The sequence below is a fragment of the Amycolatopsis sp. cg9 genome (assembly GCF_041346945.1).
Taxonomy (GTDB): domain Bacteria; phylum Actinomycetota; class Actinomycetes; order Mycobacteriales; family Pseudonocardiaceae; genus Amycolatopsis.
Map to the genome: position 1 here is coordinate 6355599 of NZ_CP166850.1, position 57377 is coordinate 6412975.

The following is a 57377-nucleotide window of genomic DNA, read 5'->3' on the forward strand; positions in this document are numbered from 1 at the left end:
GCTGGGAGGGCGACCTCGTCATCGGGCCGCCACCGGAGCAGGTCTTCCACCTGACGGCCACCGAACGGCCGGGCCGGACGGGCGCGCTGGACGTCCGGCTGCCCGCCGGGCGCGACACCAGGCACGTCATCGAAATCGTCGAGCACCAGCGGTAGCAGAGAAGGAGCTGAACCATGCCCGAGTACCTGAGCCCCGGCGTCTACGTCGAGGAGGTCGACGCGGGGCCGCGGCCGATCGCGGGGGTGAGCACCAGCACGGCGGGCATGGTCGGGGTCACCCAGCGCGGCCCGACCGACGGGAAGCCCAAGCTGGTGACGAACTTCCTGGAGTTCCAGACGACGTTCGGCGGGTTCCTGCCCGAGCCGGACCCGGCGATCCGGGACGCTTGGGCCGAAAACCCGACCGAGGGCGGCCGCTGGTGGCTGTTCCCGCTGGCGGTCAAGGGGTTCTTCGACAACGGCGGCCAGCGCCTCTACGTCAAGCGGGTCGCCAGCACCACCGCGCAGGCCGCGTCCGGCGAGTTCGGCACCGGCCTGGTCAGCGCGATCACCCGGGACGCCGCGGCCGGGGCGAAGGTGCTGGAGCTGGCCCACCTGGTCGGGTTCACCGGTACCGACGAGGTCAAGGTCTTCCGCGGGAGCGACAACGTCGAGATCGGCACGGTGACGATCACCGCGTACGACGCCGGCAAGGGGCGGGTCACGCTCGGCACCGGGCTGGCCGCGGAGGTCAAGGCGGCCCGCGGCGACTACGTGCTGAAGGCCCCGCGGGTGGCCACGCCGAGCCTGCGGTTCTCCGCGTCGAGCCCCGGTTCCTGGGGCAAGGCGGTCCAGGTGCGGATCGCGCCGTCGGTGAGCGCGTCGCTGCCGGTGCTGCCCGAGCCGAACGAGGGCCCGCTGTTCATCACCGCGATCGCCGCCGACGCGGAGCGCGACGCCGGCGCGATCGAGGTGAACGCGGTGCCCGGGCTCGACCCCGACGACCTGCCCGGCGACGTCTGGATCCTGATCAACAACCGGCGCTTCCCGGTCACTGTGGCGCAGCCCGAATCGGGGAAGGTGACACTCACCTTCCCCGACGGCACCACGCACGCGCCGTGGAAGACCGGCCTCACCGTGCGCCGGGTGCGCCGGGCCAACGCCGGCGCCGGCCCGAAGCTGCGGGTCAGCGGCTCCAGCCGGCTGTACGAGGGCGCGGTCGCGCAGCTCGACACCGGGAACCAGCTGAGCACCCTGAACGTCTTGGCGATCGAGCCCGACGACGTCGTCACCTTCGACGCCGACACCCCCGCGGAGGTCTTCGAGACCGCGCGGCTCCTGCTGGTCGAGTCCACAGTGGACACGCGGTTCGCCGACCCCGGCGGCGGCTCGGTGACCGAAACCTTCCGCAACCTGCGCCTGACCGGCGACGGGCCCGGCACCGTGACGGGCACGCTGGCGAGCCAGTCGCGGCTGGTGCGGGCGACCGCGCTGGAGCTGAGCACCGATCCCACCGAATTCCCGACGCCCGCCACCGGTTCGTGGCTCAGCCTCGCCGACGACGGCGACGACGCCTTCGGGGGCCTCGACGTCGGGGACTTCGTCGGCACGGACGGCGGGAGCGGCAAGCGCACCGGCATCGTGGCGCTGGAGGACATCGACGAGATCGCGATCTGCGCGGTGCCCGGCGTGTGGGCGGGCACCGTCGAATCGGCGCTGGTGACCCACTGCGAACAGCTCAAGGACCGGTTCGCCGTCCTCGATCCGCGGGACGGCCTCGACCTCGAGGGCATCCAGGAGTTCCGGGAACCGTTCGACACCAAGTACGCCGCGCTGTACTACCCGTGGCTGGTCGTCAACGACCCCTCGACCAACCGGTTCGTCGAGGTGCCGCCCTCGGGCCACATCATCGGGATCTACGCCCGCACCGACGTCGAGCGGGGCGTGCACAAGGCGCCGGCCAACGCGGTCGTCCGCGGCATCCGGCTGACCGACGGCATCGCCCAGGACGTCACCAAGCGGCACCAGGACCTGCTGAACCCCCGGGGGATCAACGCGCTGCGGTTCTTCCCCGGCCTCGGCCAGCGGGTGTGGGGCGCGCGCACGCTGTCCTCGGACACCTCGTGGAAGTACGTCAACGTGCGGCGGCTCTTCCTGTTCCTCGAGGAGTCGATCGACGAGGGCACGCAGTGGGTCGTGTTCGAGCCGAACGACGAATCGCTGTGGGCGCTGGTGCGGCAGACGGTCGCGAACTTCCTCACCACCGTGTGGCGCAGCGGCGCGCTCGCCGGCACGACCGCGGACGAGGCGTTCTTCGTCCAGTGCGACCGCTCCACGATGACCGACGACGACATCGCGAACGGCAGGCTCATCTGCGTGATCGGGGTGGCGCCGGTGTTCCCGGCGGAGTTCGTGATCTTCCGGATCCAGCAGAAGACCCGCGAGCCCCAGCTCGTCTGACCACTGAAAGGCAAGAGAGATGCCACCTGTGACGCGGGACGACCCGTATGCCGCGTATAACTTCCTGGTCATCGTGACCAACGTCAGCGACGACGGCGTCGCGGTGAGCGGTTCGTTCACCGAAGCCAGCGGGCTGGACGTGGAACTGCCGGTGATCGAATACCGCACCGGCAGCGAGGACATCACGGTCCGCAAGCTCGTGGGCCTCAAGAAGTTCCCGAGCGCGCTGACGTTCAAGCGCGGGGTCACCGGCCACGTCGGGTTCTGGAACTGGGTGAAGGAGGCGCTCGACGGCCGGGTGCGGCGCACGTCCGGCTCGATCGTGATGCTCGACGAGAACCGCCAGGAGGTCATGCGCTGGAACTTCGACCGGGGCTGGCCGACGAAGTACACCGGACCGTCGTTCAACGCGACCAAGAACGAGATCGCCATGGAGACGCTCGTGCTGGCCGTCGAGAGCTTCGTGATCGACGCGTGAGCGGGCAGAGATGACCAGCGCGGCGCTTCCCGGCGTTTCCCTGACCTTCGAGCGAACGGCTTCCGGCGACGAGCCGCTGCGCACGGACGTGGCCGTGTTCCTCGGCCGCACCCGGCGCGGCCCGGTCGGCGTGCCCGTGCGCGTCGAGAGCTGGAACGACGTCGTGGGCGCGTTCGGCCCGCCCGACGGCACGTCGGCGACGCCGTACGCGCTGCGCGGGTTCTTCGAGAACCAGGGCCGGACGGCGTGGGTGCTTCGGGTGTCCGGGCCCGCCGCACCCGCCACGGCACCGTGGACCGGCGACTACCTCGTGGTGGCCGCGAGTCCCGGTGCGTGGGCGAACGGCGGCCGGGTCGCCGTGCGGTACCGGGCGAGCAGCGTCGCGGGGCCGCCGGCGGTGACCGTGCGCGTGCTCGTGCCCGGCGAGCCGCCGGAAACCTTCGCGGGCATGGCGCCCGGCGAGGTCGCCGACCGGCTCACCGGGTCCCGGCTGATCCGGCTGGTGCCGCTGGACCCGGACCGGCCGGGGAGCCCGATCCCCGCGGGCGCGCCGATCTCGCTGGCGTGGGACCTCACGCTCAGCGGCGGCACGGACAGCCCGCCGGGGCGCAACGAGTACGCCGACGCCGTGGTGACGCAGGCCGAGCTGCCGGAGCCGGCGCTGGTGGCCCTCCCGGACCTCGGCACCGACCTCACCGGCACCGACCACACGAACCTGGTGCTGGAGCTGCTCGGGGTCGTGGCGCCGCTGCTGGACCGGCTGGTGCTGCTGGACGTGCCGCCGGAGAAGTCCACAGTGGACGAAGTGGCCGGCTGGGCGGGCGAGCTGGCGGGCTTCGGCGACGAGGTGCTGCTCGCCGCGGCGGCGGTGTACCACCCGCCGCTGCGGGCGCCGTCGCTCGCGGGCACCGGGCTGCGGACCGTCCCGGCGTCCGGGCACGTCGCCGGGCTGGTCGCCCGGCTCGACGCCGAGCGGGGCGCCGCGCACACCCCCGCCAACGCGACGCTGCTGGACGCGGTCGACCTCGAGGTCGAGTACCCGGAGGCGCAGCAGGTCCGGTTGTTCGACGCGGGCGTCGACCTGGTGCGGTGCCTGCGGGGCCGCGGGCTCGTGGTGTGGGGCGGGCGGACGCTGTCCACCGACCCGCGCCGGGTGTACGTCGCCCACCGCCGGCTGCTGCACCTGCTGGTGCGGGCGATCCGGCGCGCCGCCGCGCCGCTGGTGTTCGAGGTCGACTCGGCGGAACTGCGGCTGTCGCTGGTCCGCGCGATCACGTCGGTGCTGCTGGAGGCGTTCCGCACCGGGGCGCTCGCCGGCACCCGGCCGGAGGACGCCTTCCGCGTGGTGTGCGACGAAACCAACAACCCGCCCGAGCAGGACCCCGGGCAGGTCGTGTGCGAGGTCGAAGTCGCGCCGGCCGTGCCGATGGAGTTCATCGCGCTGCGGCTCGTGCTCGGCCAGGACCGCGGCCTGGAGGTGATCGAGCAGTGACGACCCCGGTGGACCAGCTGCTCGCGCTCAACGAGCCGCTGCCCAAGTTCCGCTTCCTCGTGACGCTTTCCGCGGCCGACGTCTACCTGCCGCCGGCGCAGGCCCTGCTGCTGCAGGTGGTGGCGTCCGGGGCCTTCCAGGAGGTCACCGGGCTGGGCGCGCAGCTGGAGGTGGTCAGCTACCCCGAAGGCGGGCGCAACGACGCGGTGCACAAGCTGCCGCTGCGCCACTCGTGGAACCCGATCACCCTCAAGCGCGGCGTGGTCCGCGACCGCCTGCTGTGGTCCTGGTACGAAACCGGCCTGCACGACTCGCTGGGGGCGCGCCGCGACGGCGCCCTGATCATGCTCGACGAGGCGGGGCTGCCCGCCAAGTCGTGGCTCTTCCACGGCGGCCTGGCCGCCAAGTGGACCGGCCCCGACCTGCACGCCGAGCAGAACGCGGTCGCGATCGAGTCCTTGGAAATCGCCCACGAGGGCCTGACGGCCGTCCTCTAGGAGAAGAAACCGTGCCCAGGAACGTGACTTTCCACAACGTCGAGGTGCACTTCGCGGTGGACGGCGACGACGGCGCCGTGTTCACCCGCCTGTTCACCAAGCACATCCAGGCGTGGGCACGGCGCTACGAAGAAGAGTGCGCCCGGGCCGAGCGCAGCGGGAACGACCGCAGGATCGGGGATTCGGGGGGCCGCCGGTGATCACCACACCGTTCTCTTCGGTGAGCCAGGGCGCCGACGCGCACCTGGAGATCGAGCGGCCGCCGAACCGGACGCCGCAGGTGATCCCGCTGCGGTTCAACCCGACCGAGTACAAGCTGAGCAAGAGCAACACCTTCGCCGAGATCACCATCCCCGGGCTGGAGACACCGCCGATCCAGTTCATCCGCGGCGGCACCGAAACGCTGACGCTGCAGGCGCTGGTCGACACGTCGGACACGCTGAACGACGTCCGGACGTCCTATGTGGACGCCGTACGCGACCTGCTGCGGATCGATGGCACCGAGCACGCGCCACCGATCGTCCGGTTCCACTGGAACGGTCCGGTGTTCACCGGCGTGCTGGAGAAGCTGGACGTGAACTACGTGCTGTTCGCCAAGAACGGGGTCCCGCTGCGGGCCCAGCTGGACATCACGCTCAAGGAGTACCGCCTGGCGAAGGACCAGGCCGTGGACCCGCCGCGGTCCTCGCCGACGGTGGAGAAGAGCTACGTCGTGCGCCGCGGCGACACCTGGGACCGCATCTCCGCCGCGGTGTACCGGCGGCCGGACGCGTGGCGGGAACTGGCGCGCGCCAACGGCATCTCCGATCCACGCGACCTGCGGCCGGGGCTGGTGCTGACCGTGCCCCGGCTGCCGTGAAAGGGGGCCGCCGATGACCGCGCCCGCGGGCACCCAGCCCGAACTCGCCGACCCGGACGGCTACGCCCCGCAATTCGAAGTGGTCGTCGAGGGGCTGACGCTGGACCCGACGACGAAGAACGACATCCTCGACATCAAGGTGCACCGCGATCTCGACGAGATGTCGGGCTTCGACCTCGAGCTGAACAACTGGGACGACGTCGCGCTGAAGTTCAAGCACAGCGACTCGAAGGAGCTGCGGATCGGCGCGCACGTCTCGGTCCGGCTCGGCTACGCGGACCGGCTGCTGACCGTCGCGACCGGGAAGATCAGCACGCTCGCGCCCAAGTTCCCGGATTCCGCGTCGCCGACCGTCTCCATCACCTGCGTGGACGGGCTGCTCGACCTCAAGGACCGCAAGCCCACCAAGGAAGAGGACAAGAACTTCGTCAACAAGACCGACTGGGAGATCGCCGAGCAGATCGCGCGGCGCAACCACCTGGCGTTCGAGACGACCCACGAGGGCCCGCGGCACGACCTCGTGGTGCAGAAGAACCAGTCCGACGCGCAGTTCCTGATGGAGCGGGCGAAGCGGATCGACTTCGACTGCTACCTCCTGCCGGACCCGCGGACGGGCGTGCAGACGCTGTACTTCATCAAGCCCACCGACGGTCGCGACTCCCGGCCGATCCGGTTGTTCCGCCTGGCCTACGCGCCCGGGCTGGCCTCCGGGCCGAGCGGGCAGCCGCCCGGCCTGGTGCCCAACCTCATCGACTTCACCCCGACGATGACCCTGTCCGACCAGGTCAGCAAGCTCACCGTGCACGGCTGGGACCCGGTCAAGGCGGAGCCGATCGAGTACGTCGCGACCAAGGACGACCTGCCCGGCGGGCAGAACTCCGCCGACGGGCAGAGCGGGCCCGAGGCGGCGGCGACCGCGGCCGGCGACCGCCAGGAAGTGGTCGTCGACGCGCCGGTGCTGAGCCAGGAGGAAGCCAAGGAGCTGGCCATCTCGCTGCTGCGGGAGCGGGCGTACGAGTTCATCACCGCGACCGGCCGGGTGGCCGGGCTGCCGGAGCTGCGCCCGGGGGACAACCTGGAGATCTTCGGCCTCGGCCGCCGGTTCTCCGGCACCTACTTCGTCAAGCGCGTGGAGCACGCCCTCAACACGAGCGGCTTCTTCACGACCTTCACCGCCCGGCGGATCTTCCAGGGGGACAAGCAATGACCACACCACGGGCCATGGCGACCGACCAGCGCTTCTACGGCGTCGCGCCGGCGGAGGTCGTCCAGAACGACGGGGACGACGAAGGCCGCGTCCGGGTCAAGTACTACTGGCTGGACGGCGGCGCGTCGATCAGTCCCTGGATCCGCGTCAGCCAGCTGTACGCGGGCGCCGGCTACGGCTCGGTGTTCGTGCCCGAGGTCGGCGACGAGGTGCTGGTCGCGTTCTTCCAGGGCGACATGCGCCAGCCGTACGTGCTGGGCGGGCTCTACAACGGCAAGAAGAAGCCGCCGGTCGCGCACTCCGGCGGCACCGACCAGAAGATCATCCGGACCAAGGCCGGGCACCGGATCCTGTTCGACGACAAGGAAAAGGAGATCACGATCAGCACCGCGTCCGGGGCGAAGGTGGTGCTCAAGGACAGCGGCGAGATCACCCTCGAAGCCAAGACCGTGACGGTGAAGGCGTCGGACATCGACCTCGGCGGCGGTGCCACCGAGCCCGTCGTGCTCGGCAACGCGCTGATGCAGGCCTTCGTGCAGCACACCCACCCGGTGGCCGGCGCGGCCACCGGGCCCGCGACGCCGCTCCCGCCGACCGTGCTCGCGAAGAAGGTGAAGGCGACGTGACCGAACCCTTCCTCGGCGCCGGCTGGCGGTTCCCGATCCTGCCCGACGAGGCCGGCCGGCTGTCCTACGCCGTCGGCGAGACGAGCATCGAGCACTGCCTGCGCGCGCTGCTGCTCACCGCCACGGGCGAGCGCGTGATGCGGCCGGAACTCGGCACGACGGTGCCGGAATCGGTGTTCGCACCCGGCAGCGTGCAGAACCTGCGCAGCCTCGAGCGGTCGATCGCCGACGCCGTGAAGACCTTCGAGCCGCGGGTGGAGCTGGCGAGCGTGCTCGCCGAGGCCGACCCGGCCGACGAGTCCCGCGTGACGATCTCCGTCGAGTACCGGATCCGGCGCACCAACACCAAGGCCAACCTGGTGTTCCCGTTCTACCTCGGCCTGACGGGGACGACGCCATGACGCTGCCGGTGCCGAAGCTGGACGACCTCACCTGGGCCGACATGATGGCGGCCGTCACCCGCCGCATCCCGGCGGAGTCGGGCGGCACGTGGACGCTGCACGCGCCCGTCGACCCCGGCGTCACGCTGCTGGAACTGTTCGCCTACCTGCTGGAGCAGCGGCTCTACTGGCTGGACCAGGCGCCGGACGAACTCGTCGTCGCGATCCTGCGGCTGCTGGGGCTCGAGCCGCCTCGCCCGGCGCGGGCGGCGGCCACGGTCCTCGCGCTCACCACCGACGCGAAAACACCGGCGACGGTGCGCGCGGGCACCGTCCTGGCCCGTGACCCGGCCGCGGCCATCCGCTTCACCCTCGACGACGAGGTGACCGTCTTCCCGGTGGCGGGCGCGGCGACGGTGGTCACCGACCGCGACCGCACCGCCGATCTGCTGGCCGGGCGCGGGGTGCCGCTGCTGGCGAGCGACGGGTCCGCCGCCTCGGCCCGCTTCACCTTGCCGCTCACCGGGGCGCACTCCACGACCGGCTGGCTGTCGCTGCTGGTCGAGCTCGACTCGCCGCTGCCGCCGTCGTGGGCGCCGCCGCCGCTCCCGGTCGTCCGCCCGCCGGCCGAGCTGACGTGGTCGTGGTTCCGCCCCAGCGGCGATGCCTCCGGCGAGTTCGAGGCGGTCGAGGACGGCACCGGCGGGCTGCGGCGCTCCGGCGTGGTCCGGCTGCGGCCGCCGGCCGGGTGGTCCACAATGGACCGCGGGCTGGTGGTGGCCACCCCCGCCGCGACCTACTCGTCGCCGCCACGGCTGCGGCGGCTGGCGGTCAACGTCTCGGGCGCCCGGCACGCCGAGCACCGCACGGTGACCGGGCTCGAAGACCAGACCCGCAAGTGGCTGAAGCTGCCCGGCCAGCGGCTCGAGCTGCCGGACGCCGCCGGCCGGCTGCTCACCGCGGTCCTGCACCTGGCACGCGAGCAGTGGGACCCGGCGGCCGACTTCGCCTTCGGCTCCGGCCGGGACCGGATCTTCCTGCTCGACCGGCACGACGGCGCGCTGGTGTTCGGCGACGGCCTCACCGGGCGGATCCCGCGGCCCGGCGGAGCGGTCCGGGTCGACTACACGATCGGCGGCGGCCGCGACGGCAACGGCGGCCTGACGGACAACTGGCTGCCGGTCGACCTCGCGGTGCCGGTGCGGGCGGCGAACCCGGTCCAGGCCGCCGGCGGGGCGGACCCGGAGACGGTGGCCCAGGCCCGTGACCGCGCCGCGGGCGCGCTCGGCGAGGTGACCAGGGCGGTCACGGCGGCGGACTTCGTCACCCTGGCCACCACGACGCCGGGCGTCGAGGTCGGCCGCGCCCACGCCGCGGTCGGCGAGCACCCGGGGTTCCCGTGCGCGCGGGTCCCCGGCGCGGTGACCGTCCACATCGTCCCGGCGGTGCCCCGCGACGGCGACGACGTCGTGGCCGCCCCGGAACCGGACCCGGGCGCGCTGTGCGCGGTCGCGGACCGGCTCGCCCGAGCGCGGTTGCTCACGGCCGAGGTGTTCGTGCGGCCGCCGGCGTACCGGGACGTCCGGCTGCGGGTGGACCTGTCCGGCACCCCGGCCGACCGGGTCCGGGTGTCCACTGTGGCCGGTACCGCGCTGCGCCGGTTCCTCGACCCGTTGACCGGCGGGGACGACGAGACGGGCTGGCCGTTCGGCGAGCCCCTGCGGCCGTCGGCGCTGCTGCGGGCCGCGCAGCAGGCGCTCGGCGACCTGGCGGTGGTCACCGCCGTCGCGATCGGCATCGACGGGGCGGAGCCCGCGGAAACGTGCGGCGACGTACCACTGCGGCCCGCGGACCTGCCGGTCGTGCGGGAAGTCCGCACGCGGGTGGTGCCCGCGGCGGAACCGGGGGAGGGATTGCTGTGACGTTCCACGGATCGGGCCTGTCACATGCCCCCAATGTGGCGTTCGGTGCGTCAGACGCACCGAACGCCACATTGGGTGCGCTGGATGCACCCAACGCCACATTGGGGCGCTTGGAACCGGGCCACGACACTGCTGCGGCCGGGCGAACCGGAGGTGGCGAGTTGTGACCGACGTCTGGTGGGCGCGCGACTCGGCCGAAGAAGCGCGCATCGTCTCCGGCCCCGGGCCGTCCGGGGTGCAGCCGGAGCTCGTCGAGGCGACGCGGGAAGCGGTGCGGGCCGACGTGCGCGATCGGATCCCCGGCTACACCCCGGATTGGACCAGCTTCGACCGGCAGGACGCCGGTGTCGCGCTCGTGCGGCTCTTCGGCACCCAGGCCGAGCCCGTGCTCCTGCGGGTCAACCGGCTGCCGGAGAAGATCCTCGCCGAGCACCTGAACACCGCGGGTGTGCGCCGCCGTCCCGCGACGGCGGCGGCCGCGCTGCTCGAGTTCACCGTGACCCCGCCGGACGGCGCTTCGGTGCTCGTCCCGGCCGGGTTCCAGGCCGCGGCCACCGGCACCGGCGGCGACGTCGTCTACGAGACCGACCAGGACCTCTACGCCACCCCCGCCACCCTGAGCGTGCTCGCGGTGCAGCGGGGCGGGCCGCTCGAGCCGGTGCCCCTCGGCCCGAACGGGCCGGGCCGGCCGTTCGCGCCGTTCGGCACCGAGCCCCGGCCGGGCAACGCGTTGTGGCTCGGCCTCGATGGCACCGCGAGCCCGTTCCCGTCGCTGTCGCTGGGGTTCGTGATCGCGGCCGCGCCGCCGGTGCCCGCGGCCGCCGGCGGGCTCACCCCGCTCCCGCTGGCGCCCCAGCCGCTGCTGCGCTGGGACGTGCTGGACGGCGGCCGGTTCCGGCCCGCCGAGGTCGTCCGCGACGAGACCCAGGGGCTGCGCGCGAGCGGCACGGTGGAGCTGCGGCTGCCGCGCACCTGGGCGCCCGGGCACCCGCCGGCCGCGCGCCCCGGCCCGGCGCTGCGCTGGCTGCGGCTGCAGGTCGCGCAGGGCATGTTCACGGCCGCGCCGCCGCTCGTGTCCGGGTTGCGGCTGAACACCGTCGCCGCCACCGCCGCCCGCACGATCTTCGACGAGCCGCTGGAACCGATCCAGGACCCCGCGAACCCGTCCGAACGGCGGCAGCTGCGGCTGAGCCAGGTCCCGATCCTGGCCGGCACCGTGGTGATCGAGGTCGACGACGACCCGGGGATGGACCTGTTCGGGACCACCGAAGAGGGGGCGTCGCCGTGGCAGGAGGTGCCGAGCCTCGCCGCCTACGGCCCGGACGACCACGTGTTCGTCGTCGACTACGACACCGGCGTGGTCACCTTCGGCGACGGCGTGAACGGCGCGCCCGTGCCGCCGGGATTCCGCAACGTCCGCGCGGTGCGCTACCGCGTCGGCGGCGGCGCCGCGGGCGCGGTGCCGTCCGGCGCCGTCAACGGCGTCGTCACCGCGCGGCCGTTCGTGACCGGCGTGACCAATCCGTTCCCCGCCACCGGCGGCGCCGACGCCGAGCCCGACGCGGACGTCATGCGGCGCGGGGTGGGGGAGCTGCGGTCCCGCGGCCGGGCCGTCGCCCCCGCCGACTACGGCCTGCTGGCGCTGCGCGCGCCGGGCGCCTCGATCGCCCGCGCGAACGGGGTGCCGGGCCTGCACCCGGACTTCGCCGGCACGGCCATCCCCGGTGTCGTCGGTGTCCTCGTGGTGCCGCCGTTCGAGGCGGGGGGCACCGAGCCGCCGGTACCGACCGCCGAGACCCTGCGCGCGGTGGCCGGCTTCCTCTCCCGCGAGGTGGCGCCCGCCGGGGTCACGGTGGTCACCGGCCCGGTCGCGTACCGGCGGATCGGCGTCGAAGCCCGGGTGGTGCTCGACCCCGGCCAGGACCGGGCCGCGGTCCTCGCCCGCGCGGCGGACGCGGTGACCACCTACCTGGACCCGGTGCGGGGCGGGGAAACCGGCGGCGGCTGGCCGTTCGGCGGCGCGGTGCGGCACACCGCGCTCGTGCGCCGGCTCCTGGCGGTGGACGGCGTCCTCGCGGTGTCCGGGCTTTCGCTCACCGCCGACGGGCTGCGGCTGCCGCCGTGCGCCGACCACCCGATCCCGCCGGACGACCTGGTGTGGCCGGAGCGCCCGCTGCTGATCCCGGTGGAGGAGTCCGCATGACGTGCACACCCACGACCGTGACCTTCCGGCTGCTCGACGACGTCGTCGGGTGGGACCAGGACGTCGTGGCGAACCTCGTCGGGTTCGGGGACGAGGCCGGCGTCCGGCTCGCCCGCCCCGGCACGGCCCCGGACGGCCCGACGCGGACGCAGCTGCTGCCGTGGTTCCCCGATCCGCGGCTGGCGCCCGGGTGCGGGCCGTGCGGGTGGTACCTGGTCTCCGGCGAGCGGTTGCTGCGCCGGGACACCTGCACCGGCGGCTGGCTGCCCGCCTGGCCGCCCTCCTGCGACCCCCGGCTGCTGCGCGCGCCGGCGGCGGTGGCCGCGCGCGGGCACCGGATCGCCGTGGCCGACTCCGGCCGGGTCTTCGTGTGGCGCAACGAAGGCGACCACCTGAGCGCGGTGATCGGGCTGCGGCACGCCAAGGTCGTCGCGCTCGCGCCGGGCGAGCAGGTGCTCGTCGCCCGCGAGGGCCGCGACCGGCTGTGGCGCTACGGCGCCGACGGGCGGCTCTGCGAGGTCGTCCGCACGCACGTCCGGGGCGAGATCATCGGCATCCGCACCGGACCCGGCCGCACGATCTGGCTGCTCACCGAGGAAGCCGGCCGGTTCCGGATCTACCGCGACCACCGCGAGTCCACAATGGACGACCTGGCCGCCGCGCTGCCGCCCAGCAGCCTCGTCCGTGCCGACGAGGACGGCTTCTGCCTGCGCGAGCACGGCCCCGACGGCGAGGTGACCTCCTGCTACGACTGGGCCGGGCAGCCGCGGGCGGAACCGGCCCCCGAGGCCGGGCAGTTCGTCACCGAAGGCGAGTTCACCACCTTCCGGATCGACAGCGGGATCTCACGCTGCCGCTGGCACCGGGTCCGGGTGGACGCGGACGTCCCGGCGGGCACCGCGGTGGCGGTGTCGATCGTGGTGTCCGAGGACGGCGAGTTCGCCGAAAGCGACTGGCAGGCCGCGCCCGCGGGCGTCACCGACTTCCTCGTCGACCAGCCGCCCGGGCGCCACCTCACGGTCCGCGTGCGGCTGTCCGGCGACTCGTCGGCGACGCCGGTCCTGCACCGGATCCGGCTCGACTTCCCGCGGTCCACCAGCGCGGACCTGCTGCCCGCCGCGTTCCGGCAAGACCCCGCGGCCGACGACTTCACCGAGCGGTTCCTGTCCCTGTTCGACGCGACCACGGCCGAGCTCGACCGGGTCGTCGAGCGCTACCCGGCGCTGCTCGACCCGGCCGGCGTGCCGGACGGCGCGCTGCCGTGGCTGGCCGGCCTGCTCGGCCTGTCGTTCGAAGCCGGCTGGGACGCGGAAACGCGCCGGAAGCTGATCACCGCCGCACCCGGGCTGTACCGGCGGCGCGGGACGCCGGGTGCGCTGAAGGACGCGATCGAGATCATCTTCGCCGTCACCCCGGTCATCGACGAGCTGGCCGGCGACCGCCACTGGGCGCAGGTCCGCGCGACCGCCGCGCCGCCGTCCGCCCGCGGTCTCGGCTCGGTGCGGCTGTTCGGCCGCTCGTCGTCGCGGCTGCGGCTGGACACCTCGACGCTGGGCGCGACACCGCTGCGGGCGTTCGGCGACCCCGACACCGACCCCCTTACCGAGCACGCCCACCGGTTCCGGGTGCTGCTGCCCGCCGGCGCGGCCGACGAGGAGGCGGTGCGGCGCCTGGTGGCCCGGCAGGCGCCGGCGCACACGAAGGGGGCGGTGCGGGCCGGCGGGACGGGGTTCGTGGTCGGCACGCATTCGGCGGTCGGGGTCGACACCGCGTTCGTCCCGCTGCCGCCGCCGGTCGTGGGCGGCGTGCGCCTGAACCACGACGGAGTACTGAGACCCGGACCACGGGGCGCCCGCCACGGGGTGAGCGTCGGCGTGGTGTCCGCGGTCGGGGTCCACACGCGAGTGTCTTGAGAGGACAGGGAAGAGATGACCGAGGCAACGACAGAGGAACAGCCCTTCCGCCGGTTGCGGTACTTCCACGGCCAGCTGCTCACCGCGCGAGACTTCCAGCGGGAGCAGGAGTACTTCCGCGAGAAGCTGAAGCTGCGCATGCGCTGCCTGCTCGGCTACGGCGTGGTGTGCGGGCTGTTCGTGGAGCCCGCTCCGCCGTCGGACGACAAGGCGGCTTCCGGCGAAGAACGGCACGAGCACCAGGCGAAGGCGCACATCACCAGCGGGCTCGGCGTCGACTGCGACGGCAACGAGGTGCTCGTGCCCGGCAGCTGCGCGATCGACCTGTGGGACGCGCTGCCCGAGGACGAGCGCACCGGGACGACGGTGTGGGTCGGCGTCGAGTACACCGAACGCGCGGTCGAGCCGACCCGGACGGTGTTCAACTCCGCCTGCGCGGACACCTCGGACTGCGACTTCGGCTACACCGAGGAGAGCTACTGCGTCCGCGTCACCACCAAGACACCGCCCAAGGACGAGCGCTGCGAGACCTGCTGCACCCGGTGCGAGCACAAAGTCCTGTGGCTGGCCCGGATCGACGACGTCGACTTCGCGAAGCCGCTCCGCGAGGAGCAGATCCACCTCGACGTCCGCCGATTCTTCGGCCGCCGCGTGCCGACGGTGATCACCGGCGTCAACTGGAAGCACGGCCACACCTACACGGTGAACGAGGCCAAGGAACTGCTCGGCACCCAGAAGAACTCGGGCGGCCTGGTCGTCGAGTTCTCCGACGGCGTCCGCGTCGACAGCCTGCGCCGCGGCGTGGTGGAGATCCAGGTGATCGAAGGCGGCGCCGGCCGCAACGCCGACACCTGGTACATGGGCGGCACGTTCGAGGAACCCACCCCCAAGGACGGCGAGTTCACCGACCACTTCCGCTACCGGCAGACCACCCGCGAGACCCTGCAGGACGGCGACCGCGTGCTGATCACCGTCCGCGCCGCGTTCATCCTCGACCACTGCTGCCGTCCCGTCGACGGCACCAACGTCGGCGGCCGGGTCCCCTTCACCGGCCGGGCGAAGGCGGAAGCCGACGCCGAAACCGAGACCGATCACGGCCACGACCCCAAGCCCGAGCCGGACCCGACCGGCTGCCTCGTGCCGCCGACGGGCATCGGGCCGTGGACGTCCGGCACCGGCGCGGGCGGCGACGTCTTCGAGAGCTGGTTCTTCATCACCGAGGAGCGTTCATGAGCAAGACCGATTGCGGGTGCGGGTGCGGCGGGGCGCCGGCCTTCCCCGCCGCGTTCGTGCGGCCGCGGTTCTTCGCGGGTCAACTGCTCACCGAGGACGACCTCACGCTGCTGACCGACTACGTGGCCGGGAAGGACCGGCTGCACAACCGGATGCTGTCCGGCCCGGGCGTCGTGTGCGGGCTCGAGGTGTCCTGCGACTCGTGCGCGGGCGGGACGGTGCTCGTGCACCCCGGGCACGCCCTGGACTGCTGCGGCAACGACATCGTGCTGTCCTGCAAGGAGAAGGTCGACGTGCAGGCGCTCGTGCGCGAACTGCGGGTGTCCTCGCCGGGCGTCGAGTGCGGCGACCCGTGCGACGACGACCAGCGCCACTTCGGGCTCTTCGTGCGGTACGAGGAGAGCATGACGGGCCCGGTCGCGCCGTTCGCCACCGAGGAGCCGTGCCCGGCGCCGGGGTGCGTGCCCTCCCGCGTCGAGGAGGGCTTCCGGTTCGTCGTCAAGTGCGACCCGACCGACGACCACCGGTACAACCCCGCCACCAAGCTGCTGGCGCGGATCGGGGACAAGGACGCCTACGAGCACATCCGGCTGCTGAGCCGGCGGCTCGAGCACTACCTGGACCCGATGGCGGTCGCCGGCCGCTCGTCGACCCGGACGATCCGGTTCGAGGACGCCGACGCCGTCCGGTACCGGGACAGCCTCGGCCAGCTGAAGGCCGGCGCGGACGGCGACCCGCGGCCGCCCGAAGCCCGGCAGCAGACGGAGTACGTGCGGGCGCTGGCGAGCGCCATCGCCCGGTACGACACCTACGACGAGGCGGGGCAGCAGGAGCTGCGGGCGAAGTACGAAGACCTCGGGACGATCGACACCGCGCGGCAGGTGCTCGGCGCGGCCTGCGACCGGCTGGCCAAGACCGAGCCCGAAGAGGTCTGGCCGGAGGCCGTGCACCGGCAGATCGCGCTGGCCGTCGTGGCGGAGGCGAAGAACCGGGTGGCCAAGCGCGATCCCGACGCCCCCATCGAGCTCCGCCTGCTGGCGCAGGGCACGCCGCTGGACAACGTCCTGGAGGCCGGGTTCCGGGCCGATCTCGTGCGGATCCGGGAATGGCTGCTCGGCCGGCTGGACCGGGCGGCCGGCGTCGGGGACTGCAAGCTGCACGACGACGTCCGCGAGGTCGCCGTCCCGCAGCCGCTGCCGATCCCGGAGCCGGACCCCGCGCAGCGGCTGACCATCGCCGACCTGGGCCTGCTCACGGACGCGGCCGGGAAGCTGACGACGTACGTGCGCCGGTTCGTCACCGACGCGGCCTGCTCGACGCTGAACCCGCCGTGCACCGGCTGCGCGGACAACGACGTGCTGCTCGCGCACCTGGAGCTGGACGGCTGCGACGTCGTGCGCGTCTGCTCGGCGACCCGGGAGCAGGTGCTGCCGGGCGGCTCGGCCTACGGCGAGTGGCTGCCGAAGCTGTACCAGCTGCGCCACTTCGCCGAGCAGGTGTGCTGTCAGCCGGTTCCGGTGCACCGGCCGCCCGGCGTGCCGGAGACCGGGCCGATCCCGCGGCCGTACGTGCCGCGGCTGCTCGAACCGTGGCGGGCGCGGGGCCCGCTGGCGCGGATGTGGGAGCTCTTGGTGACCCCGGCGCCGGGGGAGACCGTGCCGAAACCCGTGCGCGAGCAGGTGTACACCGTGCCGGCCGAGGTGACCGACAGCCTGCAGGAGATGAACGCGCTGCGGGGGCAGGTCAGCGACCTGGTCTCGACGGTGGAGGCGTTGCGGGGGCAGCTGGACACCGCGCGGGAGCAGGTCTCGCAGGTGCGGGACGAACTGCCGGACCGGCTGTCCGACCGGCTCTCCGAGCTGGAGCGCGCCCCCGAAGCGGACGCGGAAGCCGCCCCGGAGCCCGAGGCGGGGGACGACGAGGAGCAGACCGTGAAGCCGAAGCAGCCACCGCGGCGGGGCCGGTCGTCGTCGGCCCGCAGCGGTGGTACCGCCCGCAAGCCGCGGTCGGGTGAGACGTCGTGACCGGTCCACTTCGCCCGGAGTTCCACGAGGGGCAGGTGCTCGCCGCCGCGGACCTCGCGGCGACCGTCGCCTACGCCCGCTCGGCGGCCGTCCGGCACGCGCGCCTTTCGCACGACTGGGGCATCGCCGACGGGCTCGGCATGACGACCGAGAACCGGACCGACCCGGTGTCGGGCGACCGGTTCGTCGAAGTGAGCGTGCAGGCCGGGCTCGCGGTCGACGGGACCGGCCGGGAGATCGTGGTGCCGGCCCCGGTCGTGCTGTCGGAGGCGGACTTCGAGGCGGTCAACGGCGCCGACGGGAAGACGACCGAGCCGTACCCGGTGTTCCTCACCGCCGCCGACCGGGCCCAGCCGTCGACCGGCCCGGCGTCCTGCGCGGGTGCCGGCGGGCCGACCCGGGTGGAGGAGTCCTACCAGATCCTCTTCCGGCGGCTCGGCGACGAGCGGCTGGTGGCCGACCAGCCGCCGCCCGCGGTGACCGCCGCCCCGGCCGCCCCGCCCGCGCAGTGGCTGGTGCTGCTGGGCTTCGTCCAGTGGACCGGCGGGCACTTCACGGCGGTGTTCCCGGCGGCGCGCGGGGTCGGGCCGCGGTACGTCGGGGTGCGCGCGGACACCGTGTCGGCCCGGTCGGGGTCGCTGGCACTGCGCACGCTGCCCGAGGCCCGGGAAGGCGAGCCGGCGCTGGTGCTGTCCGGTACGGCCGCGCCGACACTGGTTTACGGGCTGTACAAGGGAACCGGTGACGTCGACCCGCTGCTGACGGTGGAGTCCAACGGGAACTTGACCATCGCGGGGAGCTTCTCCGGCCAGATCTCGGCGGGCAGCGTGCTGGCGACGTCCGGCAGCGCGACCGACGGCACGGTGCTGCCGCTGCCGTCCGGGGTCACCCCGGCGGAGGTCGCCGACGGCCGCGTGTCGCTGCACGTCTACGTGACCCCGAAGCTCCCGCCGGCCCAGCCGGGGCTGACCGTCCCCGCCGAGGCCACTGTGGACGGTGACCGGCGGGTCCGGTGCCGGCTGCGGACCTACGACCCGGGCGTGGGGCCCGCGGTCACCGAGGCGTCGGGCTCGGTCGACTTCCTGGTCCTGGCAACGGTCGCGGCGTCGAACGGGGGTGGCTGAAGGTGAGCGTTTTCGCGGTGTACGAATCGAGCACCGGCAACGTGGTCGGCGCGGTGAAGGCGATCGGCACGCCGCTGCCGGCCGCGGCCGACGTGGTCGGTGCCGCGCTGCCGGTGCGGCTGTCGCTCGGGTCGGGCGAGGTGGTGACCCTTTCGCTGGCGGGCCGGGAACTCGCCGTGCACGAGGCCGACGACCAGCCGGCGGTGTTCGTCGAACCGCTGGCCTACGGCGTCAAGCGCGTGGCCGGGCAGCCGGCGAAGCCCGCGCTGGCGAAACTGGCCGAGCTGTCCGCCCCGGCGTTCGACCCGACCGGGCTGCTCGTCGAGCTGCCGGGCCCGGCAGCCGAGGACACGGCCGTGTTCGCGCTGGTCTCCGAGGGGCCGGACACGCTGCCGGTCACCGGGAAGGTCGAGAAGGACGCCGACCACGTGTCGCTGCCGGTGACGGTGAGCGCGGGCGCGCACGCCGTGCTCCTGCTGGTGGCGGGCTGGGCGGGCCGGCTGGAGGAGATCACCAAGTGAGCGCACCCCCGGGCGGCGAGATCACCGTGCACCGGTGCGTGGTGCGGGTGGTGCGGCGCGGCGGGTGGAGCTGGGGGCCCGACCCCCGCGCCCTCGTCCAGCGGGTCCTCGACGCGCTGCCGGAGCTGCTGGCCGCGCGGTTCGGCGACCTCCTCGACGGCGACGGCCCGGACCTGGAGATCACCGAGCCGGTGCGGCTGTCCGTCCGGCTTTCCGCGCCCGGGACGGGCGGAACCGGCCTGGCGGCGTCGAGTCTCGTCCTCGGACCCGCGACGCCCGCCGGCGGGACACCGTCGGAGCCGGTGTCGATCCCGTTGCCGGTGAAGACTTCCTCGCGGCCGGCGCCGGAGTCGTCCACTGTGGACGCACTCGGCGAGCTGCCCTCCTTCGCCCCGGTCGCGGCCGGACCGACGGTGGCCGCGTTGTTCCGGGAGCTCGCCGCGCGGGACGAACTGGCCGCGTTGCTCGCCCTGCTCCCGGGGGAAACCGTGCGGAAGTTCCTGGCGGCGCTGCTTTCCGAGTCCGCCGGCGAGCGCGCCGGTCCGTCCGCGGCCGAGCCCGGCTCGACCGCGGCAGCGGACCTCCCGGGACCGGCCGGCGAGCTCGCCGTGGAGCTGGCGGCGGAGCTGGCCCGGCGGCTGTCGCTGCCGCGGGCACCCGCGACCCGGGCGGAAATCGCCGGACTGGTGGGCGCGCCGGCGGCGGGGACCACGCCGGCCGGCGGGACCGCGCCCGGCGCGGCGAGCCCCACGCCGAGACCGGCGGGGGAGACGAGAGTCGGCTCGGTGCTCCCGTTCCTGCTGGCCGGTCCGCTGGCCAGAACCGGCTACCTGGACGCGATCGGCCCGGCGCTGGCCGACGGCGCCCCGCTGTTCGCCGCGGCCCTGGCGTACAAGGTGCTCGGCGCGCCGCAGCGGGGCTGGCGGCGGACGCCCGCGGACGACCTCGCGGCGGCGACGTTCGCCGGCCTGGAGACGGTGCCGGACCTGACCGCGTTCGCCAGGGAAGCCGGCCCCGCGCTGCCGGTGCTGGACGGCGTGCTGGCGCTTTCGCTGTGCCGCGGCCACGATCCCGCCGACCCGCTGCTGATCGCGGGCGTGGACGGCGGCCTGCTGCTGGTCGACGCGCAAGGCCTGTTCCCGGTCGCCTGGGCGGCCACCGCGGCCGGACTGGTCCCGCACTGGGTGACGTGCGGCCGGCCGCCGGTGCTGGTCCGCGACGGCGCCCTCCCGCCGTCGGGCCTGCGCGACCTGGCCGCGGCCGGCGTCCGGTTCCTCACCGACGCGCGCCCGCTGCGCGACGACCCGCTGACCCGCCTGCGCTGGCGCACTCCACTGTGGACGACCGGCGGCGTGGAACCCCGGCTGGCCGCCCGGTTCCCCGCCGAGCGCCTGGACGAGCTGGTCCGCGTCCTGTTCGTCGAGCACCGGGCCGTGCCGCCGGCCGGGGACCGCGCCCTGGAGCGCAGCGTCTCGCTGGCGGCGTCGCTGGCGCTGGGCATGATCGCCTGGCAGCTGTGGGAAGGGGAGTCCCCGGTGCGGGCCCTGACGACGTTCGCCGACCTGGAGGCCACGGTCCGGTTCACCCGGGACGCGGTGCGCGTGAAGATCCCCTTGGGGCGCCGCCACGCGGACCTGTGGCAGGGCGGCGCGCTCACCGACGTACCCGACGTGGTCTGGCTGGGCGGCCGGACCCTGACCTTCTCCGGTGGCTGAGGTGACCGGGCTCGCGGTCGAGCACCTCCGGGTGCGCCTGGCGGAACTGCACCAGGCGCTGCGCGGCGCCGTCGCCCGGCAGGCCGGGGCCGCGGCGGTGCTCACGCGCCCGGACCTGACGCCGTTCTGCGTGACCGACGAGCAGGTGGACGCGCTGCTCGACCGCGTGGACGCCTTCGCGGAGGGGATGACCGAGCCCCGGTCACCGGCCCGGCCCGCCCCGGAGTCCGAGCTGCACCTCCGGCGGCTGGCCGCGGCGCGCGGGGTGACCCTCCCGCTGGACACGCTCGCGACCCGCTACGGCCTGTCGCGGGACGAGCAGGACGCGCTGCTGCTGGTGGCCGCGCCGGAGCTGGACCCCGGCTACGAGCGCGTCTACGCCTACATCGTGGACAACCTCAACCGGCGGGCGCCGTGCGTGGAACTGCTGGTCACGGTGATCGCGGAGACCCCGGCGGATCGCCTGGCCCTGCGCCGCGCGCTGGGTTCCGCGGGCCGGCTGCGCCGCTACGACCTGGTGCGGGCCCACGGCGAGGCGCCGACCGAGCTCGGCCGCGAGCTGACCCTCGGGGGAGGGGTGTTCGAGTACCTGATGGGCTGGGGCGGCGACGTCGGGATCCTCGGCCACGACCCCGGCGAAGTCCCCCGGCCGGCGCGGCAGGTGGCGTCCCCGTACCTGGAGTCGGAGCGGCTCACCGCGCTCGGCCGCGCGCTGGCCGCCGGTGACGTCGACGTGGTCGGCCTGTGGGGCTGCTCCGCCGACAGCCAGCCCGACGTCGCCCGGGCACTGGCGGCCGCGGCCGGCCGTCCCCTGCGCCGGGTGACCGCGGACGTCGCGCACGACCTGCGGACCGCGGCCGCGCTGGACGCGATCCTGTGGCTCCCGACGGACGGCCGCGAGGCCCGCGACGACGAGCCGTGGGTGAGCTCGGGCGTGCCGCTGTGCCTGACCGGCGCGACCCCGTGGCGCCCGGCCGGGCTGCTGGCCGCCCGCACCTACGCGGAGCTGACGATCCCCGCCCCGGACTTCCCGGAGCGGCGCGCGATGTGGTCGTCGGCGTTCCCGGTGCTGGGCGAGGACGTCCTGGCCGACCTGGCGGCCCGCTACCGGATGAGCGGCGGCGAACTCCGCGCGGTCGCCGCGGTCGCCGACACCGGCGCGCGCCTGTCCGGCACCGGCCACCCGATCACCGACCACGTCGAACCCGCGATCGCCACGGTGACCCGGGGGCGCACCAGCGGCGCGGTGCAGTCGATCATCCCGCGCCGGGGGCCGGCGGACCTGGTCCTGCCGGCCGCGCAGATGGCCCAGATCACGGAGATCGCGTCGGCGTTCCGCGCCTGGCCGCGCATCGCGGAGTCCTGGGGCTTCGCCCGCAAGACGACGACCGGCGGCGTCAAGGCGATGTTCACCGGCGAACCGGGCACGGGCAAGACGATGTCGGCGGAGGTCGTCACCGGGATCCTGGGCCTGGAACTGCTGCGGGTGGACCTGGCGCAGGTGGTGTCGAAGTGGGTGGGGGAGACGGAAAAGAACATGGAGGCGGTGTTCCGCCAGGCCGAGGACAGCCACGCGGTCCTGCTGTTCGACGAGGCGGACGCCCTGTTCGGCAAGCGCGGCGAGGTCAAGCAGGGCACGGACCGGTATGCCAACCTGGAAGTCGGGTACCTGTTGCAGCGCCTGGAATCGAGCGACGGCCTGATCATCCTGACGAGCAACCTGAAGGAGAACATCGACCCGGCCTTCACCCGGCGGTTCCACTTCGTGGTCCACTTCCCCCGCCCGGGCGTGGCGGAGCGCCGCCGCCTGTGGCACCTGGCGTTCCCCCCGGAGGCCCCGCTGGCCCCGGACGTCGACGTGGACGCGTTGTGCCGCTTGGACATGACGGGCGCGGGCATCACGTCGGCGGCCCGCACGGCGGCGCTGGCGGCCGCCGACACGGGCAGCAGCGCCATCGCCATGCGCCACGTCGTCCGCGGCGTGTCCCGCCAGTTCCAGCGCGAGGCGCGGTTGTTCCGCCCGGCGGAGCTGGGCCGGTATGCTGACCTCTTGACGGACAACGGGAGTGCGCATGCCTGAGCTGATGCCCCCGCAGACGAAACCCGCCGTGCCGGTCACGGCCGAGGAACTCCGGATCGCCGCGGCTTCGGACCGGGGCAAGAAGAAACTGGTCCTGGTGCCGGCGGTGATCGGCAACGCCCAGGCCGCCAAGACGGCGATGGACGGGAGCTCGAAGACGGTGCCGTCCCACCTGGCGTCGACGCTGGCGGCGGGGCAGGACCAGGTGGGGAACGCGGCGGTGGCCGGTGCGGCGATGCGGGTGGTGCCGATGGCGGTGCCGAAGAAGGAAGCCTGCCCCGGCTGCTGAGCCGGGCCGTTCGCGGGACCGGCTACGTCCCGGCGTCGGTCTCCAGCGCGGCCGCGCGCAAGGCGGCGGCCACCCGCACGACGGGCTCCGGCAGCGCCCGCGGCAGGTGGGCGAGCAGCACGCGGCGCTGCTCCCCGGGCCCGCCGCGGACGGGGAGCACGCGAACCCCGGGCGGCGCCACGGTGCCGATCGCGCCCGGCACCGTCGTGATCCCGCAGCCGGCGGCCACCAGGTGCAGCTTGGCCAGCCAGTCGCGGGCGGTGTGCGCGATCTCGGGCCGCTCGTCCAGGCCCGGCCACACGCCCATCACCCGGTCGTCGCCCGAACCCGCGATCCAGCGGCGGCCGCGCAGGTCGGCCACGTCGAGGTAGTCGCGGCGGGCCAGCGGGTCGTCGGCGGGCACGGCGACGCGGAGGCTGCGTTCGGTCAGGGTGTGCACGGTCAGCGCCGGCGTTTCGGTGTCGGGCGGGCGGAACGGCGGCGCCGAAGCCAGCAGGGCGATGTCGAGGGTGCCGGCGCGCAGCGCGCGGACCAGCGCCGGAGTCCCGCCTTCGCGGCTGAGCACGGTGATCGCCGGGTCGGTGCGCCGCAGGGCCGCCAGCGCGCGGGGGAGCAGGTCGGCGCCGGCGGTCGGGAACCAGCCCAGCCGGACCGTGCCCCGTTCGGCGGGCAGCCCGGCGAGTTCGCGCGCGGTGGCGTCGAGCTGGTCGACGACGGCGGTGGCGCGGCGGAGCACGATCTGCCCGGCCGCGGTGAGCCGCACGCCGTCGTGGCGGCGGTCCAGCAACGGCGCTCCCGCCGCGCGTTCCAGCGACGCGATCTGCCGTGACACCGCGGACTGCGTGTAGCCGAGCGCGGTCGCCGCGGCCGTGAGCGTGCCCCGCTCGGCGACTTCGCGGAACACCCGCAGCGCGGTCAGGGACGCGTCGGTGAAGGCCATGACGTCTACGCATACCAGGTCTGCAAATCTTTCGCTTTTCGCATGGCTGTGGCGCTCCTAGCGTGAAGGCATGGACCTGATCGAAACCCCCTTCGGATTCGCCAGCACCGCGGCCGAGGTCGCCGCGGGGATCGACCTGACCGGCCGCCGGGCCGTGGTGACCGGCGCGTCCTCCGGCCTGGGCGTCGAGACCGCCCGCGCCCTCGTCCCGACCGGCGCCGAGGTCACCCTGGCCGTCCGCGACGCCGAGGCCGGCCGGCGTGCCGCCGAGGACATCGCCGCGACCACGGGCCGCCCCGCGCCGCACGTCGCACCCCTCGACCTGGCCGACCCGGCGTCGGTCGCCGCCTTCACCGCGGCCTGGACCGGCCCGCTGCACGTCCTCGTGGCCAACGCCGGCGTGATGGCCGCGCCCGAGCAGTACACGCCGCAGGGCCGGGAGCTGCAGTTCGCCACCAACCACCTCGGGCACTTCGCCCTCGCCACCGGCCTCCACCCGGCCCTCGCCGCCGACGGCGCCGCCCGGATCGTCGTGGTCAGCTCGTCCGGCCACCAGCTGTCCCCGGTGGTCTTCGACGACGTCGACTTCGCCTTCCGCCCCTACGACCCGTGGCAGGCGTACGGCCAGTCCAAGACCGCCAACGTGCTCTTCGCCGTCGAAGCGACCCGCCGCTGGGCTGGCGACGGCATCACGGCCAACGCGCTGATGCCGGGCGCGATCCACACGAACCTGCAGCGCCACACCGGCGGCCGCGGCAGCGGGCAGGTGCCGCCCGAGCTGATCAAGACGCCCCAGCAGGGCGCTGCGACGTCGGTCCTGCTCGCCACGTCACCGCTGCTCGACGGGATCGGCGGCCGCTACTTCGCCGACTGCGCCGAGACCCCGACCATCGACCGGCGCGGCCAGGCACCGCGCCTGCACGGCGTGGCCCGCTACGCCCTCGACCCCGAAGGCGCCGAGCGCCTCTGGACCCTCTCCGAAACCCTGCTCGAGAAGGAAACCGCATGACTCCCCAGATCGCCCTGGTCACCGGCGCCACCCAAGGCCTCGGCCTGGCCCTCGTCGAGGGGCTCGCCCAGCGGCTGTCCCCGGCCGACACCGTCTACCTCACCGGCCGCGACGCCGGGCGCGTCACGCAGGCCGTCGAGGCGATGCCCGCCGGGGGCGCCGAAATCCGCGGCGAGGTCCTCGACGTCGCCGACCCGCAGGCGTCCGCGCGGCTGGCGCGGCGGCTGCGGGAACGGCATGGCGGCATCGACTTCGTGATCGGCAACGCCGTCATGCGCGTCGGTCCCGACGACGACCCGCGCGAGATCGTCGGGGAATACGCCGAGGTCAACAACTTCGGCACCACCCGGCTGCTGCGGGCGTTCGCGCCCCTGCTCCGCGACGGCGGCCGGTTCCTCGTCGTGGCCAGCTCGTTCGGCACGCTGAACCACCTGGCACCCGCGCTGCACGGCCGGTTCACCGGACTGTCCTCTTTGGACGAGGTGGACGAGCAGGTCGCGGCCTGGCGCGACGCGGTCGCCGACGGCAGCGCCCGCGGCGGCGACTGGCCGGGCTTCGTCAACATCCCGTCGAAGATCGGCCAGGTCGCGGCCGTGCGCACCCTGGCCGCGGACCGGCGCGCGGACGACCTGGCGCGGGGGATCCTGCTCGCCGCCGTCTGCCCCGGGATGATGAACACCCCCACCTCCGCCCTGTGGTGGGACGTGCGGGACGCGCCCAGCCCCGCACAGGCCGCGGACGAGCTGCTGGACCTGGTGTTCCGGCCGGTCGACCCCGCCCACTACGGCGAGCTCGTCCGCCACGGCGAAGTCCTGCCGTGGTCCCCCGTCCCGGCGGGCTGACCGGGGCGGGACGCGGGACCGGTCAGAACCAGTGCAGGCAGTGCGGCGCGCGCTCACCCCGGAACAGGGCGTCCGCGACGGCGGCCGCCGCCGGGTGGTGGGCCTCGATGTGGCCGGCGCGCACCAGCGTGCTCGGGGTCGTGCCGCCGAGGTAGATCGAGCCCAGGTCGCTCACGTCCAGGGTCAGGTCGGGCTCGCGGTCCGTCCGCTCGCACTCGCCCTTGCCGTCGCGGACGGTCAGCAGGTAGCGGTCGTGCTCGGCGAGGAACGGGTCGGTGACGTCGAGAACCAGCTCGCCGTCGGCGGACCAGCCGCGGGCGGTCAGGGCGCGGGGTACGTCCAGCAGCCGGACCCACAGCCAGTCCGTGTCGTCGCCGACCTGGCCGGCGCGGAAGTCGCTGAGCTGCCAGCGCAGCGGGTGCCCGGGCGGGACGTGCCGGAACACGACGTCGGACACCAGGTCGTGCCCGAGCGCGAAGCGGGCGAGGGCGGTGAAGACGGCGTCGTCGGTGGTGATGGTTTCGTCGACGGTCATGGTGCGGGGGCCGCCGATCGAGTAGCTGGCGTAGCCGTCCGCGACCCCGTCGGCGTCGCGGTGGACGGCGATGTACCGCGGCGCCGGGGCGATCGGGGGCTTCCCCGCACCCGAGCTCCACCAGCGCGGCGGCCGCGACAGCGCACCGGGCTGGGTGCGGCGGTAGGCGTCGTAGACCTCTTCCATGGTCCCGACGCAGTCGGCGCGCGGCCGCACCTCGACCGAGCCGGGCGCCGCCGCGGCGGTGCGAGCCCGGGGGAGCGCCGGCTCGGCCTGGTGGCGTGGCACGGTGAGCTGCTGCGTGTAGGTCGCGGGCCCGTAGCCGAACCGGCGGTAGATCACGGCTTCGGAGGCCAGCAGGACGGCGAGGAACTCCCCGCGGGCGCGCAGGTCGGTGAGCTGGCGCCGCATCATCGCGCTGAGCACGCCCCGCCGCCGGTGCGAGGGCAGCACGCCGACGGCGGTCACCCCGGCGGCCGGGGCGAGGACTTCACCGGGCAGGGTGAGCTCGAAGGAGTACACGCCGGCGGTGCCGACGGGCTGCCCCGCCGGCGTGACGGCCAGCAGGTTCCGGTCCATTTCGAGCGCCGACCACCAGACGCCGCCGTGCTCGCCGGGCGTTTCCGGGAAGCGTCCCAGCGCGGTGTGGAACGTGGTGACGAACGCGTCGAGGTCCTGGTCGGTGGTCGGGCGGATCTCCATCGGGACAGTCCATCGGCGGGCCGGGGGCGGGGCAAGCGATTTACGGCTCGGCCTTCGCGCGCGTCCGCAGGAGGCTGGCCCCCACCGCCGTCGCGAGGATCACGGCCACGACGCCCAGCGACAGCGCGGTCGGGATCTTCCAGACCTCCAGCAGCAGCATCTTCACGCCCACCCAGACCAGCACCAGCGCCAGCCCGAGCTTGAGGTACACGAACCGGTGCATGACGTCGGCCAGCAGGAAGTACATCGCCCGCAGGCCGAGGACCGCGAAGGCGTTCGACGTGAACACGAGGAACGGCTCCTGCGTCACGGCGAAGATCGCCGGGATCGAGTCGACCGCGAAGACGACGTCGACGACCTCGATCAGCACCAGGACCGCGAGCAGCGGTGTCGCGACCCAGCGGCCGCCTTCGCGGACGAGGAACCGGGCGCCGTGGTGGCGATCGGTCGAGGGGACGACCCGGCGGAACGCGCGCAGCACGACGTTGCGCTCGTAGTCGACCTCCTGCTCGCGGTGCAGCGCCATCCGCACGCCGGTGACGACCAGGAAGGCCCCGAAGACGTACAGGATCCACGCGAAGGTCGCGATCAGCGCCGAGCCCGCCGCGATGAACACCGCGCGGAACACGAGGGCGCCGAGCACGCCGTAGAAGAGGACGCGGTGCTGGTGCTCGCGCGGGACGGCGAAGTACCCGAAGATGATCGCGAACACGAAGACGTTGTCGACCGCGAGCGACTTTTCGATGACGTAGCCGGCGAAGTACTGGCCCGCGAACTCCGCGCCCCAGACCCACCAGACGATGGCGCCGAAGGCCAGCCCCAGCGTCACCCACACACCGGACCAGGCGAGGGCTTCGCGGACGCCGACCACGTGCGCCTTGCGGTGGGCGGCCAGGTCGACGGCGAGCATCGCCAGGATGACGCCGAGCACGGCGAGCCAGGCCCAGAACGGAACGGTCATCACGCACTCCTCCGGTTCGGTGGCGAACCAGAGGTCTCCCCGGTCACACGCGGTGTGACGCCGGCACCGGACTGCGCTCGGGCAGCCGGATTGACGATGCCGGACCGGGCGGGTACTCCCCTCCGCTGCTTCCAGAATGACGAACTGCGCTTCGTCTGTCAACTTCGGACGGCTACTGTGGCCGGTATGGCTTCGTGGACGTTCCTGAGCAACCACGCGCACGTTTTGCTGTGCGTGGCCGCGGATCCCGACCGGACGCTGCACGACATCGCCGCCCGGGTGGGCCTCACGGAACGCGGGGTGCAGCTCATCCTCCGCGACCTGATCGAGGAGGGCTACCTCGAGCGCGAGCGGGTCGGCCGGCGCAACCACTACAAGATCCACCCGGAGGGCCGGCTGCGCCACCCGCTGGAGGCGCACCACCGGGTGGCCGACCTGGTCGCGGCGCTCGGCCTCGAGGAGCGAGCCACGCCGAGGGAGGGGTGACCCGCCGCCGGGACCGGTGGCACCCGGGGCGCCGGCTCAGCGGCCGGGTGGCCCGGTGGTCTCGCCGATGACGAGCGGGGGCGTCACCGGCTCCGGCTCGGCCGTGGGCACCCCGTCCAGCCGGAGCACCGCCAGCTCGACCGCCCGCACGCCCAGTTCGCGCGCCGGGACGACCACCGCCGTGGGGCGGATCCGCTGCCGGTCCGCCACGGTGGCCGAGCACACCGCCACGACGGACACGTCTTCCGGCACCCGCAGCCCGCGCCGTCCGAGCTCGGCCAGGACCGGTGGGAGCACGGCTTCGTCGTGGACGACCAGCGCGGTCGGCCCGCCGCGGGTGAGCAGCTCGGCCAGGCAGCGTGGGACGTCGTCGGGGGCGCACAGGCGGGAAAGCGCTTCCGCACGCCGGTGCGCCGCGGCTTCGCGGAAGCCCGCCAGGTAGCGGAGCCGGTCCGGGGCCGCCGGTGTCAGGTGGGCGATCGAGCGGTGGCCGAGGCCGGCCAGGTGGGCTGCGCAGGCTTGCCCCGCCGGTGCGAAGTCCAGGGGAAGGGCGGCCGGGCCGCGGTGCCTGCCGATCAGCACCGCCGGGCGCCCCGAGGCGAGCAGCACGGGCACGCGCGGGTCGTCGTCGCCGGCGTCCAGCACGAGCACCGCGTCGGCCAGCGCGGCCGACGTCACGCGGTGCAGGCCCGCCGGGCCCGGGTCGTCGGTGACCAGCAGCAGATCGAAGCCGAGTTCGCGGGCGGTGCCGGCGGCCGCGGCGAAGAACTCCATCGCCACGCCCAGGTGCCGGTCCAGCGGTGCCGCGACCGCGAGCACGCCGGCCCGCGCCGCGACCGGGGCGGCCGAGCCGCCGCGGCGGCGGTAGCCGAGGGTGCGGATGGTCTCCTCCACCCGCCGCCGCGTCGCCGCGGAGATCGTCCGCTTGCCGGTGATCACGTACGACACCGTGCTCGCCGAGACCCCGGCCGCGTTCGCCACGTCGGTGATCGTCACCGCGCCGCGGGGATTCGTCATGGTCGGTGGCCTTTTCGCGTTAGCGCTAACATCCAGCGGGGAGGCTGACCATAATCGCGGGTGGAGCCGCAGGTCAAGCCACAGGTTCCCGGCCGCAGGCCGGGAACCTCGCCGCCGCGGGCGCGGGCGTCAGGGCCGCGGCTCGGCCGCCGCGGCGCGCCGGCGCTGGGGCACGACGACGTACTTCGGGTCCTTGGTGGACTCGACACCCGCCTCGAACACCCCGAACCGCTGCAGCGCGCTGCCCGCGAACAGCGCCGCGCCGGCGACCGCCGACACCGCGCGGCTGCGGTGCCCGGCCAGCGTGCCCAGCAGGCCCGCCGCGGTCAGCCGCTCGGACCACTTGCGCAGCCGGTGCGCCTTGCCCGTCGTGTACGCCTCTGCCGTCGCGCCGAGCTGTCGCTCCAGCACCTTCGACGCCACCAGCTCGGTCACCGCGCCCATCGCGGCCAGCGCGCGGGCCGGGCCCGCCTCCTCGACCGGGACCAGCACCATCGCGAAGCCGCCGGAACTCGCGGCGGCCGAGCCGGCGAAGACGAACGGCAGCTGCGGGTGGGCTTCGTGCCAGGCCGGGACCGCGGTCTGGGACAGCAGCACCGCCGTGTAGGACGCGACAGCCGGCGCGACGACGGCCGACGCGAGCCCGGCCGGGCGGGCCACCGCGCTCGCGAGCTTGCCCGGCCACCGCCCGGAAGGCAGCACCTCGGCGACCGCCGCGACCCCCACCCCGGGCCCGAACGCGCTGAGGATCCACGTGCCCACGCTCATCGGCGACGTCGGTTTCGCGACGCGCAGCATGTGGTGGAACCGCTCGGGCCGGCCGAGGTCGGCGACCAGCAGGTAGACGCTGGCCAGCAGTGCCGCCACCGACCCGGTGCGGCCCACCCGGCGCAGCCGCGGCCGCCCGGTCAGGTCGGCGCCGGCGGCCAGCAGCGAGGTGCCCGCGGCGAGCCCGCCGGTGAACAGGTACGCCGGCACCTTCCACTCCCACACCGGCGGCTTGAGCACCGGCCGCCCGTAGTAGGACCGGAACTCGGCGTCCGGCACCATCAGCTCTTCGCGGGAGCGGCGGGACTTGCGAGCGGTCATCGGCGGCGTCCTCCGAACGCGGCGACGGCGGCGGCGAGCAACGCCGACGCCGCCACCCCGGCGTACTTCCACATCGCGGGCAGTTCCCGGGTCGGCACCACCGGGTCCGGCGGCAGGCCGTAGACCTCGGGTTCGTCCAGCAGCAGGAAGAACGCGCCGGTGCCGCCGACCCCGTCGGCCGGGTCGTGCCCGTAGAGCCGGGCTTCGGTGACCCCGCGCTCGTGCAGCTGCTCGACGCGGTGGGCGGCCCGCTCGCGCAGCTCGTCGAGCTCGCCGAACTGGATGGAGTCGGTCGGGCACGCCTTGGCGCACGCCGGTTCGAGGCCGTCGTGCAGCCGGTCGTAGCAGAGCGTGCACTTCTGCGCGCGCCCGTCGTCCGGCCGCCGGTCGATGACGCCGTACGGGCAGCCGGAAACGCAGTAGCCGCAGCCGTTGCAGATGTCCTGCTGCACCACGACCGAGCCGAACTCGGTGCGGAACAGCGCCCCCGTCGGGCAGACGTCGAGGCAGCCGGCGTGGGTGCAGTGCTTGCACACGTCCGACGCCATCAGCCAGCGGAAGTCGGTCCGGCCGTCGGCGCCGGTCTTCGCGCCCGGCAGGTCGAACGACGGCATGCCGAGGTCCTCCGGAGCGCTCGGCGGGGGAGCGGTGCCCGGCCCGCCGGGCGGGCGCGGCTGCTCGACGAAAGCCACGTGCCGCCACGTGTTCGCGCCGAGCGCGCCGGTGTTGTCGAACGACATCCCGAGCAGGTCGAGCCCGTCTTCGGGGACGTCGTTCCACTCCTTGCAGGCGACTTCGCAGGCCTTGCAGCCGATGCACACCGACGTGTCGGTGAAGAACCCGACCCGCGGCGGGTGCCCGGTGTGCCCGGCCTCCCCGGCGACGTCCGGCAGCGGGCCGGACAGCCGGTCCTCGATGCTCATGTCCCGTCCTCCTCGTGGCCGGGTTCGACGTGCCGGGTTTCGTGCGCGGTCGACACCCGCGTACCCGTTTCCGGCGTGATGCCCGCGCGCTCCCGGTACTCGGCGAGGTACGCGGTGAGCGCGGCGCCGCGCGGCCGCTTGCCGGGCCGGACGTCGCAGGTGGCGACCTTGCTCTCCTGGATGAACACGTTCGGGTCCAGCACGACGCCGAACAGGTCGTTCACGACGTCGCCGGGCACCAGCCCGGAACCGCCCCAGTGGTAGGGCAGCCACACCTGGTGCACGACCCGGTCCTGCACCCGCAGCGGCCGCAGCCGGTCGGTCACGAAGACGCGTGCCTCGACGGCAGCCCGCGAGGTGACGACGTGCGCCCAGCCCAGGTGCGCCAGCCCGCGCAGCTGGGCGAGCTCGGGGGAGACCTCGACGAACAGGTCCGGCTGCAGCTCCGCCAGGTAGGGCAGGGTCCGGCTCATCCCGCCCGCGGTGTGGTGCTCGGTCAGCCGCGCGGCGGTGAAGACGAACGGGAACACCTCGCTGTGCGCTTCCGGCGGCGACGGGTTCGACGGGTTGTCCCGGCGGCCGTAGACCTTCCGCGCCGGGTTGGCCTGCTGGGCGTAGAAGGGGTTGCGGAACGGCGACTCGTGCGGTTCGTAGTGCGTCGGGAGCGGGCCGTCGGCCAGCCCGGACGGCGCGAACAGCCACGCCTTCCCGTCGGACTGCATGATGAACGGGTCGTCGCCGCGCAGCGCGGCCGGCCCGACCGCGCCTGCGGGCGGCACGTGGTCCGGCGGCTTGGTCTTCTCGAAGTCGGGCACGTCGTGGCCGGTCCACTCGCCGGCGTCGGCGTCCCACCACACCAGGGCCTTCCGCGCGCTCCACGGCTTCCCGGCCGGGTCGGCGGACGCGCGGTTGTACAGGACGCGCCGGTTGAGCGGCCAGACCCAGCCCCACTCGAGGGCCGTTTCGTCCTGTTCGAACCGGGACTTGCGGCGGGCGGCCTGGTTGACGCCGTCGGCGTAGACCCCGCAGTAGATCCAGCAGCCGCTCGAGGTGCTGCCGTCGGCCTTGAGCTCGAGGTAGCCGCCGAGTTCCTCGCCGGTGCGGAGGTCCTGGCCGTTGATCCGCCGCAGCACGTCTTCGGCCGACGGCTCGTCGCCGTGCACCGCGTAGTCCCAGGCGAGGTCGAGCACCGGCCGGTCGCGCTCGTCGGCGGACCCGGCGAGGCGCTCCCGCAGCTTGCGGCCCAGGTGGTAGAAGAACCACAGCTCCGAGCGCTGGTCCCCGGCCGGTTCGACGGCCTTTTCGCGCCACTGCAGCATGCGCTGGGTCTGGGTGAACGTCCCCTCCTTCTCGACGTGCGAGGCGGCGGGGAAGAAGAACACTTCGGTGCGGCACGTCGCCGGCGTGATCTCGCCGGTTTCGACCTCCGGCGCGTCCTTCCAGAAGGTGGCGCTCTCGATCATGGTCAGGTCGCGCACGACCAGCCAGTCGAGGTTGGCCATGCCGAGCCGCTGCAGCTTCCCGTGCGCCGAGCCGACGGCCGGGTTCTGCCCGAGCAGGAAGTAGCCGGACACCTTGCCGTCGACCATGTCCATCACGGTCCGGTAGGTGCCGTGGTCGCCGTTGATCCGCGGCAGGTAGCCGAAGCAGAAGTCGTTGTCCGGCGTGGCTTTCTCGCCCCAGTACTCCTTGAGCAGCGACACGGTGTAGGCGTCGGCGTTGCGCCAGAAGCCCTTCTGCTTGTCGCCGCTGACGTGCTCGAGGTAGTCGCCGAGCGTGCGTTGGTCGGGGGTGGGCATCGGCAGGTAGCCGGGCAGCAGGTTGAACAGCGTCGGGATGTCGGTCGAGCCCTGGATGCTGGCGTGCCCGCGCAGCGCGAACACCCCGCCGCCGGGCCGGCCGATGTTGCCCAGCAGCAGCTGGATGATCGAGCCCGCGCGGATGTACTGCGCGCCGACGCTGTGCTGCGTCCAGCCCACGCTGTAGACGAGCGCGGTGGTGCGCTCCCGGCCGGAGTTGCGCGTCCAGGCGTCGCAGACCCGCAGGAAGAGCTCCTTCGGCGTGCCGCAGGTGGCCTCGACCATTTCCGGGGTGTAGCGGGCGAAGTGGCGCTTGAGGATCTGGAACACGCAGCGCGGGTGCTCCAGCGTCGGGTCGGCGGCGATCTCCTCGCTGCCGCCTTCGAGGACCGGGCCGCCGGAGCCGTGCTGGTCCGACGGCGAAGTTTCCTTCCCGTGCCCGGTTTCCCGCGGCTCGACGTCCTGGTAGTGCCAGGTCGCCGGGTCGTAGGCGGCCGTGGCTTCGTCGTAGCCGCTGAAGAGGCCGTCGAGGTCCTCGGTGTCCTGGAAGTCCTCGTGCACCAGGAAGGACGCGTTGGTGTAGGCGACGACGTACTCGCGGAAGTCCAGGTCGTTGCTCAGGATGTGGTTGATCACCCCGCCGAGGAAGGCGATGTCCGTCCCCGCCCGCAGCGGCACGTGGGCATCGGCGAGCGCGCTCGTCCGGGTGAACCGCGGGTCGATGTGCAGCACCTGCGCACCGCGCGCCTTCGCCTCCATCACCCACTGGAACCCGACCGGATGCGCCTCGGCCATGTTGGAGCCCATGATGATGACGCAGTCGGCGTTCCGCAGGTCCTGCTGGTAGTCCGTCGCGCCACCGCGACCGAAGGAAGTCCCCAGACCGGGAACGGTGGCGGAGTGTCAAATACGCGCCTGGTTTTCGATCTGGATCGCGCCGAGCGCGGTGAAGAGCTTCTTGATCAGGTAGTTCTCTTCGTTGTCCAGGGTGGCGCCGCCGAGACTGGCGATGCCCATGGTCCGGCCCAGCGGCGCACCGTGGTCATCGGTGTCCTGCCAGCCCTTCCGCCGCGCGTCGAGCACCCGGTCGGCGACCATGTCGAGCGCGGTCTCGAGGTCCAGCTCGGTCCACTCGGTGGCATAGGGCGCGCGGTAGCGGACCTTTTGTTCCCGGTGCGGCCCGGTGACCAGCTGCTTGCTGGCCGACCCCTTCGGGCAGAGCCGCCCCCGCGAGATGGGGCTGTCGGGATCGCCTTCGATCTGGACGACCTTCCCGTCCTTGACGAACACCTGCTGCCCGCACCCGACAGCGCAGTAGGGACAGACGGACTTGGCCACCCGATCGGCACCCGCGGTACGCGGAGCGAGAGCTTCGGACCGCGGCGACTCCGCGGCCTTGCCCCGCCCGAGCGGATCGGCGCCGGTGAGCTGGCGGTACACGGGCCAGGATTCGAGCCACCGCCGTGGTCCCATGTCACCTCCCGCTCACGTTCCCGGCCGGACTACCCGGGCCACCCGAGCGTAAACCGGCTCGCCGCACCCGGCGACCGCACCGAAGGCGGCGAACCAGTCATCCCGGGACGTTCGGCGCCGAACTTCCGCCCGCCGGAGGTGATGAACGAGTCGTTCATGACGTCGGGTTGCGGTGGGTCCGGCGGGTCGGGTGGGTGAGGCCGGTGGGCCGGCCGGGGTGGTGACCGATGGGGATGCCGGGGCAGGTGTGCCGGACCTGGATGCACCCAATGTGGCGTTCGGTGCGTTGGACGCACCGAACGCCACATTGGGGCGCATCCGCTGCCCCGCCGCCCGCCGCCGGCTGCTGCCAGCCCGCCGCCGGCTGCCCCGCCGCCAGCCGCCGGCTGCCGCCAGCCCGCCGCCGGCTGCCCCGCCGCCCGCCGCCGGCTGCCGCCAGCCCGCCGCCGGCTGCTGCCGGGTTCCGTGGCGCTGCCGGGTTCTGTCGGCGCTGCCGAGTTCAGCTGGGCGCCGCCGGCTGCGCCGGGCGCCGTCGGCTGTCGCCGAGTTCGCCGCGGCCCCCGCGGGTCGGAGCGGGCACGGCCGGCCGACCTGACCTCCCGTAGCCCCGCCGCCGCACGTCATGAAAGGGTCGTTCACCGCGCCGGACGTCATGAACGACCCTTTCATGACGTCCAGGCCGCCGCCGCGCCGTCAGAGGCCGTACGTCTTCCCGATCACGTCGCGCTGGATCTCGCTCGTCCCGCCGTACACCGTGGACACCACCGTCGCCCGGACCAGCCGTTCCATCCCGTACTCCGTCGCATACCCGTACCCGCCGAGCATCTGCATGCCGTCGAGCGCCATGGCCTTCGCGAACTCCGTCGCCTTCAGCTTCGCCATCGACGCCTCCCGCGGCAGCGGCTGCCCGTCCGCCGCGTCGATCCTGCGGGCGACGTCGTGGACCAGGAGGCGGGTGCACTCCAGCTCCGTCGCGTGGTCGGCGAGGCGGTGCCGCAACGCCTGGAACGAGCCCACCGGGCGGCCGAACTGGTGGCGTTCGCGCACGTACGACACGGTGTCCTCGAACGCGCGGCGCGCGGTGCCGAGCATCAGCGCGGCCAGGATCATCCGCTCGAGGTTCAGCCCCGCCATCAGCTGGCGCCAGCCCTGGCCGACCTCGCCGACCACCGCGTCGCCGGGCAGTGCGCAGCCGGTGAAGTACAGGTCGTTGACCTCGCGGCCGCCCATCGTGTCGATGCCGTGGATCGCCAGGCCGTCTACGCCGACCGGGACCGAGAACATCGTCAGGCCGTCGTGCTTGCCGCCGTCGGCGGAGGTGCGGGCGACCAGCAGGATGTGCCGGGCCAGGTGGGCGTTGGAGCACCACGTCTTCTGGCCGTCGACGACCCAGCCGCCGTCCTGCCGCGCCGCCTTGCACGCCAGCGCGCCGACGTCGGAGCCCGCGCCGGGTTCGGACATCGAGACGGCGAGCACCTCGCCGCGCAGGAAGTCGCCCAGCACCTCCCGCCTGCGCTCCTCGCTCGCGAACTTCGCGTAGGACGCGGCCGTGATCACCGAGGTGGCGAACCCGCCGATCGGTGCCTGCCGGTAGGCGATGGTTTCCAGGAACAGCACCAGGTCCAGCATCCCCTGGCCGGCGCCGCCGTACTCCTGCGGCACGTTGATGCCCAGCCAGCCCAGCTCGGCCATCTTGCGGTACAGCGCGTCGTCGTGCGGGGTGTCGCGGGTGCCCACCTCGCGCCGGCAGAAGTCGTCGACGGCGGAGACGAAGTCGCGCTGTTCGGTGGTCAGGTCCACGAAGGCTCCCGGCGCTCGGAGATACAAGATTACTTACTTTGTATCTTTATCTCTCCGGCGGCCGGAACTCAAGCTTCGAGCATGGGTACGAGGTAGCGCCGCGCCAGTTCCGCGAGCCGCTCGTCGTCGTCGAGGTCGACGACGTGGCTGGGAATGGCCAGGAAGGAGGCGGACACGCGGACCATCAGCTCGGCCACGACCTCGACGTCCAGCTCGGCGGACACGGTGCCGGCGTGCTGCTCCCGCCGCAGCTGCCCGGCCACGAACTCCCGCACGGTGGCCAGCGTCCGGCCGTCGTCGGTGATCATCGACGACGCCAGCAGGCCCGGTTCCGCGGTGATCAGCCCGCCGATCAGCCGGTTGCCGCGGATCGCGCGCAGCGAGCTCACGAAGCCGAGCACGACCCGGTCGGCGACGGTCTCGGCCTGCTTGATCTCGACGAGGAACCGGTCGAAGTAGCGGCGGTACTCGCGGCGCACGACGTGCTCGACGAGCGTGTCCTTCGTGGCGAACCGCCGGTAGACCGTGATGCGGGACAGCCCGGCGCGCTTGGCGACGTCCTCCATCGTGGAGCGCTGGATGCCCATCCGGCAGAACTGCTCGTGCGCGGCGTCGAGCACGCGGACCCGGATCTGGTCGGTGTCGCCGACCTGCTCCAGCGCGTCGGTGTAGGCGCGCTCCAGCAGCGATTCCGCGCCGGGCGCGGCGGTGAACGGCGACACCACGGGTTCCACAGCCACCTCCTGATCCTCCCACCCTAGGTCTTGTGACCGGCGGCGCGGCATGGTCTGATACAAGGAGGCAAGTCGCGTATCAGAGTATCAGTTCATGATCTCGGCTCCGGAGGAGAAGCGATGGCCAAGGACGAAGTCAGCCGGCGGCTCGCGTTGAAGCGCGGGGGCACGCTGGGCATCGTGGGCGCGGTGACGGTGGCGTCGCCGTTGTTGTGGACGTGGCCGGCGGAGGCGTCGGTCGCCGGCACCGGGGCGGGCGCGGATCCGCGCTGGGTCTGGGACACCGAAGCCGACCCGCTGCTCGCCGCCGTCACCGACCGCGGCGACGTGCCCCGCGTGAACGAACTGCTGCGGACCTGGAAGAAGAACGGCCAGCCGCTGCCCGAAGAACTGCCCGCGGACGTGCGCGACTTCGTCGAGCGGGCCCGGCGGCTGCCGTCCTGGGCGGACCCGGGCAAGCTCGAGACGTCGTTCCGGTTCACCGAAAAGCGCGGTCTCTACCTCGGGCTGCTGTACGGCCTCGCGAGCGGGATGGTCAGCACGGTGATCCCGCACGAGGCCCGCGCGGTGTACCACTCCAAGGGCGGCGCGGCCATGAAGGACCGCATCTCCAAGACCGCCAAGCTGGGCTACGACGTCATGACCCGCAACGCTTTCGCCGCCGACGGCGAGATGATCGTGACGTGCGTCAAGACACGCCTGGTGCACGCCGCGGTACGCCACCTCCTGCCGCAGTCCCCGCAGTGGCGGCAGGGCGCCGACCAGACGATCCCGATCAGCCAGCGGGACATGATGGTCACGTGGCACAGCCTGCCCACCACCGTCATGCGGAAGCTGACCGCCTGGGAGGTGCCGATCCCGCGCGCGGAGTCCGAGGGGTTCCTGCACTCCTGGCAGCTCACCGCGCACCTGCTCGGCATCGAGGACGAGTACATCCCGGCGTCGTGGGCCGAGGCCGGCGCCCAGGCCGACCAGGTGCTGACGCCGGTGCTGGCGCCGACCGACGAGGGCGTCGAGCTGGCCGACATCCTGCTCAACCTCGGCTCGTCGGTCGACGGCGGCGTCCTCAGCACCCACGTCCTCGGCGCGATGACCCGGTTCATGCTCGGCGACCAGGTCGCCGGCTGGCTGCGCATCCCGCGCGAGCCGGTCTGGGACCCGTTGCTGCGCACCGCGTGGGGCCCGTTCATCGCCGTCCGCGAGGGCCTGCTGCCGTTCCCGCTGGCCCCGGCGGCCTACTGGACCTTCGACGAGTTCCTCCGCCAGGCGGCGCTGCTGTTCCTGTCGGAAGGACGGCCGATCAGCATCGAGATCCCGACGGGCAACCGGCCGTCCTGACGCTCAGCGCTTGAGCTTCGCGTACACGATGACGTTGTCGAGGTAGTTGCGGTTCGCCGCGTCGTACCGGCCGCCGCAGGTGATGAGGCGCAGTTCCGGGTCGGTCGTGTCGCCGTAGACGGCTTCGGTCGGGAACTCCTTCTTGGCGATCTGCTCGACCTTCGTCACCGCGAACGTCAGCCGCCCGCCGTCTTCCCGGTCGACGTGGACCTCTTCGCCCGGCTTGAGTTCGTGCAGCCGCCAGAAGATGCCCTTCCGGTGGTCGCCGTCGATGTGCCCGAGGATGACCGCCGGCCCGGCCTCGCCCGGCGTGGGGCCGTACTCGTACCAGCCGGCCTGCAGCGGCTGGTCGACCGGCGGCACCTCGACGGTCCGGTCGGGGTTGAGGCCGAGCGACACCAGCGACGACCGCGCGCCGATGGCCGGCACGTCGAGCGCGGTCGGCAGCGACCGCACGAGCGTGGTGGCGGGGGCCGCGCTCGGCGGCGGTGCGGGGGTCGCCGAGGCCCCGCAGCCCGCCAGCAGCACGGAAAGGAGGCCGATCAGCAGTGCGCGGCGGGGCATCGGCTCAGCCCTCCGCGGCGAGGCTGCCGTCACCGGTCTGCGGGGCGCCGGCGGGCACGACGACGACCTGCCCCGGCCCCGGCCGCGGCGGCGCCTGGGGCGCGCGCTCCTTCGACGGGCCGCAGGTGACCGACGCGAGCTTGACGTCGCCGCTGCCGAGCTTCTTGGCGTCGCCGTCGAGGAGTTTGACGTGCAGCGCGGTGATTTCGAGGCTGCCGTCGTAGCGCTGGACCTGTTCGTTGACGATCACCTCGGCCACCCCGGGGATCCCGAGCCGCTGGTTCGGCCCGGTGGCGGCGGGCAGCGTCCCGAGCCGGCCGAGGTTGACGCCGGCGAGGTCGCTGCTGCCGGTGACGTGCCCGTCGGTGGAGGCGCACCGCGCGCTGATCACCCGGATCGACGGCACTCGCCCGGCGACCGGCGCGAGCAGCGGCAGCGTCGCCTCGGCGACACTCGCCTTGGCGGCCACGGTGCCGGCGCCGTTCACCACGGAGCTGCTGATCGCCTTCGCGGTGACGAGCCCCTCGAGCGGCACGTCGGCGACGCTCGCCGAAGCGGGCCCGGTGCTGCTCGACACGGCGAGCTGCCCGGTCTCGACGGTGATCCCCTTGCCCCCGGTGAGCACACCGGGCAGCACGGAAACCTCGGCGGAGGTACCGAAAGCGGACCCGGCGACGGCGTCGTCGGCGGCCGAGACGCCGGCGGAACCCGCGAGGATGGCGGCCGTCACCCCGGCCAGGCTCCCGGCTCGGAGCAGGGTGGTGCGCATGAAGAAGTCCTTTCACCGCAAGGGAAGAGCGTGGGGAAGCGGCACCGGTGAGAGTTCGGTCCGCGGGGGAAAGCCCGGCCACGCTATCAAAATCGCTACGCGCGGCAAGGATTCCGTCGAACCCGCCGGGTGGCGGCGATGCGCGAAAAGTGATCACCGGCCGGGCGGCCACCTTGTAGTGGTGCGCCGGCCGGAGGATTCCTCGCGAATTGCGGACGGGCGGTAGCGCGCATTGCGACATTCGAGGCGATGGACCGCGGAATTCGACACGGACGAGTGATTGCCTGGACGAGTGCCGACGAGCACGCACGGTGATGTGACCACCACGGCGCCGCGAAGACCGGTGTGCGGGCACGATCACGTCCGTGCCGCGCCTCGCGCGCCGTAAAGTCGGTGGATGGAGCTGCGGCAGGTCGAGCACTTCCTCGCGGTGGTGCGGAGCGGGGGTTTCACGGCGGCGGCGCAGGACGTGCACGTGGTGCAGTCGGCGCTGAGCGCGTCGATCCGGAAGCTCGAAGGGGAGCTGGGTGCCCCGCTGTTCGACCGCACGACGCGCCGCGTCACGCTGACCGAAGCGGGACGAGCGCTGCTGCCACTGGCCCACCGCATCATCGCGGACGTCGCCGCCGCGCGCGGCGAGGTGGCGGCGGTGACCGGCCTGACGCGCGGGCGGGTGTCGATCGGCACGATCCAGACGCTGACGGTCGTGGACCTGCCGGTGAAGCTCGGCGAGTTCCGGCTCCGGTACCCGGGCGTCCGCATCCACGTGCGCGAGAGCACGGTCTTCGACCTGGCGGCGGGCATCGCCGGCGGCGAGCTGGACCTGAGTTTCCTGGCCGCGCCGGAGCCGCTGGCGGCCGACCTGTTCAGCTTCGCGAGCTGGCGCCAGGACCTGGTCCTGCTGTGCCACCCGGGCCACCGGCTCGCCGGCCGCGACCGGATCCGCCTGCCCGAACTGGCCGACGAGCCGTTCGTGGACTTCAGCGGCAGCGGCATCGAGGTGATGGTCGCCCGCCGGTTCGCGGACGCGGGCGTCCGCCGGCACCGCGTCTGCGAGGCGACCCACATGCCCCTGCTCGTCGACCTGGTGGCGGCCGGCCTCGGCGTCTCGATCGTCCCGCGCCCGGTGGCCGAGAAGTCGGGGCTCCCGTACGCCCGGCTCGACGGGCCGGGTTTCAGCCGCGCGATCCACCTCGCCGGCCGCGGCCCCCAACCGGCGAACCCGGCCGCCAGGGCCCTGCTGGCGCACCTGCTGGACGGGCCGTCAGCGCTCGCGGACGGGAACGAAGAGCAACCCGAACCCGGTGAGGACGAGAGCCATCGCGACGGTGCTCAACCCGGTTAAGGCGGTGACCGCGCCGAGCACGAGGGCCCGGAGCGCGAAGCGTCTCAGCAGGCGGGTCAGATCGGCCGCTTCGGAATGCTGCATGCTCCGAGTGTTCGCCGGGCGGCGTGCGGCGTCCAACGCACAGGATCGCTGGGACCCAGCTGCGGAATCGATGAATGCCGGTGTGACCGGGCGCCCGGCCCCGGTGTTCCGCGGTGGCGCCGCCGTACGATCGTGCGGTGGGTACGGGCTCGTTCTGGTGGGATCTGCTGATCGCCGTCGCCGGTGCGCTGGTGCTCGCCTGGCTCGCCCTGATCGTCGCGCTGCTGGCCGTCCGGCCGCGGGGCGGGCTGCTCACGGAAGCCCTCCGCCTGCTGCCGGACCTGCTGCGGCTCCTGCGGCGGCTCGCCGCGGACAAGACCCTGCCCCGCGGGGTGCGGATCCGGCTCGGCCTGCTGCTGGCCTACCTCGCGCTGCCGATCGACCTGGTCCCGGACTTCATCCCCGTGCTCGGCTACGCCGACGACGCCATCATCGTCGCCGCTGTGCTGCGGAGCGTGGTGCGGCGGGCCGGGCTCGACGCCGTCCGGGTGCACTGGCCCGGGTCCGACGACGGTTTCGCCGCCCTCACCCGCCTCGCCGGGATGGGGGCGCGCTGAGCCTTGCCTTGCCGTTCGCGTCAAGGTCTACCTTCGCGGACGTGGAGTTCGGGATCAGTTACAGCACACCCTTCTTCGGCGCCGACCCGGAAACGCTCCTGGGGTTCGCCCGGGACGCGGAGGAGTTCGGGTTCGAGTCCTTCTACCTGCCGGAGCACGTCGCGCTCCACCCCGGCGCGAAGATCGGGGCGATGGCGCTGCCGCCGTCGCTGCCGTTCGCGGATCCGCTGGCGTGCTTGAGCTTCGTGGCCGCCGGGACGCGCCGCATCCTGCTGGGCACCGGTGTCCTGCTGCTGCCGTACCACCACCCGGTGACCCTCGCCAAGCGGCTGGCGACGATCGACGTCCTTTCCGGCGGCCGCATGCGGCTGCTCACGGTGGGCGTCGGCGCGCTGCCGGGCGAGGCCCGGGCGGTCGGGGTCGATTTCGCGACCCGCGGGCGGCGGGCGGACGAGGCGATCGACGTCCTGCGCGCGCTGTGGGCGGGCGACGAGTCGGGGGTCGGCTTCGAGGGGGATTTCTATTCCTTCGACGACGCCTGCGTGTACCCGAAACCGTTGGCGGAGCTGCCGATCCACGTGGGCGGATCGAGCCCGGCCGCGGCACGGCGGGCCGGGGTGCGCGGGGACGGGTACTTCCCCGGCGGGATGCTCACGGCGGAGGAGCGTCGCCGGCAGTTTTCGCTCGCCCGGACGACGGCGGCCGCCGCCGGGCGTGATCCGGACCGGCTGGAGTACACGCGGTGGGGTTCCCTCGACATGTCGCCGGAGGACGTCGAAGTGCTTGCGGCGGAAGGGGTTACCCGGGTGGTGGTCAGTCCGGACAGTGCTGAGCCCGGGCGGCGGCGGGAGGTGATGGCTGCTTTCGCTCGGCGGTTCGGGTTGGGGTAGCGACGATCATTGCCACCTGATCGAGTGATGAACAGGTGGCCGACCGCCTCCGTGTGCTGCTCACTGTTGTGCGGTCTGCTGAGGCGGAGATGGGTGCGGTGCTCGTGGAAATCGAGTCGCGGGGTGTGCGGGAACTGTTCGGATACCGCTCCACCGCGCGGCTTTACGAACACCTCGCCGATGTCCTCCGCGCTGCCGCCGTGCGGACTGTCGTACGAGCCCACGCCCTCAACGCCGCTCCCGCGACCGGTGTCGCCGCCCTCACCGGACGGCTGAGCACTCCGATGATCGACACGATCGTCGAGGCTCTCACCCGGATCCCGGCCGAGCACCGCGACACCGCCGAAGCAGACCTACTGGCCTTCGCCGCCGACAACGGCCAAAGACAAGTCGCCGCGCTCGGCGCGCGGATCGTGGCCCACCTCGACCCCGGCGGCCCCGAGCCCGCCACCCCCGCCCGGGAGTTGTCGCTGCGCCGCAAACGCACCGGGATGTGGGAGTTGTCCGGCCGTTTCGACGATGAGACCGGCACCCGCGCCAGCGCGCTGCTCGACGCCCTGGCCGAACGCCGACACGCCGACGACGGCCCCGACCTGCGTTCCCCGCAGGAACGCTACGGCGACGCGTTCTCCGACGCGGTGGACCTGGCCCTCAACTCCCCAGAGCTGCCGACCCAGACCGGGGAACGCGCCCACGTCATGGTCGCGGTCTCCCTGTCGGACCTGCAGTCCGTCCTCGGCACTACCAGCGAACCTCTCGACCTCGGCCGGGCCCGCCGCCTGATCTCACCCGGCTTGCGGCGGGCGCTGTTCCTGCGTGACCGGGGTTGTGCGTTCCCGGGCTGTCACCGCCCGCCCCGGCACTGCCAAGGTCACCACATCCGGCACTGGGCCGAGGGTGGCCCGACCGACCTGGCCAACCTGGTCCTGCTCTGCGGACACCACCACCGGCTGCTGCACCGTTCCGGGTGGCAGGTCCGCATCGCCACCGACGGCCACCCCGAGTTCCTGCCCCCACGGTTCCTGGACAAACGCCGAAAACCCCGGCGCAACAACATCCACCAGCCTCTGGCATTCGCAGCCTGCCGACTACGGGAGGACGACGAACTTGCCAGTGCCGTCGTCGTCCTCCATGGCGCGGTGGGCCGCGACGATGTCGTCCAAGGCGAAAACACGGTCCAGATGGGACGGACAGGTCCCGGCTTCGACCGCGTCGACGATTCGTTGCAGGACAGGCGCGTTGCCCTTGACGGTGTCACTGTGGAAGGCGGTGAGCTTCGTGCCGGACGGGATCATCGCGATCGGCTCCAGCTCCGGGATCACCCAGCCGCTGAGCGATCCGGCCACGCACACGGTGCCGCCGCGGCGGACCAGGCTCAGGGAGTCCAGGGCCGTGGTCGCGCCGACCAGGTCGAGGACGTGGTCCGGGCCCTCGGGCCAGATCGTGCGGACGCCGGCCGCCAGTGGGGTGCCGTCGTCGACCAGGGTGTGGTCGGTGGGCAACGCCGCTGCTTTAGCCGGGCGGCGGGTCGTGGCGGTGGTCTCGACGCCGTGCGCGGCCGCGAGTGACGCGGCGGCCATGCCCACCGACGACGTGCCGCCGCGGATCAGCAGGCGGTGGCCGGGCTCGAGGTCCAGGGTGTCCAGGGCGCCCTGGGCGGTCATGAACGTTTCGGGCAGCGCGGCCAGGACCGGCCACGGCAACGTCGTCTCGACGGGCATCAGCAGGGCGTTCGGCACCAGGGCGTACTCGGCGTAGCCGCCGTCGAACCGCCTGCCCAGCTCGCCCATCACCGCGGCGACGGTGGTGCCCTCGGCGAGCGCGGGGTCGGTCGATTCGGCCAGGACGCCGACGCATTCGATCCCCAGCACGCGCGGGAACGTCACCGTGGGGGAGTGGCCCTGGCGGGTCCTCAGCTCCGACCGGTTCAGGCCCGCGCCCCGGACGTGGACCAGGCTCCAGCCGGGGCGGACCACCGGGACCGGGACCTCGCGGACCTCCAGCACGTCCGGGCCGCCGGGCCGGACGCAGACCGCTGCTCTCATCTTCATGTCCGCCACTCTCGGGCCGGGCCGGGCTGGCCGGCCACCGGTAGGATGCCAAGTCATGCCCATTGGCCGCCAAGCTCCCGAGTCGCGGATCTGGCCGTCCGGCGGGGCGCACCTGTGGGCTCCGGGGGCGGCCAGCCAGGTGCACACCCACGACCGCGGGCACCTGGTGTACGCCGCTCGCGGGGTGCTGTCGGTGCACTCCGGGCGGGGGACGTCGGTGGTGCCCGCCAACCGGGTCGCGTGGATCCCCGCCGGGTTCGGCCACCACCACCGGGCGCACGGTCACACCGACATGCGGATCGTCTTCCTGCCGGCGTCCCTGGCCCGGCTCGTTCCCGCGCACCCGGCGGTGTTCGCCGCGTCCGGCCTCGCCCGCGAGGTCCTGCTCGCGCTGACCGGCACCCGCGAGTACGACCGCGCGGCGAGTGCCCGCCTGCGCCGGGTGCTCGTCGAGGAACTCCGGGAAGCGCCGGAACAGCCGTTGCAGCTGCCGGAACCCCGGGACGACCGGCTGCGGGCCGTCGCGCGGGTGCTGTACGAGGATCCGGCGGACACCACGCCGCTCGCCGAGCTGGGCCGGCGTAGCGGGGCGAGCGCCCGGACGCTGAGCCGGCTGTTCCGCGACGAGCTCGGCATGACGTTCTACGAGTGGCGCACCCAGCTGCGCGTGCACCACGCGCTCGTCCTGCTGGCGGACGGCCACGACACGACCCGGGTGGCCCACGCCTGCGGCTGGTCGAACCCGAGCGGCTTCATCGCGGCGTTCACGGCGATCGTCGGGACGACCCCGGGCCGCCACCGGCAGCTCACCAGACCAGTTTGATGCCCATGGACATCGCCGTGAAGCACAGTATCCACAGCACGATCGGGCCGGCGGCGCCGGTGAACTCGACGAACGTGCCCAGCCGCATCTTGATCCGGTCGAAGCGCGCTTCGAAGGCGGCGATGATCAGGAACGAGGCCAAGGCCGCCGAAGGCAGGCCGACGATGGCGGGGAAGTGGTTCGCGAGCAGTTCCCGGACCCAGGGCTCCTGCCGCCACGAGGCGACGGCCACGGGGAAGGTGAACACGGAGATCTGGACCAGGGCCGCCAGGCCGCCGATCCAGACGACGGCGTGGCGGACGTGGTGGGCGCTCTCCGGCGGGGACTCTTCGGTCACGCCACCAGAGGCGCGGCGCGGGCACCCGATGTAACGGGTTCCGCGACGGTCCACCTGGACGGCGCAACGGGGTGCCGGCGGGGTCAGTGTCCGTCCACAAGCGACACGAGGCCGACCGGGAGGCGCTTCCGGTCCGCGACGAAGCCGACGATCGCGTCGCGCAGGGCGCGCACCGCCCGGGTCGGGTCCACCTCCCGGCGGACCGCGAGCTGCACCACCCGCGTCATCCCCGCCTCCGGGGCGAACCGCGTCATCAAGAACCGGTCGCCCGCCACCGTGCTCGGGACCACCGCCGCGCCCAGGCCCGCGCGGACGAGTTCCAGGACCGCGTCCATTTCGCCGCCCTCGATCGCGAACGACGGTTCGAAACCCGCGGTGCGGCAGGCGTTCACCGTCGCTTCGCGGACGTCGTAGCCGCGGCGGAACATCACCAGCGGGACCTCGGCCAGTTCGCGGATGCCGAGGCGCGGGCCCGCGTGGGCGATCGGGGCGTCCGGCGGGGACACGACCACCAGTTCCTCCAGCAGCAACGGGGTCGCGGCCAGGTGCGGGTCCGCCGGGGCGCTCGCCAGCAGGGCCAGGTCCAGCGCGCCTTCGGACAGGCGCTCGCGCAGGTCACCCGAGCCGCTTTCGTGCAGTTCCAGCTGGATGCCCGGGTAGCGGCGGCGGAACGCGGCCAGCATCGCGGGGAGCAGGCCCGTGCACAGGCTCGGTGGCGCGCCCAGCCGGACGCGGCCGCGGTCGAGCTCGTCCAGTTCGCGGATGGCCCGGTGGGCGGTTTCGGTCTCGGCGAGGATGCGGCGCGCGATCGGCAGCAGGGTTTCGCCCGCTTCGGTGAGCGTGACGTTGCCGCGGATCCGGTGGAACAGCGGCGCGCCCAGGTCGTGTTCGAGCGCGCGGATCTGCTGCGACAGCGAGGGCTGGGCGACGCGCACCTGTTCGGCGGCGCGGGTGAAGTGCCGCTGTTCGGCGACGGCCACGAAGTAGGCGAGCTGCTGGAACTGCACCACCCCATGATAGCCGCTGGCTATGAAGAGCAGAGTTTTCATGTCTTTGACCTCTCAACGACGCCGACCTAACGTCGAGCGGGTGGTGAACGACCTCGCAACCCGGCGGCCCGTCCGGGACTTCTGGGCCTCGACGATCGGCAAGAAGATCGTCATGGCGGTGAGCGGCGCGCTGCTGCTCGCGTTCGTGTTCGCGCACATGGTCGGCAACCTCAAGACCTTCCTCGGCGCCGGCGACCTCAACCACTACGCCCACTGGCTGCGCACGATCGGCGAGCCGGTGCTGCGCTACGAGTGGTTCCTCTGGATCCAGCGCGCGGTCCTGCTCGCCGCGCTGGTCCTGCACGTCACCGCGGCGGTGCAGCTGGCCCGGCGCGACCTGCGCGCGCGGCCGGTGCGCTACGTCCACCGGCGGCCGGTGCGGGCCACCTTCGCGGTGCGCACCATGCGGTGGGGCGGTGCCACGCTCGCGCTGTTCGTCGTCTGGCACATCCTCGACTTCACCGTGGGCGCGGTGAACCGGGACTTCGTGCCCGGCGATCCGTACCACAACCTCGTCGCGGACTTCCAGGTCTGGTGGGTGAACCTGATCTACCTGGTCGCGCTCGCGATGCTCGGCCTGCACATCCACCACGGCTTCGCCAGCGCCGCGCGGACGCTGGGCGTCGCCAGTGCCCGGCGGGAGCGGGCGATCAAGCTCCTCGGCAGCACGACGGCGGTCGTGGTCGCGGGCGGCTACGCCCTCGTCCCGGTCGCGATCATGACGGGACTGGTGCACTGATGCCCGACCACCTGACCGGCGATCCGATCGCCGACACCAAGGCGCCCCGCGTTCCGCTCGAAAACCGCTGGGACGAGCGGAAGTTCGCGGCGAAGCTGGTCAACCCGGCGAACCGGCGCAAGCACCGCGTGATCGTGGTGGGCACCGGGCTGGCCGGTGGTTCGGCGGGCGCGACGCTCGCCGAGCAGGGCTACCACGTCGTGCAGTTCTGCTTCCAGGACTCGCCGCGGCGCGCGCACTCGGTCGCGGCGCAGGGCGGCATCAACGCCGCGAAGAACTACCGCAACGACGGCGACTCCGTGTACCGGCTGTTCCACGACACGGTGAAGGGCGGCGACTTCCGGTCCCGGGAGTCCAATGTGTACCGGCTCGCGCAGGTCTCCGCGCAGATCATCGACCAGGCCGTGGCCCAGGGCGTACCGTTCGCGCGCGAGTACGGCGGCCTGCTCGACACGCGCTCGTTCGGCGGGGTGCAGGTGCAGCGCACGTTCTACGCGCGCGGCCAGACCGGGCAGCAGCTGCTGATCGGCGCCTACCAGGCGCTGTCGCGGCAGATCGACGCCGGGAACGTCGAGCTGCACGCGCGGACCGAGATGCTCGACCTGGTCGTCGTCGACGGCCGGGCCCGCGGCATCATCGCGCGGGACCTCGTCACCGGGGAGATCGAAACGCACCTCGCGGACGCCGTCGTGCTCGCGACCGGCGGCTACGGCAACGTCTTCTACCTGTCCACCAACGCGAAGGGGTCCAACGCCACCGCGATCTGGCGGGCGCACAAGCGCGGCGCGTACTTCGCGAACCCGTGCTTCACCCAGATCCACCCGACGTGCATCCCGCGCTCGGGCGAGCACCAGTCGAAGCTGACGCTGATGAGCGAGTCGCTGCGCAACGACGGCCGCATCTGGGTGCCGAAGCAACAGGGCGACAGCCGGCCGCCGGCGGAGATCCCGGAAAGCGAACGCGACTACTACCTCGAGCGGCTGTACCCGAGCTTCGGCAACCTCGTGCCGCGGGACATCGCTTCGCGGGCGGCGAAGAACGTCTGCGACGCCGGGTTCGGCGTCGGCCCCGGCGGCCTCGGCGTCTACCTGGACTTCGCCGACGCGATCGCGCGCCTCGGCCGCCCGGCGATCGAAGCCCGCTACGGCAACCTCTTCGACATGTACCAGCGCATCACGGCGGAAGACCCGTACACCGTGCCGATGCGGATCTACCCGGCCATCCACTACACGATGGGCGGGCTCTGGGTGGACTACGACCTGCAGAGCACGATCCCCGGGCTGTTCGTGATCGGGGAGGCGAACTTCTCCGACCACGGCGCCAACCGGCTCGGCGCGTCGGCGCTCATGCAGGGCCTCGCCGACGGCTACTTCGTGCTGCCCGCCACGGTGAACGACTACCTCGGCTCGACCCGGCTCGACGACGTCCGCCCGGAGGCCGCCGCGCCGGTGGAAGCCGAGGTGCGCGCCCGGATCGAGCGGCTGCTGGCGATCAAGGGCACGCGGTCGGTCGACTCGTTCCACCGCGAGCTCGGCGTGCTGATGTGGGACCACTGCGGGATGTCCCGCACCCGCGAAGGCCTGCGCAAGGCACTGGAGCGGGTGCCGGAGCTGCGCGCCGAGTTCTGGCGGGACGTCCGGATCCCCGGCCGCGGCGCGGAACTCAACCAGGAGCTGGAGAAGGCGAACCGGGTGGCCGACTTCCTCGAGCTGGCCGAGCTCCTGCTCGTCGACGCGCTCGCCCGCGAAGAGTCCTGCGGCGGCCACTTCCGCGAAGAACACCAGACCCCGGACGGCGAAGCCCGGCGCGACGACGAGAACTTCGCCTACGTCGCCGCGTGGGAGTACGGCGAGAAACCCGTGCTGCACCGCGAGGAACTCGTCTTCGACCACGTCCACCCGACCCAGCGGAGCTACACGTGAAACTCACCGTCCGCATCTGGCGGCAGGCCGGCCCGGCGGCCGAGGGCAGGCTGGTTTCCTACCCGGTCGACGGCCTCAGCCCGGACATGTCCTTCCTCGAGCTGCTCGACGTGCTCAACCAGGAACTGATCGCCGCCGGCGAAGAACCGGTCGCGTTCGACCACGACTGCCGCGAAGGCATCTGCGGCTCCTGCGGCGTCGTGATCAACGGGCAGGCCCACGGGCCCGAGCGCACGACGTCGTGCCAGCTGCACCTGCGTTCGTTCGCCGACGGCGACGTGATCGACGTGGAACCGTGGCGCGCCAAGGGCTTCCCGGTGATCAAGGACCTGGTCGTGGACCGCTCGGCGCTCGACCGGATCGTCCAGGCGGGCGGCTACGTCAGCGCCCCCACCGGCAGCGCGCCCGACGCCCACGCGACCCCGGTCCCCAAGCCGGACGCGGACCTGGCCTTCGACAACGCGACCTGCATCGGCTGCGGCGCCTGCGTGGCGGCCTGCCCCAACGGCTCGGCCACCCTCTTCACCGCGGCCAAGGTGACGCACCTTTCGCTGCTGCCGCAAGGACAGCCGGAACGCGCGCAGCGGGTCCTCGACATGGTCGACGCGATGGACGCGGAGGGCTTCGGCGGCTGCACCAACACGGGGGAGTGCGTGGCTTCGTGCCCGAAGGGGATCCCGTTCGCGAGCATCTCGGCCCTCAACCGCGAGTTCCGGAAGGCGAGCCGAACCGGGCGCCGGTGACCGTGGCGGGGTGACCGGTCCGGCCATTGACTGAGCCGGTCCGGCTGGCTACCGTGTGTCTGCGCGCCGGTCTGGGAGCGCTCTCAGGGGTACGCGGCGGTACCTGTGGGGCCGGGCCGGTCGATCGAGCACGTCCGGAGCACCCGAACCTCGAAAGTGTCCGACCATGAAACTTTCCGCACTTCGCGCCGCGCTCGCGGCGACCGCTTCGGTGGCCGCGGTGGGCGCCACGCTGCTCACCGCGAACACCGCCAGCGCGGCGACCACGCTCGGCGCGTCCGCCGCGCAGAGCGGGCGCTACTTCGGCGCCGCCGTCGCCGCTTCGAAGCTCTCCGACAGCACCTACGTGTCCATTTTGGACCGCGAGTTCAGCATGGTGACGCCCGAAAACGAGATGAAGATGGACGCGACCGAGCCGGCGCAAGGTCAGTTCAGCTACACCAGCGCCGACCGGATCGTCACCCACGCGCTCGGCGCGGGCATGCGGATGCGCGGGCACACCCTCGCCTGGCACCAGCAGCAACCCGGCTGGATGCAGGGCATGGAGGGCAGCGCGCTGCGGCAGGCGCTGCTCAACCACATCACCCAGGTCGCGGGCCACTACAGCGGCAAGATCTACGCCTGGGACGTGGTGAACGAAGCCTTCGCCGACGGCGGTTCCGGCGGCCGCCGCGACTCCAACCTGCAGCGCACCGGCAACGACTGGATCGAGGTCGCCTTCCGGACCGCCCGTGCGGCCGATTCCGGCGCCAAACTCTGCTACAACGACTACAACATCGAAGACTGGTCGGCCGCCAAGACCCAGGGCGTCTACCGGATGGTGCAGGACTTCAAGTCCCGCGGCGTGCCGATCGACTGCGTCGGCTTCCAGGCCCACTTCGGCAGCGGCGGCCCGCCGAGCAGCTTCCAGACGACGCTGGCGAACTTCGCCGCGCTCGGCGTGGACGTGCAGCTGACCGAGCTGGACATCGCGCAGGCGTCGTCGAGCGCGTACGCCGCCACCACGCGCGCGTGCCTGAACGTCCCGCGGTGCGCCGGGATCACCACGTGGGGCATCCGCGACACCGATTCCTGGCGCTCGGGCGAAAACCCGCTGCTGTTCGACGGGAACGGGACCAAGAAGGCCGCGTACACCGGCGTCCTGGACGCGCTCAACGCGGCGCCGGGCACGCCGACCACCACCCCGACGACGCCGACCACGCCCACGACACCGACGACCACGACGAGCACGCCGCAGCCGGGTACGTGTTCCGCGGCGGTTTCGCTGAACGCGTGGAACGGCGGCTTCGTGGCGACCGTCCGGGTCACCGCGGGCTCGGCGGACCTCAGCGCGTGGACGGTCACGCTCACCCTGCCCTCGGGCGCGGCGGTGACCAACTCCTGGAACGTCCAGCGCAGCGGTGACCGGTGGTCGAACGTGAGCTACAACGGCCACGTCGGAGCCGGCCAGTACACGGAGTTCGGCTTCCAGGCCTCGGGGTCCGGAACGCCGGCGGTGGCCGGCTGCGGCTGAGCCACCCGGTGGGCCGGGTCTGCCGCCCGGGAGGGGTCGGCAGACCCGGTTCACTAGTTGACCGCGGCCGAGAAGGAGTTGACGGCGAGGCCGACACCGCCGCTCCACGGCTCGAAACCGGCCTGGATGCTGGTCAGGTACCAGGAGCGGTCGACGCGGGTGCGCGCGTCGACGTCGTTGACGAAGTCCAGGACGTTGAACGACCAGCCCGAGATCGCGGACTGCGCCACGTAGGACACCACGTCGTTGCCGCCGTTGTTGCCCTGCCAGACGTCCCAGCCCCGCCCGCCGATGCTGGTGGTGCCGACCTTCCCGCCGACGGGCTGCACGTTCCCGGTGTGGTTGAACCAGATCATCAGCTCCATCTGGTTGACGCCGTTCGTCTTCGCGGTCGGGTCCATCCAGATGTCGTAGGAGGCGTCGAAGACCGACCCGCCGACGTAGGTGTAGGAGATCGACGACGGCGCGCTGCCGATCCGGCTGAGCTGGCGGGGCAGGTTCGTGCCGGGGGAGCAGTTGCCGTAGTGGCAGCCCGCGTAGACGGCCGGGTAGGACAGCGGCGCGCCGCCGCTGGTGGACCCCTGCTGGGTCTGGATGCGGAACCCGCTGCCGGTGACGTTGATGCACTGCGTCGCGCTGCTGCCCCAGCGGTTGTTCATGACGACGTACCGGCCGCCGATCGTCGTCGAGCCGTACTGGTCGCAGATCAGTGTGTCCGCGTGCGCGGCCGGGGCGGCGGCGAGCGGTGCCGCCAGCCCGGCCGCGGTCAGCAGGACCGCGGAAAGGGCGTGCTTGAGTTTCATCGTGCCGTCTCCACTTCGTCGTGGGTAGTGCTCCCGTCGATGGTGTGGGAGCGCTCTCAGCATGAATCGAATCCGATGAAACCACAGCGGAACCGCGAGGCAAAGGGGGTGACCGTGATCAATTTTCGAACTGGCGCCGTCGCGGTCGGTCGCCGGGTGATTGCCAAGGGTGTGCCGCGGTGGTTACAGTCCTCCGACTGGGAGCGCTCCCAAACTCGACGACGAGGAGAGGGCGAATGCGGGCGAGGAAAACGCTGGCCGTACTGGCCGCCGCGGTGCTGGGGCTGACGGCGGGCGCCGTGCCCGCGTCCGCCGCGGACTACGAGCGGCTGCTCAACGGCACCTTCGACAGCGGCAGCGCCGATCCCTGGTGGGCCGGTTCGGGAACGACCGCCCGGGTCACCGGCGGGGAGTTCTGCACCGCCGTCACCGGGGGCACGGCCAACGGCTACGACGCGCTGTCCGGCCAGAACGGCGTGCCCTTCGAAGCCGGGCAGCCCTACACCCTGGCGTTCGACGCGCACGCGACGACCACCCAGCAGATCTCCGCCGTCGCCGGGGAAGCCGTTTCACCCTACCGGCAGATCTCGCGCACCGATCTGACGGTCACGCCCGCGAAGCAGCACTTCACCGTCACCTTCACGTCCACTTTGGACTTCCCGAACGCCGGGAACGGGCAGCTGGCGTTCTGGTTCGGCGGCCAGGCCGCGGACAACACCGTGTGCCTGGACAACATTTCGCTCATCGGCGGTGTCGTCCCGCCCGGCGGCCTCCCGCCGACCAGCGGCATCCGGGTGAACCAGGAGAGCTACGTCCCCGGCCTGCCCAAGCGGGCCACCGTGATCAGCGACGCGACCAGCCCGCTGACGTGGACGCTGAAGAACTCGGCCGGCGCCGCGGTCGCCACCGGGCAGACCCGGCCGCGCGGTGCGGACGCCGCCTCCGGCGAGAAGGTGCACGAGATCGACTTCTCCGCCTACGAAACCCAGGGCAGCGGCTACACCCTGACCGTCGGCGCGGAAACCAGCTTCCCGTTCGCCATCGCCGCGGACGGGCTGAAGCAGCTGCGCTACGACTCGCTGGCGTTCTTCTACCACCAGCGCAGCGGGATCGCGATCGACGCCCAGTACGCCGGTGCCGCCTACGCGCGACCGGCGGGACACGTCAACGTGGCACCGAACCAGGGCGACGACCGCGTTCCCTGCCGCGCGGACCTGAACTGCGGCTACACCCTCGACGTCCGCGGCGGCTGGTACGACGCGGGCGACCACGGCAAGTACGTCGTCAACGGCGGGATCGCCGCGTGGCAGCTGCTCGACGAGTACGAGCGGGCGCTGCGCGTGGGCGACGCGAGCGCGCTGGGCGATGGCAAGCTCGCCATCCCCGAGCGCGCCAACGGCGTGCCCGACATCCTGGACGAAGCCCGCTGGGAAGTCGACTTCCTGCTCGCAATGCAGGTCCCGGACGGCCAGCCGGACGCGGGCATGGTGCACCACAAGATCCACGACGCGCAGTGGACGTCCCTGCCGACGCGGCCCGACCAGGACAGCCAGCCGCGCCGGCTGTCGCCGCCGAGCACGGCCGCCACGCTCAACACGGCGGCGGTCGCGGCGCAGGCCTCCCGGTTGTGGCGGACCCTCGACCCGGCGTACTCGGCGAAGCTGCTCGCCGCGGCCGAAAAGGCCTACGCGGCGGCGAAAGCCAACCCGGGCAAGCTCGCCGACCCGAACGACGGCACCGGCGGCGGCACCTACAGCGACACCACCGTGACCGACGAGTTCTACTGGGCGGCCGCGGAGTTGTTCGCCACCACGGGGAAGAGCGCCTACCGCGGCGACGTCACCGGCTCCGCGCTCTACCGCGGCGCCAGTTTCTCCGCCCACGGCTTCGACTGGGCTTCGACGGGCGCGCTCGGCGACATCACCCTGGCCCTGGTGCCCACCGACCTGCCCGCGGCGGACGTCACGGCGATCAAGACGGCGATCACCACGACCGCCGACAGCCACCTGGCGCAGATCGGCACCATGGGGTACCCGGCGCCGTACCGCACCGCCGACGGCACGTACGAATGGGGATCCAACGGCCTGGTCGCCAACAACGGCGTCGTGCTCGCTCTGGCGTACGACTTCACCAAGCAGGACAAGTACCGCGACGGCGCGTTCGCGGCCATGGACTACCTGCTGGGCCGCAACCCCGCGAACTACTCCTACGTCGCCGGCCACGGCGACCAGCCGGTGCGCAACGTGCACCACCGGTTCTGGGCGCACCAGCTGGACGCGGCGCTGCCGACCGCCCCGCCCGGCGCGCTGTCCGGCGGGCCGAACAGCGGTCTGCAGGACCCGACCGCGGCCCGCCTGCTCGCCGGCTGCGCGCCCCAGCGCTGCTTCGTCGACGACATCCAGGCGTACTCGGTGAACGAGGTCGCGATCAACTGGAACTCGGCGCTGGCCTGGCTGGCCGGCTGGACGGCGGAGAAGTCCCCGTCCGGCGCGGACACCACGGCCCCGACCGCACCGGGCGCGCCCGCCGTGTCCGCGGTCTCGGCCACCGGCGCGACGCTGACCTGGCCGGCGGCGGCCGACCCGGAAAGCGGCGTCGCGGGCTACGACGTCGTCAGCGTGAGCGGCCCGGCCCGCACGGTGCTCGCCACCGTCGCCGGGACGACCGCGACGCTGACCGGGCTGACCCCGTCGACCGCCTACAGCGTGGTCGTCGTGGCGCGCAACGGAACCGGCCTGAGCTCGCCGGATTCGCCCGCGGCGCGGTTCACGACGCCCGCGGCGGGCGGCTGCGCGGTCACCTACTCGGCGAACACCTGGAACGGCGGCTTCACGGCGACGGTGAACCTGACCAACACCGGCACCACGGCGTGGCCGGCGTGGACGCTGAAGTTTTCCTTCCCCGGCACCCAGAAGGTGACGCAGGGCTGGTCGGCGACGTGGGCGCAGTCGGGCGCGGACGTGACCGCCACGGCCTTGCCGTGGAACGGCTCGGTGGCCCCGGGCCGGTCGGTGGCGATCGGGTTCAACGGGAGCTACAGCGGGAGCAACGCGAACCCGGCGGCGTTCACGGTGAACGGGACGGCCTGTTAATCCGCGCTCGCGTGCGGGTCGTCCGCGGGCAGCCACCCGTTCCCGGTGTCCAGCCCGAGTGAACCGACGTCCCGCGTCAGCGCCGCGAGCACGCCGCGGACCGCCGCGCTGCTCTCGTCCCGGCGGGACACCAGGGACCACGTCCAGAACGGCGCCGGGTCCACCACCGGGCGCCGCGCGAGGTCCGGCGGGACCGGAGCCGTCTGGCCCTTGGGCGAGTTCAGGACCGGGCGGCCGAGCTTGCGGACGTGGTCGAAGAACGCCGGGCCGGTGATGCCGCCGTCGTGGGTGCGAACGACCTTCGCGCCCACGGCGGCGGCGAACTCCTCGGCGAAGGCGTTCCAGGACGCCCAGCTCGCCGTGTCCGCGTCCACCAGCACGACCGTGTCCGCCGCGCGGACCGGGGCGGTGCCGGTACCGATCGCGTGCAGGCGGTCCGCGCCGATCAGGTGCCCTTCGAGGTCGTGCTCGGCCAGGTCGGCCGCGCGGGCCCAGCCGATGGCCAGGTCGATGCTGCCGTCGGCGACGCGGCGCAGCTGGGCGTGCGAGGGCAGCACCCACGTGTCGACGTGCAGCTGCGCCACGCCCGCCACGCGGTCGAGCAGATCGGCGGGGCGCCAGTTGACGTACCCGAGCCGCACCGGTTCGGTCGCGGCGAAGCCCGCCGCCGAGCGGCGCAGGTCGTCCGCCTGCTCCAGCAGCGCGCGGATCCGGGGCAGCAGCGCCTCCCCACAGCCGGTGAGCGACACCGAACGGCGGTCGCGGTCGAAGAGGCGGACGCCCAGGTCCCGTTCCAGCGCCTTGATCTGCTGGGACAGCGACGGTCCCGCGATGTGCAGCCGCTCCGCGGCCCGGCCGAAGTTCAGTTCCGTGGCGACGGCCACGAAGTACCGAAGCTGGCGTAGCTCCATCCCGGCAGTTTAGTGCGGTGGGAGCGGGCGCCTCCCAGCTGAGAGCGAACCGGTCGTGGCGGACCCCCGGAGCACGGGCCCACCATCGGCTCAGGACGAAAACCCAGGAGGTCCACAGTCATGAGCACCCGGAAGGTCGCGGTCGTCACCGGCGCTTCGCAGGGCATCGGCGCGGCGCTGGTCGAGGCGTACCGCAAGCTCGGTTACGCCGTCCTCGCGAATTCGCGGTCCATCACCCCGCCGGGGGACGCCGAAATCCTCGCCGTCCCGGGCGACATCGCCGATCCCGCCGTCGGCGCCCGCGTCATCGAGCAGGCGCTGGCCACGTTCGGCCGGGTCGACACCCTGGTCAACAACGCCGGCCTGTTCGTGGCGAAGCCGTTCACCGACTACACCGGCGCCGACTTCGACACGGTCACCGGCGTCAACCTGCGCGGCTTCTTCGACGTCACCCAGCGGGCCGTCGCCGCCATGCTCGAGAACGGCGGCGGGCACGTCGTCAACGTCACCACCAGCCTCACCGACCACGCCAACAG

General features: G+C 73.1%; 50 protein-coding genes and 1 pseudogene (2 of these 51 cut by a window edge). 35 read left to right on the plus strand and 16 right to left on the minus strand.

Features of this window, described 5'->3' with window-relative positions:
* The 20 genes from AB5J73_RS29570 to AB5J73_RS29665 form a co-directional block, all read left to right on the plus strand.
* Positions 1 to 155, plus strand: partial view of a carboxypeptidase regulatory-like domain-containing protein gene (locus tag AB5J73_RS29570; RefSeq protein ID WP_370961939.1) — the 3' portion only. It extends 580 nt beyond the left edge of the window; only the last 155 of its 735 coding nucleotides appear in the window; the start codon falls outside the window, past its left edge; it ends in the stop codon at positions 153 to 155.
* An 18-nt stretch (positions 156 to 173) separates the two neighbouring features.
* On the plus strand, positions 174 to 2438 hold the full coding sequence (locus AB5J73_RS29575) for a phage tail sheath family protein (protein ID WP_370961940.1): 2265 nt from the start codon (positions 174 to 176) through the stop codon (positions 2436 to 2438).
* A 19-nt stretch (positions 2439 to 2457) separates the two neighbouring features.
* Entirely contained in the window at positions 2458 to 2916 is a 459-nt protein-coding gene (locus AB5J73_RS29580) for a phage tail protein (protein ID WP_247024469.1), read from the plus strand.
* A 10-nt stretch (positions 2917 to 2926) separates the two neighbouring features.
* Complete coding sequence (locus AB5J73_RS29585; RefSeq protein ID WP_370961941.1) at positions 2927 to 4408, plus strand: phage tail sheath subtilisin-like domain-containing protein; 1482 nt, start codon at positions 2927 to 2929, stop codon at positions 4406 to 4408.
* A complete protein-coding gene (locus AB5J73_RS29590) occupies positions 4405 to 4905 on the plus strand; it encodes a phage tail protein (RefSeq protein ID WP_370961942.1) in 501 nt (166 codons plus the stop codon). The genes AB5J73_RS29585 and AB5J73_RS29590 overlap by 4 nt, the downstream gene beginning before the upstream one ends.
* Positions 4906 to 4916: 11 nt before the next feature.
* A complete protein-coding gene (locus AB5J73_RS29595; RefSeq protein ID WP_370961943.1) occupies positions 4917 to 5105 on the plus strand; it encodes a putative phage tail protein in 189 nt (62 codons plus the stop codon).
* Positions 5102 to 5764, plus strand: coding sequence for a LysM peptidoglycan-binding domain-containing protein (locus AB5J73_RS29600; protein WP_370961944.1), 663 nt, complete (start codon positions 5102 to 5104; stop codon positions 5762 to 5764). The genes AB5J73_RS29595 and AB5J73_RS29600 overlap by 4 nt, the downstream gene beginning before the upstream one ends.
* A 13-nt stretch (positions 5765 to 5777) precedes the next feature.
* Positions 5778 to 6971, plus strand: coding sequence for a phage late control D family protein (locus AB5J73_RS29605; protein WP_370961945.1), 1194 nt, complete (start codon positions 5778 to 5780; stop codon positions 6969 to 6971).
* Complete coding sequence (locus AB5J73_RS29610) at positions 6968 to 7597, plus strand: phage baseplate assembly protein V (protein WP_370961946.1); 630 nt, start codon at positions 6968 to 6970, stop codon at positions 7595 to 7597. Before AB5J73_RS29605 ends, AB5J73_RS29610 begins: the two co-directional genes overlap by 4 nt.
* The gene (locus AB5J73_RS29615; RefSeq protein ID WP_370961947.1) at positions 7594 to 7998 is read left to right on the plus strand and encodes a GPW/gp25 family protein; all 405 of its coding nucleotides are present in this window, start codon (positions 7594 to 7596) and stop codon (positions 7996 to 7998) included. Before AB5J73_RS29610 ends, AB5J73_RS29615 begins: the two co-directional genes overlap by 4 nt.
* Positions 7995 to 9899 (plus strand): hypothetical protein, encoded by a 1905-nt coding sequence (locus tag AB5J73_RS29620; RefSeq protein WP_370961948.1) that lies wholly within the window; start codon positions 7995 to 7997, stop codon positions 9897 to 9899. The genes AB5J73_RS29615 and AB5J73_RS29620 overlap by 4 nt, the downstream gene beginning before the upstream one ends.
* A gap of 163 nt (positions 9900 to 10062) precedes the next feature.
* Positions 10063 to 12102, plus strand: a complete 2040-nt coding sequence (locus AB5J73_RS29625; protein ID WP_370961949.1) for a putative baseplate assembly protein — start codon at positions 10063 to 10065, stop codon at positions 12100 to 12102.
* Positions 12099 to 14015 carry a phage tail protein gene (locus AB5J73_RS29630; protein ID WP_370961950.1) on the plus strand — a complete coding sequence of 639 codons (1917 nt, stop codon included), beginning with the start codon at positions 12099 to 12101 and terminating at the stop codon, positions 14013 to 14015. Before AB5J73_RS29625 ends, AB5J73_RS29630 begins: the two co-directional genes overlap by 4 nt.
* Before the next feature lie 15 nt (positions 14016 to 14030).
* A complete protein-coding gene (locus AB5J73_RS29635) occupies positions 14031 to 15248 on the plus strand; it encodes a hypothetical protein (RefSeq protein ID WP_370961951.1) in 1218 nt (405 codons plus the stop codon).
* Positions 15245 to 17272: a hypothetical protein gene (locus AB5J73_RS29640; RefSeq protein WP_370961952.1), complete on the plus strand. Its 2028-nt coding sequence runs from the start codon at positions 15245 to 15247 to the stop codon at positions 17270 to 17272. The genes AB5J73_RS29635 and AB5J73_RS29640 overlap by 4 nt, the downstream gene beginning before the upstream one ends.
* Positions 17269 to 18396 (plus strand): hypothetical protein, encoded by a 1128-nt coding sequence (locus AB5J73_RS29645; RefSeq protein WP_370961953.1) that lies wholly within the window; start codon positions 17269 to 17271, stop codon positions 18394 to 18396. Before AB5J73_RS29640 ends, AB5J73_RS29645 begins: the two co-directional genes overlap by 4 nt.
* 2 nt (positions 18397 to 18398) lie before the next feature.
* Positions 18399 to 18917: a hypothetical protein gene (locus tag AB5J73_RS29650; RefSeq protein WP_370961954.1), complete on the plus strand. Its 519-nt coding sequence runs from the start codon at positions 18399 to 18401 to the stop codon at positions 18915 to 18917.
* Entirely contained in the window at positions 18914 to 20632 is a 1719-nt protein-coding gene (locus tag AB5J73_RS29655) for a hypothetical protein (RefSeq protein WP_370961955.1), read from the plus strand. The genes AB5J73_RS29650 and AB5J73_RS29655 overlap by 4 nt, the downstream gene beginning before the upstream one ends.
* The gene (locus AB5J73_RS29660) at positions 20625 to 22712 is read left to right on the plus strand and encodes an ATP-binding protein (protein WP_370961956.1); all 2088 of its coding nucleotides are present in this window, start codon (positions 20625 to 20627) and stop codon (positions 22710 to 22712) included. The genes AB5J73_RS29655 and AB5J73_RS29660 overlap by 8 nt, the downstream gene beginning before the upstream one ends.
* A complete protein-coding gene (locus AB5J73_RS29665; protein ID WP_370961957.1) occupies positions 22705 to 23001 on the plus strand; it encodes a hypothetical protein in 297 nt (98 codons plus the stop codon). The genes AB5J73_RS29660 and AB5J73_RS29665 overlap by 8 nt, the downstream gene beginning before the upstream one ends.
* A 22-nt stretch (positions 23002 to 23023) precedes the next feature.
* Here AB5J73_RS29665 and AB5J73_RS29670 read toward each other — a convergent pair whose 3' ends face one another.
* On the minus strand, positions 23024 to 23941 hold the full coding sequence (locus AB5J73_RS29670; RefSeq protein ID WP_370961958.1) for a LysR family transcriptional regulator: 918 nt from the start codon (positions 23939 to 23941) through the stop codon (positions 23024 to 23026).
* 70 nt (positions 23942 to 24011) lie between these two features.
* On the opposite strand from AB5J73_RS29670, the gene AB5J73_RS29675 reads away from it, so the two are divergent.
* Positions 24012 to 24950: an SDR family NAD(P)-dependent oxidoreductase gene (locus AB5J73_RS29675; protein ID WP_370961959.1), complete on the plus strand. Its 939-nt coding sequence runs from the start codon at positions 24012 to 24014 to the stop codon at positions 24948 to 24950.
* The gene (locus AB5J73_RS29680; RefSeq protein WP_370961960.1) at positions 24947 to 25792 is read left to right on the plus strand and encodes an SDR family NAD(P)-dependent oxidoreductase; all 846 of its coding nucleotides are present in this window, start codon (positions 24947 to 24949) and stop codon (positions 25790 to 25792) included. Before AB5J73_RS29675 ends, AB5J73_RS29680 begins: the two co-directional genes overlap by 4 nt.
* Before the next feature lie 22 nt (positions 25793 to 25814).
* Here AB5J73_RS29680 and AB5J73_RS29685 read toward each other — a convergent pair whose 3' ends face one another.
* Together AB5J73_RS29685 and AB5J73_RS29690 are read right to left on the minus strand one after the other, a co-directional pair.
* A complete protein-coding gene (locus AB5J73_RS29685) occupies positions 25815 to 27029 on the minus strand; it encodes a GNAT family N-acetyltransferase (RefSeq protein ID WP_370961961.1) in 1215 nt (404 codons plus the stop codon).
* A gap of 40 nt (positions 27030 to 27069) precedes the next feature.
* Positions 27070 to 27990 carry a TerC family protein gene (locus tag AB5J73_RS29690; protein WP_370961962.1) on the minus strand — a complete coding sequence of 307 codons (921 nt, stop codon included), beginning with the start codon at positions 27988 to 27990 and terminating at the stop codon, positions 27070 to 27072.
* A 186-nt stretch (positions 27991 to 28176) separates the two neighbouring features.
* Here AB5J73_RS29690 and AB5J73_RS29695 point away from each other — a divergent pair, with 186 nt between their 5' ends.
* A complete protein-coding gene (locus tag AB5J73_RS29695; RefSeq protein WP_370961963.1) occupies positions 28177 to 28476 on the plus strand; it encodes a helix-turn-helix transcriptional regulator in 300 nt (99 codons plus the stop codon).
* 36 nt (positions 28477 to 28512) lie between these two features.
* On the opposite strand, the gene AB5J73_RS29700 is transcribed toward AB5J73_RS29695, so the two are convergent.
* From AB5J73_RS29700 to AB5J73_RS29725, 6 genes are all read right to left on the minus strand, one after another.
* Positions 28513 to 29493: a LacI family DNA-binding transcriptional regulator gene (locus tag AB5J73_RS29700; protein ID WP_370961964.1), complete on the minus strand. Its 981-nt coding sequence runs from the start codon at positions 29491 to 29493 to the stop codon at positions 28513 to 28515.
* A gap of 129 nt (positions 29494 to 29622) precedes the next feature.
* Positions 29623 to 30582, minus strand: a complete 960-nt coding sequence (nrfD, locus tag AB5J73_RS29705) for an NrfD/PsrC family molybdoenzyme membrane anchor subunit (RefSeq protein WP_370961965.1) — start codon at positions 30580 to 30582, stop codon at positions 29623 to 29625.
* Positions 30579 to 31505, minus strand: coding sequence for a 4Fe-4S dicluster domain-containing protein (locus AB5J73_RS29710; protein WP_370961966.1), 927 nt, complete (start codon positions 31503 to 31505; stop codon positions 30579 to 30581). Before AB5J73_RS29710 ends, nrfD begins: the two co-directional genes overlap by 4 nt.
* Positions 31502 to 34777, minus strand: a complete 3276-nt coding sequence (gene fdh, locus AB5J73_RS29715) for a formate dehydrogenase (RefSeq protein WP_370961967.1) — start codon at positions 34775 to 34777, stop codon at positions 31502 to 31504. Before fdh ends, AB5J73_RS29710 begins: the two co-directional genes overlap by 4 nt.
* A 693-nt stretch (positions 34778 to 35470) precedes the next feature.
* On the minus strand, positions 35471 to 36577 hold the full coding sequence (locus AB5J73_RS29720) for an acyl-CoA dehydrogenase family protein (protein ID WP_370961968.1): 1107 nt from the start codon (positions 36575 to 36577) through the stop codon (positions 35471 to 35473).
* 68 nt (positions 36578 to 36645) lie between these two features.
* Complete coding sequence (locus tag AB5J73_RS29725) at positions 36646 to 37317, minus strand: TetR/AcrR family transcriptional regulator (RefSeq protein ID WP_370961969.1); 672 nt, start codon at positions 37315 to 37317, stop codon at positions 36646 to 36648.
* 114 nt (positions 37318 to 37431) lie between these two features.
* Here AB5J73_RS29725 and AB5J73_RS29730 point away from each other — a divergent pair, with 114 nt between their 5' ends.
* Complete coding sequence (locus AB5J73_RS29730) at positions 37432 to 38649, plus strand: oxygenase MpaB family protein (protein ID WP_370961970.1); 1218 nt, start codon at positions 37432 to 37434, stop codon at positions 38647 to 38649.
* Between the two features lie 3 nt (positions 38650 to 38652).
* On the opposite strand, the gene AB5J73_RS29735 is transcribed toward AB5J73_RS29730, so the two are convergent.
* Together AB5J73_RS29735 and AB5J73_RS29740 are read right to left on the minus strand one after the other, a co-directional pair.
* A complete protein-coding gene (locus AB5J73_RS29735; protein WP_370961971.1) occupies positions 38653 to 39213 on the minus strand; it encodes a class F sortase in 561 nt (186 codons plus the stop codon).
* Positions 39214 to 39217: 4 nt separating this feature from the next.
* A complete protein-coding gene (locus AB5J73_RS29740; RefSeq protein ID WP_370961972.1) occupies positions 39218 to 39982 on the minus strand; it encodes a choice-of-anchor P family protein in 765 nt (254 codons plus the stop codon).
* Between the two features lie 397 nt (positions 39983 to 40379).
* On the opposite strand from AB5J73_RS29740, the gene AB5J73_RS29745 reads away from it, so the two are divergent.
* From AB5J73_RS29745 to AB5J73_RS29760, 4 genes and pseudogenes are all read left to right on the plus strand, one after another.
* Positions 40380 to 41327, plus strand: coding sequence for a LysR family transcriptional regulator (locus AB5J73_RS29745; protein ID WP_370961973.1), 948 nt, complete (start codon positions 40380 to 40382; stop codon positions 41325 to 41327).
* 221 nt (positions 41328 to 41548) lie between these two features.
* On the plus strand, positions 41549 to 41968 hold the full coding sequence (locus AB5J73_RS29750; RefSeq protein WP_370961974.1) for a YkvA family protein: 420 nt from the start codon (positions 41549 to 41551) through the stop codon (positions 41966 to 41968).
* A gap of 41 nt (positions 41969 to 42009) precedes the next feature.
* On the plus strand, positions 42010 to 42858 hold the full coding sequence (locus tag AB5J73_RS29755; RefSeq protein ID WP_370961975.1) for a TIGR03619 family F420-dependent LLM class oxidoreductase: 849 nt from the start codon (positions 42010 to 42012) through the stop codon (positions 42856 to 42858).
* Between the two features lie 35 nt (positions 42859 to 42893).
* A pseudogene (locus tag AB5J73_RS29760) lies at positions 42894 to 43940 on the plus strand (DUF222 domain-containing protein); the annotation flags it as partial.
* 6 nt (positions 43941 to 43946) lie between these two features.
* Here AB5J73_RS29760 and AB5J73_RS29765 read toward each other — a convergent pair.
* Positions 43947 to 44909: a zinc-binding dehydrogenase gene (locus AB5J73_RS29765; protein ID WP_370961976.1), complete on the minus strand. Its 963-nt coding sequence runs from the start codon at positions 44907 to 44909 to the stop codon at positions 43947 to 43949.
* 55 nt (positions 44910 to 44964) lie between these two features.
* Here AB5J73_RS29765 and AB5J73_RS29770 point away from each other — a divergent pair, with 55 nt between their 5' ends.
* On the plus strand, positions 44965 to 45732 hold the full coding sequence (locus AB5J73_RS29770) for a helix-turn-helix transcriptional regulator (protein WP_370961977.1): 768 nt from the start codon (positions 44965 to 44967) through the stop codon (positions 45730 to 45732).
* Here the strand turns inward: AB5J73_RS29770 and AB5J73_RS29775 are convergent.
* Together AB5J73_RS29775 and AB5J73_RS29780 are read right to left on the minus strand one after the other, a co-directional pair.
* On the minus strand, positions 45716 to 46069 hold the full coding sequence (locus tag AB5J73_RS29775; RefSeq protein ID WP_370961978.1) for a hypothetical protein: 354 nt from the start codon (positions 46067 to 46069) through the stop codon (positions 45716 to 45718). The two genes, AB5J73_RS29770 and AB5J73_RS29775, sit on opposite strands and share 17 nt — an antisense overlap.
* 83 nt (positions 46070 to 46152) lie before the next feature.
* Positions 46153 to 47076 carry a LysR family transcriptional regulator gene (locus AB5J73_RS29780; RefSeq protein WP_370961979.1) on the minus strand — a complete coding sequence of 308 codons (924 nt, stop codon included), beginning with the start codon at positions 47074 to 47076 and terminating at the stop codon, positions 46153 to 46155.
* Positions 47077 to 47158: 82 nt separating this feature from the next.
* On the opposite strand from AB5J73_RS29780, the gene AB5J73_RS29785 reads away from it, so the two are divergent.
* The 4 genes from AB5J73_RS29785 (at position 47159) to AB5J73_RS29800 (ending at position 52035) form a co-directional block, all read left to right on the plus strand.
* Complete coding sequence (locus tag AB5J73_RS29785) at positions 47159 to 47857, plus strand: succinate dehydrogenase cytochrome b subunit (RefSeq protein WP_370961980.1); 699 nt, start codon at positions 47159 to 47161, stop codon at positions 47855 to 47857.
* Positions 47857 to 49779 (plus strand): fumarate reductase/succinate dehydrogenase flavoprotein subunit, encoded by a 1923-nt coding sequence (locus AB5J73_RS29790; RefSeq protein ID WP_370961981.1) that lies wholly within the window; start codon positions 47857 to 47859, stop codon positions 49777 to 49779. Before AB5J73_RS29785 ends, AB5J73_RS29790 begins: the two co-directional genes overlap by 1 nt.
* Entirely contained in the window at positions 49776 to 50522 is a 747-nt protein-coding gene (locus tag AB5J73_RS29795; protein ID WP_370961982.1) for a succinate dehydrogenase/fumarate reductase iron-sulfur subunit, read from the plus strand. The genes AB5J73_RS29790 and AB5J73_RS29795 overlap by 4 nt, the downstream gene beginning before the upstream one ends.
* A gap of 166 nt (positions 50523 to 50688) precedes the next feature.
* On the plus strand, positions 50689 to 52035 hold the full coding sequence (locus tag AB5J73_RS29800) for an endo-1,4-beta-xylanase (RefSeq protein ID WP_370961983.1): 1347 nt from the start codon (positions 50689 to 50691) through the stop codon (positions 52033 to 52035).
* A 53-nt stretch (positions 52036 to 52088) separates the two neighbouring features.
* Here the strand turns inward: AB5J73_RS29800 and AB5J73_RS29805 are convergent, their stop codons facing one another.
* Positions 52089 to 52838: a glycoside hydrolase gene (locus AB5J73_RS29805; protein ID WP_370961984.1), complete on the minus strand. Its 750-nt coding sequence runs from the start codon at positions 52836 to 52838 to the stop codon at positions 52089 to 52091.
* Between the two features lie 236 nt (positions 52839 to 53074).
* Here AB5J73_RS29805 and AB5J73_RS29810 point away from each other — a divergent pair, with 236 nt between their 5' ends.
* Positions 53075 to 55930 carry a glycoside hydrolase family 9 protein gene (locus tag AB5J73_RS29810; RefSeq protein ID WP_370961985.1) on the plus strand — a complete coding sequence of 952 codons (2856 nt, stop codon included), beginning with the start codon at positions 53075 to 53077 and terminating at the stop codon, positions 55928 to 55930.
* On the opposite strand, the gene AB5J73_RS29815 is transcribed toward AB5J73_RS29810, so the two are convergent.
* Positions 55927 to 56841, minus strand: a complete 915-nt coding sequence (locus AB5J73_RS29815) for a LysR family transcriptional regulator (protein ID WP_370961986.1) — start codon at positions 56839 to 56841, stop codon at positions 55927 to 55929. The genes AB5J73_RS29810 and AB5J73_RS29815 overlap by 4 nt on opposite strands.
* Positions 56842 to 56961: 120 nt before the next feature.
* Between AB5J73_RS29815 and AB5J73_RS29820 the strand changes: the two genes are divergently transcribed.
* Positions 56962 to 57377: the 5' portion of an SDR family NAD(P)-dependent oxidoreductase gene (locus AB5J73_RS29820; RefSeq protein WP_370961987.1), read on the plus strand. The gene runs 292 nt beyond the window's last position; the window shows 416 of its 708 coding nt (coding positions 1-416); it begins with the start codon at positions 56962 to 56964; its stop codon lies beyond the right edge, outside the window.

Bases quoted from the DNA above. Each gene is read 5' to 3' on its own strand.
- nrfD (WP_370961965.1), bottom strand. From the start codon at position 30,582: ATGACCGCTCGCAAGTCCCGCCGCTCCCGCGAAGAGCTGATGGTGCCG.
- AB5J73_RS29815 (WP_370961986.1), bottom strand. From the start codon at position 56,841: ATGGAGCTACGCCAGCTTCGGTACTTCGTGGCCGTCGCCACGGAACTG.
- AB5J73_RS29805 (WP_370961984.1), bottom strand. From the start codon at position 52,838: ATGAAACTCAAGCACGCCCTTTCCGCGGTCCTGCTGACCGCGGCCGGG.
- AB5J73_RS29695 (WP_370961963.1), top strand. From the start codon at position 28,177: ATGGCTTCGTGGACGTTCCTGAGCAACCACGCGCACGTTTTGCTGTGC.
- AB5J73_RS29630 (WP_370961950.1), top strand. From the start codon at position 12,099: ATGACGTGCACACCCACGACCGTGACCTTCCGGCTGCTCGACGACGTC.
- AB5J73_RS29700 (WP_370961964.1), bottom strand. From the start codon at position 29,493: ATGACGAATCCCCGCGGCGCGGTGACGATCACCGACGTGGCGAACGCG.
- AB5J73_RS29730 (WP_370961970.1), top strand. From the start codon at position 37,432: ATGGCCAAGGACGAAGTCAGCCGGCGGCTCGCGTTGAAGCGCGGGGGC.
- AB5J73_RS29585 (WP_370961941.1), top strand. From the start codon at position 2,927: ATGACCAGCGCGGCGCTTCCCGGCGTTTCCCTGACCTTCGAGCGAACG.
- AB5J73_RS29735 (WP_370961971.1), bottom strand. From the start codon at position 39,213: ATGCCCCGCCGCGCACTGCTGATCGGCCTCCTTTCCGTGCTGCTGGCG.
- AB5J73_RS29670 (WP_370961958.1), bottom strand. From the start codon at position 23,941: ATGGCCTTCACCGACGCGTCCCTGACCGCGCTGCGGGTGTTCCGCGAA.
- AB5J73_RS29610 (WP_370961946.1), top strand. From the start codon at position 6,968: ATGACCACACCACGGGCCATGGCGACCGACCAGCGCTTCTACGGCGTC.
- AB5J73_RS29710 (WP_370961966.1), bottom strand. From the start codon at position 31,505: ATGAGCATCGAGGACCGGCTGTCCGGCCCGCTGCCGGACGTCGCCGGG.
- AB5J73_RS29675 (WP_370961959.1), top strand. From the start codon at position 24,012: ATGGACCTGATCGAAACCCCCTTCGGATTCGCCAGCACCGCGGCCGAG.
- AB5J73_RS29740 (WP_370961972.1), bottom strand. From the start codon at position 39,982: ATGCGCACCACCCTGCTCCGAGCCGGGAGCCTGGCCGGGGTGACGGCC.
- AB5J73_RS29765 (WP_370961976.1), bottom strand. From the start codon at position 44,909: ATGAAGATGAGAGCAGCGGTCTGCGTCCGGCCCGGCGGCCCGGACGTG.
- AB5J73_RS29790 (WP_370961981.1), top strand. From the start codon at position 47,857: ATGCCCGACCACCTGACCGGCGATCCGATCGCCGACACCAAGGCGCCC.
- AB5J73_RS29575 (WP_370961940.1), top strand. From the start codon at position 174: ATGCCCGAGTACCTGAGCCCCGGCGTCTACGTCGAGGAGGTCGACGCG.
- AB5J73_RS29745 (WP_370961973.1), top strand. From the start codon at position 40,380: ATGGAGCTGCGGCAGGTCGAGCACTTCCTCGCGGTGGTGCGGAGCGGG.
- AB5J73_RS29800 (WP_370961983.1), top strand. From the start codon at position 50,689: ATGAAACTTTCCGCACTTCGCGCCGCGCTCGCGGCGACCGCTTCGGTG.
- AB5J73_RS29620 (WP_370961948.1), top strand. From the start codon at position 7,995: ATGACGCTGCCGGTGCCGAAGCTGGACGACCTCACCTGGGCCGACATG.
- AB5J73_RS29770 (WP_370961977.1), top strand. From the start codon at position 44,965: ATGCCCATTGGCCGCCAAGCTCCCGAGTCGCGGATCTGGCCGTCCGGC.
- AB5J73_RS29605 (WP_370961945.1), top strand. From the start codon at position 5,778: ATGACCGCGCCCGCGGGCACCCAGCCCGAACTCGCCGACCCGGACGGC.
- AB5J73_RS29685 (WP_370961961.1), bottom strand. From the start codon at position 27,029: ATGGAGATCCGCCCGACCACCGACCAGGACCTCGACGCGTTCGTCACC.
- AB5J73_RS29580 (WP_247024469.1), top strand. From the start codon at position 2,458: ATGCCACCTGTGACGCGGGACGACCCGTATGCCGCGTATAACTTCCTG.
- AB5J73_RS29665 (WP_370961957.1), top strand. From the start codon at position 22,705: ATGCCTGAGCTGATGCCCCCGCAGACGAAACCCGCCGTGCCGGTCACG.
- AB5J73_RS29640 (WP_370961952.1), top strand. From the start codon at position 15,245: ATGAGCAAGACCGATTGCGGGTGCGGGTGCGGCGGGGCGCCGGCCTTC.
- AB5J73_RS29690 (WP_370961962.1), bottom strand. From the start codon at position 27,990: ATGACCGTTCCGTTCTGGGCCTGGCTCGCCGTGCTCGGCGTCATCCTG.
- AB5J73_RS29680 (WP_370961960.1), top strand. From the start codon at position 24,947: ATGACTCCCCAGATCGCCCTGGTCACCGGCGCCACCCAAGGCCTCGGC.
- AB5J73_RS29635 (WP_370961951.1), top strand. From the start codon at position 14,031: ATGACCGAGGCAACGACAGAGGAACAGCCCTTCCGCCGGTTGCGGTAC.
- AB5J73_RS29810 (WP_370961985.1), top strand. From the start codon at position 53,075: ATGCGGGCGAGGAAAACGCTGGCCGTACTGGCCGCCGCGGTGCTGGGG.